Source organism: Vibrio sp. KUL78, assembly GCF_059725505.1.
Genome location: NZ_AP045837.1, coordinates 806921 through 863732, shown reverse-complemented (window position 1 = coordinate 863732; position 56812 = coordinate 806921). Strand labels below are relative to the sequence as shown.

Here is a 56812-nt window from a genome sequence, read left to right as displayed (position 1 = left end):
GCGTCAATGCCGAGCGCTTCGAGTTTCGACTCCATAGCGGCTTGAGCATCACGCTCCTCTTTAGTAATGAGGTTGTCGTAGTCCATGCTCTCTGCTTCGCTCTCTTCTCGCTCAGCTGACTTAGTTAGGTATTGAGCGAGGGGTTTAAGTACAACCATGATCATTAAGCCACTGAGCATAACGCCCAATAGGTACTTGAGCGGCTGCATGATGTTCATGTTCTCGAACCACGGAACCTGCACTTGTTCTGGAATTGCAGCGACGACAAATGGAAAGTGCGTAATGTGGATGTTGTCACCACGCTGTGCTTCAAAACCAATGGCAGAGCGCACCACATTCTCAATGTTCTTAAGCTCTTCTGGCGTCCACGTTTGGTTCGGGTTGGCTAAGTCATTAACCACAACGGATACGGAAAGCTTGTTCAATACCCCTTGTTGGTGTTGCACATGTCTAATCTTCCCGCTGACCGCATAATCGCGGGAGGTTTCACTTCGATTCACTGTCGAGTTAGGGTCAGGTTGTTCTTCAGCATCAGTGACTGGCGGCGTGTTGCTCAATGCACCAGGAATACCCAGCGCCATAGAAGATTCGTTAACGTCGCTGAGTAAGGTTTCCTTGCGCACCACAGGGTCAGCGTAAATCTCTTCCGTTTCCTCTATTTTGGAGAAGTCTATATCGCTCGCAATCTGTACCCTGAAATTACTCACACCGAGAATGGGCGTAAGCATATCGGTCGCTTGAGCCACTAAGGTGCGCTCGACATTGCGTTTGTAGTCGCTTTGCTTGCCTGACGTCACCGTGATGTCCCCTACGGTGGCATCGTTCGACAATAGACGACCGTGCTGATCTACGACGCGCACGTGTTCTGACTTCAATCCGATGACTGCACCCGATACCAGGTTAATAACCGACTCTACTTGCGAGGGCTTTAGGTCCATGCCATTGATAATATGCACGATGACCGATGCCCTTGGCTGTTCAGCTTCTTCTCGCATGAACAAGCTTTCTTTAGGTATAGCCAAGTGCACCCTTGCCAGACTGACCGCACTCATGGTGGTAATACTTCGCGCAAGCTCGCCTTCTAGTGCATGCCTATACCTTGCGTTCTCCATAAACTGGCTCTCTCCGAGCCCTTTACTGCTGTCTAGAGAATCAAAACCACTGGGCAGTTGCTCCTTTAAGCCCTTGGAAGCCAATATCATTCGTATCTTGGCAACGTCTCTCTCTGGAACCAGGATTTGCCCGTCATCTTGGCTTAGCTGATAACGTATCGTCTCTTCATCCAACATCTGCAAAATCTGACTGGAGTCGTAATTAGACGATTTGCTGTATAACGGACGATAACGCTCAGCTGATGTCCAGAGCATAATCACTATGATAGCGGCAGTGATGGTCGCAAAAATCGTGATGATGATGACGTTACGCTGCGAGCTTTGCCAAAATCCGGCAAACCACCCTGACGCTTGACCCAACTTCTCTCTCGCCGCCCCTAAGTTATCGGATAGCGCGGGTTTGTTCTCCACCTCAGTCGCCATATGCTTTCCCTAGCCTAAATTGGCATCTTGATGATGCTTTCAAAATTCGACACCATCTTGTTACGCACTTGCATCAGTGCATTGAACGACAAACTCGCTTTTTGAGACGCTATCGTGGCACCTAGTAGATCATCACTTTGCCCAAGCTCGACTGCGGTGATCTTCTCCGACGCATGAGCTTGGTAATCGTTGACGGTATCAATCACACCTTTTAGCGCCTTACCAAACTGCAAACTGTTCTCGGCAACCGAACTCTCCACCACTTTACCGACCGGCTGATAAGCATTCGTTTCAACGGATTTAACAGACAGCGGATTGCTCGCTATCGATTGTGCGGATGCCATTTTGTCCAACATCTCCTGCTGAAGCTGAATGACGCTGATCTTGTCCATTCTTTTGTCCTTGTTTTTATTGTTTTCTACTTCCTAACCAGTCGAATTTCGACACGCCGATTCTTGTTTCTTCCCTCTGGGGTAGTGTTGTCATACTTGGGATACCGGTCGCCATGACCGCGAATTTCTATCATGGATTTTGACACCCCGTTTTCTACAAACCACTCAGCAACATCTGACCCCCTCTGCTTGGAGATCTGCAAATTGGCAACAGAGTCACCTGAGTTATCGGTATAACCATCTATCAGCACTCGAACTATCTTTTGGTCGCGCTTAATTAACGTACTGATGTCATTAATGATTTGCTTTTGTGTTGAGGTAAGCTCAGTCGAGCCTCTGGCAAATAAAAGCTCGACTTGTCTGGCATGCTGAAAGTTCACAGGTGGGAGCTGATAGCGGCACTCATTAAACTCTGTGAACGCTTGATTGAAGTGCGTCGTCGGGAAATAGACATCAAAATCCATCGCGTTAATGTTAAACCACGCTCCTCCCGCCATGTCTGCAAGCAGCAAATCAGCGCCATCTTTAGTAACGAGCTTGGTTCCACTACGAGAAATATTCTCGATGGTTGTGGTGGAATAGGATTTAGAGATCCCCCAAACCGGCTCCGTGGTATTGAAGGACGTCGATTTTGGTAACGAGCGAACGCCACGCTTTTCGACGCCTAACTCCAACGGCTCAGAAGCCACTAACGAGAACTGAACTCGGAATCCTGTATGCGGGTCGTTAGCGGCTAAGATGCAGCGATCCACCTTAGCTTCAAACTGCCATTTCACCGCATCAAAGGGAACAATGTATTTTTGACCAAGCGCTCCTAAGGGTAGCAATGAAGCCATCATAACTATTTTTCGTAACCCCTTGCCTGCAAACACAGTTCTCATCGATTCACCTAGATCAAGTCAAAAAGCGAAATGCCAGCAATTCGCGCGAAGGTTTTCTGAGTCGCTTCTAACGCAATCATGCTTTGATTGAGCTCTGTTGATGCTTCAGCATAATCGAGCTCTTCAAGACTGGTGGTAACCGTCTCTGCAAAGAACACCATATCGATACTGGTCTCTTTTTGCCTATCCAGAGAATTGTACTGGCTACCTATATCGGTCAGTGACTCTAGTATCGTTTGGTGGACCTGTTGATTACTCTCCAAGGCAGTGCCGAGAGCGGCTTCAAAGCCCACGCTAGGTGCTTCAAGCTCAGCGATCGCACTATCTAAGGAAGTAAAAATCACATTACTGCCAATGACATCGGTAATCGTCAGGTTGTTATTCACATATTGGTCATCGCCTACTTTGGTCTGGCGATAGTCATTGTTGCCTGTAAACGCATAAGTGGTTGCATCAATTGCGGCTGTAAAAATATCGGTGCCAGAAAACAAATAGCTTCCCTCGTTTTTTTGATTCAATGTGGTAAGCATTTCTTCTTTAAGGGATTTAAGCTCAAGTACAATACCTGCACGACTTTCTGTATCGAGTGCGCCATTTTTGCCTTGCAGCAGCAGCTCGTTGATCTGCTGAGAAAGCTCTTCAAGCGTATTAATATTGGTCTCGTAACGAGTAAGTTGAGACTGAACATTTTCAATGTTTCGCTGGTACTGCTGGTTGTCAGAAATGTTCTTCTTGAGCCCTTCCAAACGAACCGCCGCAATAGGATCATCAGACAGATGATTGAGCTTCTTACCGGTCGACATCTGCTCAAATACGCGATTGAGTCGGATGTTGTTGTCCATCAATGCTCGCTGCATGATGGCGTTAAACTGTGAGTCGGTGACACGCATCGTCTTCTCTCCTTAGAATGCTTGCAGTAAGGTCTGGAACATTTGATTGGCAGTGCTGATGACCTTCATGTTGGCCTCATAAGCATTGAGATAAAGCATCATGTTCGCTGCTTCTTCGTCTGAATTCACCGCACTCACACTATCGCGAATGACTTGAGCATCCTCCAAGCTGATTTGGGCCGCTGTCGATTCACTCTCCGCTTGGCGTGTGAAGATACCGATATCGCCTAGCAATCCAGAGTAAGCGCTATAAAGTGTCTTCCCCGCTACTGAGCCACTCGTGAGCGTCTTTTGCGAAAGCATGGAGAGCTCGGTTAACTTCCCCCCATCACCGGCTTGCCCTGTGCTGGAAAACGCCAAGCGCTCGGGCGTGAGTGTGCTATTAATGGCGATAGATGAGGCTTCACTGCCAACTGTAACCACAAACAGATCGCTATCAGGACTTAACAACTGGGTGCCATCCAACGCGTGCCCACCGCTTAGCACACTGTTAGCCTCTGAACTCAATGCGCCCGCCATGTCATTTAGAAGGGTCTTGATAGGTTCATACTGCTGAGTTTTGAGTGCTTCAATCGCACCAAGCTCACCACCCAGAGACGCATCTACTGGGGTTACCATGGTTTGAAATTGGATGTTTAAGTCCGTGCTGTAAGGATCGCTATTGGTAATGTTGCGCTCTAGCCTTGCTGAATAACCATTGATAACCAAAGGTTGACCATTCGGTGTGGATACCTCCACACCGCCAGAGTCTAAGTAGATAACTTGAATATCCACTGATTTGGCAAGCTCATTGAGATGCTTGTCCATGGAATCTTGTAGCCCCGAGATACTCTTGCCTAGCAACGCATCCGCTTGAAGTTGAGTATTGAGCTTGGCGATGCTTTCAAGCTGGCTATTAACGCTGGCAACAACAGCACCATAGCGCTCGCTTTGTGCGGCTTCTTGCTGGTTAAGCTGCCCATAAACCGAGTTGAACTGCTGAGCCAATGCATCAGCGTTGGTGAGCACTTGTTGGCGAAATGCCAAGCTTTCTGGGGATACGCTCGCTTCATCGATAGCCGCAAAGAAATTGTTGAAGCCTGAGGTCAAGCTAAGGCCCTCTGCTCCCAGCATGTTCTCTAGGTTAGATAGCCCCTCGAAATAGGTTTGTGAATACTGAGCAAGCTCCGTCGATTCGCGCAGACGATTGACACTTGATTGCTCCGCAATACGAATCACACTACCGACTTCAACACCTGCGCCAAGATTCACGCCATTAATGAAATTACCCGAGGAAGTCGCGGTGAAATTAACCACCTGCCGGCTGTAACCTGGCGTGTTGACGTTAGCCGTATTTTGCGCCGTGGTATTTAAAGCGACGCGGTTGGCTAAGACACCCGATAATCCGATATTGACCATTCCCATTAGCGCTGTCCTCTAAATTGTTTAGTGCTCTGCAAAGCCTCAATAGCGTCCAAATTTGAATGACGAAGTGTTGGGGTCACGTTATGTGAGCCTGTCACCGGAACGCGAGATGCCAGCTGCTGATAGATCATGTCTGCCAGACCAAAGTGAGACTGCTGACTTAAGCTTTGTGCTAATTGAGCATCGAGCATCCCTTGAAACAAACTCGACGATTTTGTAGAGAGTGGATTGTTTTCGTCACTCAAGGCTTCCGTGGCTGCACGCATGCGCTTTAGCATAGATTGAATAAACAAGGCTTCGAACTGCTCAGCGGCAGCCAACAAACCTTGTTGACTATTGTCATATTTGAGTTTTGAAAGTGAATTCTGGTCGAGATAGAAATGGCTTAAGGGGCCCATATCTGCTTTGATATGGCTATCAATGTCAGAGCTCGCCGTATGCGATTGGCGCTCAACGCGATTGACCACGTCCGTGAACGTCGGCGGGGTCGAGCTATTCGACCTCTCCTCTACTGGTGGCAGCAATACTGATGCTTTTATCTCACCTGTGGTAAACCCGTCGAGTACGGAGTCTTTGGCAATAATTGCCAGAGCATTGGAGTCAATCATATCACCACCAGCTCCCCGTTAATCGCCCCTACTTCATCGAGGGCTTGCAAGATCTGCATTAAGGCTTCTGGTGTTGCGCCTATATTATTAATGGCATCGACTATCTCTTGTAAATTGGTGCCAGGCGGCCAAACCATGGTCGTGCCGTCATCTTCATCTACGCTGATCTGAGTGTTCTGCACGACCGCCGTTTCACCCGCCGTATTGAAAGCGCCACCCGGTTGAGATACCGACTGTGACTCAAGCACAGTCACTGTGATACCACCTTGGCTTACCGCCGCTTCAGTGACGGTTACTCGTTGGCTTATGACGACCGTACCTGTGCGAGAGTTAAACACCACTTTGGGCATTTTTCGCCCTTCTTCTATCTCGAGCTCCTGAATCATGGCGACAAACATTACGCGGTCTTCGCTATCGATAGGTGCTGAAATCTCAACCTGTCCTTTATTGAGCGCTTTCGCTACCTGTCCACCAAAAGTCAGGTTAATGGCTTTGGAAATATTCAGCGCTGTCTCATAGTTAGGGTGTCTTAGCTGCAGTCGAATCGTTGGATCACGGTCGACGCCAGTCGAGATAGAACGCTCCAATGTCGCACCGTTGGGTATTCGGCCTACGGTAGGCGTATTGCGTGTCACGCTAGTGCCATTCTCACCCGTGGCATTAAATCCACCTACCACCAAACTGCCTTGCGCTACCGCGTAGACCTCGCCATCAATACCTCTCAGTGGGGTCAGCAGCAAGGTGCCACCTCGTAAACTTTTGGCATCTCCTAGCGATGACACCGTCACGGTGACGTTTTGCCCTGGTCCCATGTGGGGTTCTATCGCCGCGGTCACACTGACCGCCGCGACATTCTTTAATTTAGGGTTGGTGGAGTCATCGAGCTGTACTCCGAATTGCTTAATCATGTTCACGACAGATTGCTGGGTAAATTTGACTTGGGACTTGTCGCCCGACCCATCTAAACCCACCACCAGTCCATAGCCAATGAGCTGGTTCTGCCTATCACCATAGACGTCTGCTACCTCAGCAATCGGACGCGCAGCCAAGGTTTCAAACGTCATCAGTAACAGGACTAACGCCATTAAACCGCGCAATCCACGGCGCGCAATCACCAATAAATTTTGCTTTTCTTGTGTATTCATTAGAACGGCATCCATGGTGAGTTAAAGAACTGGGTTAACCAACCCGCCGTGTTGCTGTCTGCGAAAGTACCGCGACCAGCGTAGGTAATGCGTGCATCGGCAATACGCTGTGAAGAGAGGGTATTGTCCGCTTGAATATCATCAACTCTCACATTGCCTGTAAGCCGAATGTACTCATCCCCTTGATTGAGTTTGAGCCATTTCTCGCCGCGAACTCGCAGCACCCCATTAGGCAACACGTCGTAGACGGTCACCGTGATGGAACCCGTAAGTCGGTTACCTTGAGTTGATGCCGCAGCACCGTCGAAGTCACGCGATGCCTCAAGTGATGCCGCGCCCTCTGGGTAGGTGGTAGCCCCTAACGTTGGCGCTGCAACCGCTACGCTCGAATCTTTACCAAACTGTGTCGATGCACTTTTATCGGACTCGGTCTTTTCATCGAGGACAACGGTTAAGATGTCGCCAACTCGATAGGCGCGACGGTCTTGAAACAGAGTCATCGCAGTTTTTCCGGTATAGAGGCTTCCTTTACTCACTCTCGTCACTTGATAATCGAGTTCCGGTGGTGCGTACGCTTCGTCATCAGGAGATGGCGGTATAAACTCCTCTTGCCTTCCTGCGCAGCCAGAGAGGTTGATGACCAATAACGCCACCACAGCCATAAAGTAGATCGCTCCAATGGCATGTCGTTTCTCTATTGCACCCGTCTTTTTCGACGTTTGTGGTTCCGGCTTAGCCATACGTTCCTCGCATCAGGTCACCTACTAACGTCTCTACTTAGGACTGCTGCGCGATGTACTGCAGCATTTCATCCGCCGCGCTGACCATTTTGGCACTCATTTCATAAGCACGTTGAGTGGCGATCATATCCACCATTTCTTCTACCACTTGAACATTAGAACCCTCAAGAGCGCCTTGTTTGAGCTGCCCTGAGCCTTCCGTTCCAGCCACTAACTCAACCGCTTCGCCTGACCCCTCTGTTTCAGCAAACAAGTTACCGCCTTGAGCGGCAAGACCCGCTGGATTCATAAATTTCACTATGGTGATCTGTCCCAACGCCTCTGGGTTCACTTGCCCTGGAATGGTGGCCGTCGCTACGCCATCGGCGGTAATACTGACTAAGGTTGCTTCTGGCGGAATGACAATTTCGGGGATCAGCGGGTAGCCTTGAGTGTTAACCAACTGTCCATCGGAGTTGGTGTGAAACTGGCCATTTCGGGTATAGAGCAGCTCACCATCGGAGTTCTCAATCTGAAAAAAACCATCGCCCAAGATAGCGATATCGAATTGCTGATTGGTGTTTTGAACATTGCCTTGCGTGAAGACTTTTTCGGTCCCAACAACCCTAACGCCATTCCCTAACTGAATACCTGTGGGATGTTCATTGAGCTCGGTCGTTTCCGTACCCGCTTGTTTATCGACGCTGTAAAACAGGTCTTCAAAGACGACTCGGTCACGTTTAAAACCAACGGTGTTGATGTTGGCGAGATTATTAGAAATGGCCGTCATCTTCGCATCTTGTGCTGCCATCCCCGTTTTCGATATCCATAATGCACTGTGCATTGGAGCCTTCCTTAAGCTTTAAGAAGCTTGTTCCCTATTTGTGCGATTTCATCGGCAGATGCCATCACTTCAATTTGCATCTCGTACTGACGAGTAAGTGACATAATGCTGACCAGCTCCTCAAGGCTGGACACATTACTGGCCTCCAAGTAGCCCGACCGGACCTGAACGGTAAAATCCTCCCCAAGCTCGTCACCAGCTTTTGGAACAAAGTGACCACTGGCATGCATCGTCATCTGCTCATAGTCTGGCTTCACAAGCTTTAGCGCCCCGACTTCAAGCGATGCCTCACCGCCAATTGGTGTCACGGACACTAAGCCATTGCTGCTTATAGAAACAAACTCAAAATCTGGGAGCACCATTGGACCTTCTGTCGACATCACGCGACGCCCTCCTAAAAAGAGCTGACCATCACCATCGAGACGAAAGTTACCTGCACGGCTATAGAGCTCTTCAGGTTCATTTTCCAAGCCTTCTAAGGTGAAAAAGCCGTCACCATTAATAGAGACATCAAGTGGTCTGTCGGTACGAATGTCTTCACCCTGGCGAAAGTTATTCACTGCCGAATTGGTGCGAGACGTGACCGACGTCAGAAAGCCAGAGCCTTCAAGGCGCATTGGAGAGGAGTGCTCCATCAAAGCCTTAAAACCTATGGTATCGGCATGGGATAGATTATTGGCACGTACGTGCTGAGCGAGCATGGTTCGCTCAGCACCTTTCGCAGCGCTGAATAATATGGGGTTCATTGTTCTACACCACGTTAAATAGCGCTTGAGTCAATTGATCTGAGGTTGAGATCGACTTGGTATTCGCCTGGTAATTTCGCTGCGCGGTCATTAACGCCACCAACTCGGAGGTTAAGTCAACGTTTGAACCTTCTAGCGCGCCCGAGGTCAAGTCACCAAATACGCCACTCCCAGCAGTACCCATCACAGGCGTGCCGGAGCTGAAGCTTTGCAGCCAAGCAGTATCACTGGTTTTAATCAAATTCTGAGGAGAGGCGAAGTTAGCAAGCACAACCTGACCCTGAAGTTGTGACTGGCCATTGGTATAGGTCGCGTAGATCTTGCCATCGTTTTCCATTCGAACGCTGGCATAGTCACCGGAGGTATAGCCATTAGGGCTATTCTTTGACACAACAAAATCACTACCGTATTGAGTAATGCTCGCTAGGTTCACATTAATGTCAAGATTGCTGGCAACCGGCGCTAGAGTCACTGGGATGTTGTAGTTGCCATCCACCGTCAGCGTATTGCTCGCTGCACCTAAATCAAGCGTACCATCATTGCCAAACACCACGGTTTCAACGTCCGATGCGTCCGCGGTGCCACTGCCATCCAAATCAGCTTGAACACCATCAACATAGACGTACAAGTTCCACTCATTGGTATTCGCTGTCTTCACAAAGTACTGGCTTACAGTGTGTGGATTACCCAGTGAATCAAAAACGGGCGTGGTGTAGGAGTGGTTGTAGCTATTTGAATCCGTTGGGTCGAACGTCGCGCTGGTAGGTACATTCTCTCGTGCATCTAGGTTAGCAACAAAGTCGATGCTGTCCGTTGCCTTGGCTTGCAATGACGCGGTACTGATTTGCACCGTACCCACAGAACCTAACATCAGGTTGTTGTTCCCATCGACCGAATAACCTTTAAGGGCTGCGCCATTGTTAGCAATGATCTGCCCGTCCGCGTTCATATTAAAAATACCAGAACGGGTATAAAGGGTTTGGCCTTTGTTGTCTTCGAGCACGAAGAAGCCATTGCCACTCAATGCCATATCGAGCGATCGCCCTGTTCCCGTGACCGTGCCGCTTTTCTCAAAGTTTTGAGACACGCCAACAACCTCAACACCGCCCGCTTCGCTTCCGCTATAAACAGAAGCAAATTCGGTCCGTGACTCTTTAAAGCCCGATGTCGAAACATTGGCGATATTGTTTGAAATGGTATTGAGCTCTGAGTTGGAGGCATTTAGCCCGCTCAATGCAATACTAAAACTCATAATGTCATCCTCTTCATTCCTAAAGAGGCTATCTCCTGGCTCTATGTCCTATTGGAGAACGACAGCCGTCATCTTACTTACCACAGCGCCAAACAAAAAAGAGCGCCAAAATTCAGTTCAAAATAGTAAAGGCGAAAATTAAAACCTTTCTGTGCAGCTTAAGCCCTTACTGCGAAAAAGCCGCCACGTCATAAAAAGCAACACGCCCAATCCCTTCAACCTCTAAGTGGCTAGTCCCATCCATGGCAGGTGTCGTCACCTTCGCTACCGTACCGTGCTGAAAGATGGTCGGGGAATAGCTTTGTCCACTATCTAGGCTTACTCGCATTTGATAGTGACCGTTTAGTTCATGCTGCTGCGCATCAATAGTGAAATTCACTTGCCCAGCAGATTTAGGACCCAGCGGTATCTGTGTCACGTTGCCCGCGCCATCTAAGAGCTCAATCGTGACTGTATTTGAAGGAGCGAGCAATTCGATATAGCCTTGATTAACGCTGGATGGAGTCATCTGAAGTTGATCGCTTCGAACCGTCACACTTTTGTCCACTAAACCAGCGGTGCTCAGTACCTGTAAGTTATCGAGCATCGCCGTATTCGATTGCATCAATTGCACCAAATTCTCGGTACTCTCTACTTGAGAAAACTGCGCGAGCTGAGAGACATACTCAGTGCCATCCGTTGGATTCAGTGGATCTTGATTTTCAATCTGAGCCACCATTAGCGTAATGAACTCATTTTTTTAACGCTTCACCACTATTTGGATTGGTCTGAGGCGCCGCAGTCGAGGCTGACTCAATGGTATTGACCTGCGCTGCACCTGATATCGTTGCCATCGTCTTAATTACCCTTTAAAGATGTCCACTTTGACTCACCGAACTACAGTAGCCTTACTTCTACAGTAGCCTTACTTAGTTACGACTGATTGCGCCACAAACCAAGCAATGACTGCTGCATGGATTTGGCATTGCCAAGCACTTCCACGCTGGCTTCAAAGCTTCGAGTCGCCGACATCATATCTGCCATCTCATTTACCACGTTTATCCCCGAGTAGTAGACGTAGCCCTCGTCATTTGAAAGCGGATTATCAGGTTCGAATCGCTCTTCCGTCATAGAAGAAACCTCTACCACATCTGCTATGCGGATCGGAACAATGCCTTGATGAGCCCCCAGATTTTGAGACAGCTTAGAGTCAAACTGATTGTAGATTGACGAGAAGATCGGCTTGAGTGGTTTGTAAACCTTAGCGGGATCGCCAGACACTGAATCTGCGTTCGCCAGATTACTGGAGATGGTATTAAGCCTGACGGTTTGAGCAGTCATCGCTGACCCTGCCGTCTCGTAAATTCCGAAGAAAGACATAGTATCCCTACTTAGTTAGCCAACTTCCTAACGTTGTTTTTATTGCCCTTTAATGGCGGACTTTAAGCCGTTAATCTTTGACTGCAAAAAAGCGAGACTCTGGTGGTAGTCCATCACATTCTTAGCAAATCTCGCTTGCTCTGCTTCCAGCTCCACCGTGTTGCCGTCGCGCGTTCTTTGTACAGGTATCCGATACAGCATTTGGCTATCGACCTGCCATGTTTTACTGGTACCGATACCCGTCAAAACGGCATTAAACGACACATCAACCGACTTGTAATTTGGCGTATCCACATTAGCGATGTTTGAGCTTAGTACGCTCGCTCTGTCTAATCTAAACTGCACCATTTGTGGGTGCACACCCAACGCTTGGTCTAAGTCAATCATGCCTCTTGCCCTCACAGCGCAAAGTCATATTAATTTGAAATGGAAACCCTATAACCTATAGTTAATGTAAATTATCGTGTCAAACTTGAGAACAAACTCAAAAACAACAAAGGAATACTTGACATGGAGAAAATTCTACTAACCGAATTTGGTAATCCAAATGTCAAAATGCGGAAGTTTTTACTTAAACACACCAGCCATTTTTCCAATGAAGTGATTGATTTATTCAAGTTTAATTTTGCTGGTAGACACACTAAGGTCACTTTTTCGCAGGCGAGCGATTATCCGGAGAATTCCGTCAAATCTGTGCTGAACATCGAAGAGTTCGGTAATATTTTTTTCTATATCGAGCCACAAAATCTGGATGTGTTACTCCACCGGCACCTGAGCAGCGACACGCCAGAAGAACCAAAACATCTAGCGAGTTCTGCCTCAGAATTAACTCAGACTCATCTGCGCCTTTTTCAGAAATTTTCAATGGCACTGGCCAATACGATGACGGCAGATGCTAAGCACTATCTTATTGATAATACTGATCACGAACCCTCTAATGTTGGAGTTCGTATCACGTTCCATTTTGATCACAAAGAGCTATCGATTGTTATCCTCATTGACGATCGTTATGTGAAAAAACTGCGTGAGATGCTGGGCAACAATGAGACATTTGATCGAGATGAGATTCTCAATACCCTGCGGTATCAACCCGTCGAGATGGGCTGCGTATTGCTGCATGGTCAATGCACACTGCATGAACTTTCCAAACTGGTGCCCGGTGACGTACTCCCTCTGACATTGTGCAAAAACCTAACCGTCAAAGTGAACGGGCATCCTACTTTTTTTGGCAAACTGCAAACGATTGATTCAGAACTGGGAGTAAAGATCGATGGCTGATGATAAACCAACACGAGACATTGATGTCTCCATCGAAGAGATGAACCTGCAAGATGAACTGCCTGATCTTGACGATCTCGACTTAGACCTCAACGATCTTGACGATGACGGGATCCACTCTGATCACGCCACCGCTCCGGCAAGCAGTGTCAATCTCCTTAAGAGCATTCCTGTCGACATCACCGTCGAGGTTGCTCGCAAAACGTTAATCTTAGACGAACTCCTTAATCTGAAATCCGGTAGCGTTGTGATGTTGGAAAAACATGAGGGTGACCCAGTGGATATCAAGATAAATGGGACCTCATTTGGTACCGGAGAAATCGTCTCTAAAAATGGGCAGTACGGGGTAAGACTGCTGAGTATCATCAAGAAACCCAACCAATAAGTGCTGCTATGTCACGGACGACACTCGGACAAACCCTGCTGCTTTTCGCCCTGCTTTGTATTTCACCGCAGGTCGCATTGGCTGAGGGATTGACGATACTCACTGAAACTCAAGGGGAGCAAGGCACAGAGTACAGTGTCAAACTGCAGATCCTGATATTGATGACGCTGCTTAGCTTTGTTCCTGCGTTTGTCATCATGTGTACCAGTTTCACTCGTATTGTCATCGTGTTGGCGATCCTTCGCCAAGCATTGGGGCTACAACAAACGCCCCCCAATCAAGTATTGGTTGGCATTGCGCTTATTTTCACGCTGCTGATCATGCGTCCTGTTTGGAGCAAAATTTACGATGACGCCTACCTACCCTACAGCACGGGAGAGGCGACATTAGCACAGTCACTTAAGGCCGCTGAAGGTCCACTGCGCCGATACATGCTCGATCAAACACAGCGAAAAGCACTCGAGCAAGTCACAAAGATCGCGGGCGAAACTCAAATGGCGGATGAAGACGACATCCCATTTCTTATCCTGCTTCCTGCCTACTTACTCAGTGAGCTGAAGGTCGCATTTCAAATCGGCTTTATGCTGTTTCTCCCATTTTTGGTCATCGATTTAGTCGTCGCATCTGTATTGATGTCGATGGGGATGATGATGCTATCACCGCTCATTGTCTCACTACCGTTTAAGCTGCTGGTTTTTGTCATCGTTGATGGGTGGGGGCTACTCATGGGAAGCCTTGCCAATAGCTTTTGGGTGAGCACATGAGCCCAGAACAAGCGGTGACACTCGTTGGTCACGCCATTAGCGTCATCTTATTGATGGTGTCTGTCCTTATCCTGCCAAGCCTAGTCGTAGGTTTGGTAGTCGCTATTTTCCAAGCCGTCACCCAGGTAAACGAACAAACACTGAGTTTCTTGCCACGCTTGCTGGTCACTCTGCTCACTATTATTCTGACTGGGCATTGGTTGCTACAAGAAATCACAGACTTGTTTCTGTTCGTATTCAGTTCCATTCCCGCCGAAGTAGGTTGATATCATGACCATCACCTTTACGGAACTTACTCAGTGGCTGGGGTTGATTTGGTGGCCATTCGTGCGGCTTGCTGGGCTATTTTTAATCGCGCCATTTTTTGGCGATAAAGCGATACCCATGCGCGTTAAGATTCTATTTGCGTTCGTGTTTTCACTGTTACTTGCTCCTATGATCAATACGGTTCCTCCGTTTAATCCATTTTCTATCGATGCCATCATTTTCACTCTCTACCAACTGGTATTTGGTTTCCTCATCGGTTTCTCGGTGATGATTTTCTTCACGATTTTTTCTATTGCTGGTCAAGCTATTTCCATGCAGATGGGACTTGCGATGGCCATCATGAATGACCCAGCAAATGGCGTCAGCATCGCCATTATCGGTCGCATCATGTTTATAACCGCTATGCTGCTGTTCCTGTCTATTGATGGTCACTTAATTGTCTTACTGCAACTTAAACAGAGTTTCACCCATTGGCCTTTGGATTCACTGTTTCCGTTTAGCAGTATCGACTATGTGTTGAAGATGGTCTCGTGGATGTTTGCTACTGGTCTGCTTGTCGCCATGCCCGCCATTGTGGTGATGTTACTAAGCAATATTACCTTTGGTTTAATGAACAAGGCCGCACCCGCCCTGAATGTGTTTGCGCTGGGGTTCCCGATGACCATGCTGCTCGGGCTGTTTGCCATGATGGCATCTTTAACAGGGATCGGTGATCACTACTTCGAGCTCGCGTTGGAGTTGAATCGCCATCTCAATTATATATTGAGGCTACCAAATGGCGGATAACCAGGATAGTGGCGATAAGAGTGAACTGCCAAGTCAACACAAACTGACCAAAGCAAAACGAGAAGGACAGATCCCTAGAGCCAAGGATTTTGTGTCAGCCGTTACGCTAACTGCGGTGGTGAGTTACTACGTGCTAAGCATCGACTCCCTTGCCGAGACCTTTATTGAGCTGTTCTTGATTTGCTATGAGTTTGACGCATCAGTGGTGGGTAAGTTTGATGTCATCGTAGAGTTGGTAGGCAAAGCCTTATTTGCCATGATCATGCTGTTTTTTCCGCTGTTCATCTATCAAGTCATCGCCGCGATCATAAGCTCTACTATGCTCGGTGGATGGGTGTACAGCCCGACCCTACTAGCGCCAAAGCTGGAAAAAATCAGTCCGATTAAAGGGTTTAAACGGATTTTCTCTACCCAGTCTTTGGTGGAGCTTGCCAAGAATACAGTTAAAGTCACCCTGTTTTTTGCCATTCTCTATTGGGTTATCGATCGATACATAGCGGTAATTACAGGGCTAGTTAGCTCACCCTTCGATACGGTAATTACAACCATCACCACAATCACGGTGGAGTATCTAGGTTATCTTCTGCTACTGATTCTGGTCTTTGGCCTTGTTGATTTCCCTTATCAGCGCTACGAGTTTACCAAGCAGATGAAGATGACTAAGCAAGAGGTCAAAGATGAACACAAGGAACAAGAAGGTCGTCCTGAGGTAAAAGCTCGCATTCGGCAGATCCAAACTCAGAACGCAAAACGAGGGGCAAATGAAAGAGTACCTAAAGCGAGCGTGGTGCTTACCAACCCAACTCATTACTCTGTCGCACTCGTCTATGACCTAACTCAAGCTGAAGCCCCGTTTGTGGTTGCTAAAGGCAAAGATGACGTGGCCACTTACATCAGAGAGCTTGCCGCAAAGCATCAGGTCGAGGTGGTTCAAAGCCCAGAGCTGACCCGTGCTATCTATCACACGACACAAATAGACCAAATGGTGCCCAATCAGCTTTTTGTCGCGGTGGCGCACATCCTAACATATGTCAATCAGCTAAAAGAGTGGCGCAAAGGAAAAAGAGGCAAGCCAAATAGCTTGCCTCCGTTCGATATCCCTAAAGCGTGGGCCGAATTTAAAGAACCGCCTGAGTGACCTTCTCAAGCCGCACTGCAGATACTTTAAACTCTGGGATCTTCGCGTGCGGGTCAGTTGCTGTATTGGTCAGCTTATTCGCTGCCGATTCAGCAAAGTGGAACGGCACAAACACAACGCCCTGCTGCATCCGTTTGGTAACAAAGGCAGGCGCGGAAATCTCGCCGCGTCGCGACACCAACTTCACATCCTGACCATTAGTCACGCCTATCGCTTCAGCATCCTCGACGCTGATCATAATGCGCGGTCCAGCAAGGTTATCCAGCCCTTTAGTTTTGCGCGTCATGGTTCCTGTATGGAACTGCTCGAGTAATCGACCCGTGGTAAGAATCATAGGGAACTCGTCATCAGGAAGCTCCGCTGCGTATTCGAATGAAATTGGGGCCATCGCCCCTTTACCGCGGATAAACTGGTCCTTATGCATAATGCGAGTACCGAAAGGCTTCACATCGTTACATGGCCACTGCAGACCGTTTTTACCAATCGACTGCCAGCGAATACCGCTGTATTGCGGCGTAACATCGGCGATTTCCTCAGTGATTTCTTGCACCGTTTGATACTGCCAGTCGCCGCCCATTGCATTGGCAATAGACTGAATAATACGCCAGTCCTCTTTTGCTTCACCCGGTGCTTGCACCGCAGGAACCAAGCGTTGTACGCGTCTTTCAGTATTGGTGAAATGCCCTGCTTTTTCCGCAAAGGAGTATGACGGCAACACCACGTCCGCAAGCTCAGCCGTTTCGGTTAAGAAGATGTCCTGAACCACGAGGAAGTCTAGCGATTTCAATCCATGAACAGCGTGCGCCTGATCTGGGTCACTGAGTACTGGGTTCTCACCCATCACGTAAAGCGCTTTGATATCACCGTCGCAAGCGCCATCGATGATTTCAGTCAGTGTCTTACCACGCTCTTTAGGCAGAGTGTCTGAATTCCAAGCTTTGGCAAACTTTGCCTGCACGTCTGGATTCGTCACCTTTTGATAGCCAGGGTAATCGGTCGGCAAAGCACCCATATCGCAAGAGCCCTGAACATTGGATTGACCGCGAAGCGGATTAATACCGCCGCCTTCAACGCCCACGTTACCACACAGCATTTGCAGGTTGGCAATCGAGCGCACATTATCATGCCCAGTAGTGTGCTGAGTGATCCCCATTGAGTAATAGACTGATGTCACCTTCGAGGTGCCAATCAACTCGGCGAGGCGCTCAATATCAAACTCAGCAACCCCAGTGACAAGTGCTGCATTGCGTGGGCTGTAGGCATCTTTACGTATCTCTTTAACGAACTCATCGTAGCCTTCGGTGCGCTCGTTAATGTACTGGCTATCGTGCCAGCCATTTTTATCAATCACATGCATAATGGCATTAAGTAGCATGACATCTGTGCCAGGGCGATGGCGTACATAGAGCTCGGCATGATCTGCCATATCAATACGTTTTGGATCGGCAACAATCAGGCGCGCACCCTTCGTCACCGCCTGCTTAATATGTGAAGCGATAATTGGGTGCGCAGCGCTGGTGTCTGACCCAATGATAAAGATAACGTCAGAATGGGCAATGCTCGGAATATCATTGGTCATTGCGCCGCTACCAAAGGAGGCTTCTAGCCCAGTCACCGTTGATGAGTGACAAAGCCTCGCACAATGGTCGATATTGTTGGTACCAATCTCTCTTCTAAATAGCTTTTGGAATGCATAGTTATCTTCATTCGTCGTTTTCGCTGAAGAGAAGCCAGCAAGACTGTCACTGCCATACATAGACTTAATTTTGTTTAGCTTATCGGCGACATAGCTAACGGTTTCATCCCATGAGGCAGGCACTAACTCACCCGACTTACGGATAAGAGGCCTGGTCAGCCTCTCTTCGCTGTGTATAAAGTCAAAACCGAAGCGTCCTTTCACGCAAAGCATACCTTGGTTGACGGGTGAGGTTTTATCTCCCTTCACGTAGCGGATTTTGTTGTTGGCAGCATCAACATAGAGCTCGACTCGACAACCAACTCCGCAGTAAGTACAGATAGTTTTTACTGGCGTCAGCATTTCTACGCGGCTATGTGACTTATCGCGCTTATCGGCAAGTGCCCCTGTTGGGCACACCTGAACACAGGCGCCACACTGCACACAATTACTGTCACCCATAGTCGCTCCATCTGGGAAGGATGGGCGATGCGAAGATTCGGAGAAGTTGAGTATGCCATGCACTGACTCGGTTTGGCAGGCATGAACACAAGAGCCACAGCTAATACAGCGGTTAGCGTCGAAGACAATGAACTCACTCGATTTATCGACTGGGAACATCTTGCGTTCCTCAGTATTAATCTCTCGATAATCGACCTGATACTCAGTGGCGTAATCTCGAAGATCGCACTGGGTGTTGGCTTGGCAACCACACTCTAGACAGCGCGCAGCTTCGGCTATGGCATCTGAATCGGTCATCCCAAGCTCAACTTCTTGGTAGCTCGTCTGACAAAGCTCTACATCAAGATGATCTGCTTTTGCTCGTGATTTCGCACGCTCTTGTAAGTATTCAGTTTGACGAACCTCAGTAAGACGCTCGGCCTTGCGGCTATTGAACGGCGCTGGCTCAGGCTTAAAATGCCCTTCGAGAATATAGCGCTCAATAGCATCCGCCGCTTTCTTGCCGTCGGCAATCGCTTCAATGGCCGTAGCAGGACCACGTCTAAAATCACCGATACTGTAGACGTTGTAGCCATGGTGCATGGAGTCGTTGTCAGCAGACGCTGTACCCCAGTCAGTCAGTGGCAGCGATTGTCTTGCAGATTTTAGAAACTCTGTATCAGGCTTTTGTGATAGCGCTGAGATTACCGTATCAAACTTAATGGTCTCGGTTTCGCCGGTTGATACCGGACGACGACGGCCTGAGCTATCAGGCTCACCTAGAGCCATGATCTCCAACTCAATCGACTGAACACGACCTGTCGAGTCAGCATGGTTGGCTTTCGGGTTGGTTAAGAATTTAAATTTGACGCCTTCTAGCTCAGCAGCTTCAATCTCATGGAGTTCGGCTGGCATCTCGTTGCGAGTACGACGATAGATGATAGTCGTGTCGGCCCCTTCACGAACCGCAGTTCGCGCGCAGTCGATCGCCGTATTGCCGCCGCCAATGATGGCGACTTTTTTACCAATGCTAAAGTGCCTCTCGGTCATATGATCTTTGAGGAAATCAACACCCAGAATACAACCTTCCAGATCAGAGCCGGGATATGGCATGTTCACCGCTTTGGTCGCGCCAACAGCCAAACACACTGCTTCATAATTCTCAGTCAATTCATCGAGGGAAACGTCCTGACCAAGAAGCGTATTGGTATGAATACGCATCCCGCCGCGACACATGAGTTCAATTTCTTTATCGAGAATGTCTTTTGGTAAGCGGTACTCAGGAATGCCATAGCGCAACCAACCACCAGCTTGTGGCATTGATTCAAAGACATCGACAGCAAAGCCTTGGTAACTCAGGTAGTAACCGCAAGCCAGACCACCGGGACCCGCACCGACAATCGCGACGCGATGCCCGTTGTACGGCAGTTTTGGTGGTTCAAACTGCTCAGCCAGTGACAAATCAATATCTGCTGCGTGACGTTTGAGCTGGCGAATCGCTAAGGGCTCATCCACCAAGCTGCGTCGACACTCATGCTCACAAAACGCAGGACAAACACGACCAATCGAGATTGGCATCGGCAACGTATCTTTAATCACTTTGACGGCTTGATGATGATCAGCCTGGGCGATGTGGTGTAAGTAGGTTTGAATATCAACGTTAGCAGGGCACGCCACTTTACATGGCGCTTCACAGTCAGCATTGTGGTCGGCGAAAATCTTATTGAGGGCTTCTCGTCGCAGATTATTAAGCTGAGCGGACTCGGTCACTATCGTCATCCCATCTTGGATCTGAGTTTCACAGGCTTTGACCACGCCTTCACCAACGACTTCAACGACGCACATGTCGCAAGACTGCTTCTCAGCATGCTTACTGATTGAGCATAGCGATGGGACCTCAACTTTAATATCTTTGGCCACATCAAGGATGCTTTTGCGTTCTCTTAGAAGATACGTTTGACCATTGATAATTACATTCATAGAGCTATCTCTTTTTAGACAGATGACACATAACCCACTGATCTTACGCGTTGATTTGACATGGCATTTGACCATGTATGAATGGGCACCTATTAATCATACAAATGACAATTAATCATACAAATAGACCAAAGTCTATGATTTTAAATAGGAACCTATACGGCAAGTACAACGAGCCATCAGCAAGTAAGCTGCATGTGTGACTCGTGTCACAGTGGTAGAACAAATCTAAATTGAGAAATTTTGGCGCTCTCAGGGGGTCCCCCGATTGGGAGATTTACAAATAGGAGCAAAACTGACCTCAGTATAACCCTACTCATACAAAGGTCAAATAAACCCACTAAATGTGTGACAATAGAACATCAGAGCGTCTTTATCGATGGCGTAAAATGGTAAATGGTGCCGCTCCACAATTGATACCTTAGCCCTGTCAGCAAGAACAACGCCAAGAGGAATCAATTTATGAAAATGCTTAAAGATATCGCTATCAGCTCTGTTATCACGACTATCGTAATGTTGCTACTCAACGCTTCTTGGGATTGGGTTTTCATCGCGAGCCTGGAAGTGGCGGTACTCGCCTCGGTTGTCCTTGCGAGTATGCTGAAAGGGGCTATCTCACTAGAGAAAGTGATGGCATCGCACTTTCTAACCCATAAAACACTACCAAAACTGAAACGAGGTGTTTCGTCATACATTATTTTGGTGGGCTCTAAGTTTGTCGCAATGGCTGTTATTGCCCTTCTGTTTGGTCAGCATGTTGCATTTACTGGTGCGTTTGGTGGTGTGGTTGCTTTCTTCGCAATTATCTTTGCGGTGTTGGGTGTGGAAGGTGTTATTGGTAAGGTAATGGCACGCCGTGAGGTTGTTGCTGCTTAAGCTTTTAGCGTCACATCGCCTGATTTTAGTCATCGCCGCGCAATGGGCTTTTTGCTCCTCCCCTTACCAAGGGGAGGTTGGGAGGGGTGAATGCGGTGAACTGTCAACGCGCTCGAAGCAACAGTGAGCTTATTGCACAGAGAAAGGCACTGAAACCATTAATCGCTTTGAATTAACCGCATTTTACCCCCTCTAGCTCCCCCTATATTAGGGGGAGAACCAAGGCTAGCTCCTATCGTCGCATCGCCTATTTATAGTTAGCAGAGCGCTGCAAGCGTAGTGCTCCTCCCCTTGCTAAGGGGAGGCTGGGAGGGGTGAATGCGGTGAACTGTCAATGAGCTCGGAACCAAAGTGAACTTATTGCTTAGAGAAAGGTACTGAAACCATTACCCGCTGTGACTTCACCGCATTTTACCCCCTCTAACTCCCCCTATATTAGGGGGAGAACCGTAGCCTAGCTCCTAGCGTCGCATCGCCTATTTTATAACTGGCGCAGCGCAGTGAGCGTTGTACAAACCGGGCACATCGTTTACAAAATTACTTTTCGCCAAAACGCAAAAAGCCTCGCTAAATAGCGAGGCTTTTTTAAAAGTGGTCGGTGAAGAGGGATTCGAACCCCCGACCCTCTGGTCCCAAACCAGATGCGCTACCAAGCTGCGCTATTCACCGAAAATGTTTGTTAGGTATTCGCTTCACCAAGGGTCGCCCTCTGGTCCCACTATTCCTAACCTCAGGATGCGCTACCAAGCTGCGCTATTCACCGAGATTGCTGCGTGGCTTATTGCCCGTCAACGGATGCGTATATTACTGATAATTCTCAGGCACGCAAGGCTTTTGTAGCATCTTTTTTCCAAAACAGTTCTGTTTGCTCATCAACTAGCCAGAAGCACGAAAAATGTGACCGTATACACACACTCACATACAGGTTATTAACACTCCGAGTACAATTGATCCAGATCAGTGTTCACTTTTAAACCAACCGTTAACGTAACCCTGTCATCACTACTTTTTGGAGGAAACATGGATTTTTGGCTTGATCTCCTATTTGGTAATGCAGTAGGCCTCTCTTCAATGATCGTTATCTTTGGAGCGTTTGGTTTAATGCTGTTTTACGGTGCTTTCTTCATTTATAAGGTAATGAATGACAAATCTCCTCACTAGAATCGCTTAGCTTCTATTTTTTGAATAGAAAACTGCTATGCACCGGAGTGGATCGCCTGTTCACTCCGGTTTTTTATTGCTCTCACTTTTTGCTCGACTTCGTATATACTCCAAATAAATTGGCTTATTCGAGATGCAGTTATGTCTCAAGACGATGATCTAGACCTATTTCAACAAATGATGGGCGATGTAAAGCCTATTCAAAACGACACCGTCGAATTAAAAAAGTCCCACCAAGTATCTGACTCGCAACTGGCAAAACGTCAGGCTGCGCTGTGGCTCTCTGAACAAGATCCTGAATACCTCTCTATCGATTTCGCCCCTATGGTGAAGCCCGATGACATCATAGAGTTCAAACGTGACGGCGTTCAGGAAGGGGTTTACCGAAAACTTCGACTTGGTAAATATCCTCTACAGGCAAAACTCGACTTACACCGCCGCACTCTCAAAGAAGCGCGTGATGAGGTCATTAAGTTCTTGCAACAATGCATGCGAATGGACATTCGAACCGTCATCATAGTCCATGGCCGTGGTGAACGTTCTAATCCGCCTGCTTTGATGAAAAGTTACTTGGCTAACTGGCTGACTCAGATTAAGGATGTACAGTGTGTTCACAGTGCTCAGCGCTTTCATGGCGGCAGTGGTGCTGTCTATGTCATGCTTAGAAAGAGCCAAGAGAAGAAGCTTGAAAACCGCGAACGTCATCAAAAACGCATGAGTTAAGTGACTTAACGCCAAGTTGGGTATAAAATACGCGACCTTTAAATCAGACCAACATAGAGTGATTACTTCGCATGTCGAACTCTGCTGACGGAAAACGTCTCAACAAATACATCAGTGAAACGGGCTTTTGCTCGCGTCGTGAAGCGGATAGGCTCATTGAGCAACAACGCGTGACGATTAACGGCAAGGTACCAGAAATGGGCACTAAGGTTATGCCGGGTGATAATGTTGAGATTGATGGCAAGCCAGTTCGCAGTAAAGAGAAACCAATCTATATCGCTCTGAATAAGCCGACAGGCATCACGTGTACGACAGAGCGTGACGTCCCTGGAAACATCGTTGACTTCGTGGGCCACCACAAGCGCATCTTTCCTATCGGTCGCCTGGACAAGCCATCTGATGGTCTAATTTTCTTGACCAATGATGGCGATATCGTCAATAAAATCCTGCGCGCTGGTAATAACCACGAGAAAGAGTACGTAGTTCGTGTCGACAAGCCAATCACCAAGGACTTCATCAAGAAGATGGGCGCTGGTGTCGCTATCTTGGATACGGTGACTCTGCCGTGTAAGGTCGAGCAAGAAACCAAGTTCTCATTTCGTATTACGCTAACGCAGGGGCTTAACCGTCAGATCCGTCGTATGTGTGAAGCTTTGGGTTATGACGTTCTTAAGCTGCGCCGTGTGCGTATCATGAATATCTCAATCGATGGGATCCCGAACGGAAAATGGCGCTACCTCTCTGATGAAGAAGTTGCCGAGATCCTGCGTATGTGTGAAGGCTCCGTCAGCACTGAAGAAGCCTCTCGTAAAGATGCAAAAGGTCGCCACATAACTAAGGCAACGGATGCAAAACTGCATGATGCGCGCCGCGAGGCCAAACGTGACAAAGAGCGTGAAGGTAAGCGCGACAAGATGAAGACCTATTCTGGTCATGGCGCGGATGAGTACCGCCGTGGTCCTAGCAAACGTCGCCACTCAGACTCAGAGAATGGTCGTAATGAGGGCAGCCGAGGTGGCAAGCCTGGTCAGCGTAAGCCAAACCAATCAGGTAATAAGTCTCGCCCTTCAAAGCCAAACAACAAGCGACCAGTGAACCCTAAAGCGGGACAGTCTGATTCGGGGCAACGTAAGCCACGTGTTGGTGGAACCCTATCTCTGAAAAAGTAAGCGGCATAATAACCGCTGTTAGGCCTCACAGAGATTAACAAACTTAGCTCGAGTTAGCGCTGCCAAATCGGATGGTGCTAGCTCAATCTCCAATCCCCTTTTGCCCGCACTCACACACATGGTATCGCGGTCTTGTGCCGTGCTATGAATAAACGTTGGCAGTGCTTTTTTCTGCCCTAGTGGACTAATGCCTCCAAGCACGTATCCCGTCGTCTTCTGAGCAATGTCTTTGTCTGCCATATCTGCTTTTTTGCCACCAGCCGCCTTGGCTGCAAGTTTCAGATTCAGTTTTTCTTCAACAGGTATGACGGCAACCGCTAGATTTTTGGGCTCACCGTTAATGGCGAACAGCAGCGTTTTGAAGACACTTTCTGGATCTTGCCCTAACGCCTCGACCGCTTCCAGTCCATAGCTTTCATGGCGTGGGTCATGATCATATTGATGCACGGTGTGGGTGATTTTCTTCTTCTTTGCCAGATTGATTGCTGGTGTCATTGCCTACTCCAAAATGCACGACGTGGCGAGCCTATGCTTACTCGGCTTACTCGCAAAACGAAAAAACGGTGCCAATTGGCACCGCTCTATTTATCGAATAAAAACCCGTTAATGTCTAGTTCTTATAGACAATTTCGCCTTTAGGCTGGTACTTATTCACATCGATCGGGCTATTTGCTTCTAGGTAATCTTTCAATACTTCAGCATCGACAAAGCCCGTGTTTACGTGACCAGGGTGACCTGTTAGTTTCGGATAGCCGTCACCTCCCGCTGCGTTAAAGCTCGGTACCGTGAAGCGGTAAGTGGCTTTCGGGTCGAGTGCTTTGCCGTTGATAACCACGTCAGAAACTTGGTCCTTATCGACCGTCATTGAAATACCAGAGAACTGCGCATAGGCACCTGAATCAACAGGTTTTGTTGCTACAACATTCAGATAATCAAGAACTTCTGCACCTGTCATGTCAGTGTAGGTGATGATGTTGCCAAATGGCTGAACAATCAGCACGTCTTTGTACGTCACATCGCCTTCTGCGATTGAGTCACGTACACCGCCTGAGTTCATCACCGCGAAATCGGCTTTAGCACGCTCCATGTGAGCGGTACCAATTAGACGACCTAGATTGGTTTGGCTAAAGCGAACCACATTACGGTCACCTTCTAGCTTGCCATTGGTTTCACCAATCTTAGCACCGAGTTGCTCCTGACCTTTTTCTTGGAATGGAGTCAAGAACGCCAGCAGTTCTGCATCTTGCTTGATCTCATCTTCAACAAGAACACGCTGTTTCTTACCATCTACTTTGACTTTCTTCTTCAGGTTCACTGGAATAAGGTCATAGCTCACCATATTCAGCTCGCCATTTTTGAACTCATAGTCGGCACGACCGACATATTTGCCCCACTCGTACGCTTGAACAATCCAAGTACCATTTTGGATATCTGGTTTACACTCGTCGCTTGGCTTGAAGTTCTTCTTCACGACGTTTGGACCTTCCATACATACAGGCTCTTGAGAGTGACCACCAACGATCATATCGAGGTCGCCTTCGTTCAAGTAGCGAGCAAGCGCAACGTCACCCGGTGCGTTCACACCACGCTGACCGTTCTCGTAGTGCCCCATGTGAGTTACCGCGAAAATAAGATCGGGTTTTTCTGTTTCTTTAAGCTCTGCAATCAGTTTTTTAGCTTCTACTTTCGGGTCGCGGAACTCAATACCACCGATGTACTCAGGGTTGCCGATTTTCGCCGTGTCTTCAGTCGTTAGACCGATAACCGCAATTTTGATGCCTTGCTTATCAAACATGTGGTAAGCATCGAACAAACGCTCACCGGTCTTCTTGTCATAAATATTGGCAGACAGCATTGGGAAGTTCGCCCACTCTTTCTGCTTAAACAGTACTTCCAGCGGGTTATCGAACTCATGGTTACCCAATGCCATCGCATCGTAACCAATCATGCTCATGCCTTTAAAGTCCGGTTCTGCATCCTGAAGGTCAGACTCAGGAACACCCGTATTGATATCACCACCTGACAGCAGTAATACGCTGCCACCTTCCGCTTCTACATCAGCACGAATCTGGTCAATCAGCGTTTTACGCGCTGCCATACCATACTCGCCGTATTTGTTTTGCCAGAAGCGACCGTGATGGTCATTGGTATGAAGAATCGTTAGCTTATAAGTCTCATCAGCATTCCATTCTTGCTCTGGTTGAGTTGCGCATCCTGCTAATGACGCGATGATAGCCGCGCTTAGCACGGACTTAAACATAAGGCTTTTTTTCATTGTCATACCTTTAATTTTTTGGGAACCACTGCCTTGAGCATATTGGGTTTGCTCATATTTTGCCGATCTGTTGTGTTGTAAGACTAAGAAAAACATCGACAAAATTTGCGTTAGTTTAAAGTAAGCGTTTAAACATAACATTACGATTTCACTTTTATGTAATCTATATCACAAGTTGATATACATCAGCTGGCATTATTATCAGTAATGTAATTACGCGCTATGAAACTGTAATAGATAGCAGAAGAATAGTGGTAGATATTCAGTGGCTGGAAGGTGTTTTTTCTGCGAAGAAACGATTGCTCAACACAAATAGTGAACATAAAAAAGCCAGCTGAATTCAAGCTGGCTTTTGACTAGGTAACGTTAGAACCTATTTGACATCGATGTGCTCAAAGCCTTTAATCAGGTCATCGAGTGCCTTCATCTGCGCTAGGAATGGTTCTAGTTTATCCAATGGTAATGCAGAAGGGCCGTCACATAGTGCTTTATCTGGATTTGGGTGAGCCTCAATAAACAGACCTGCAATGCCAGTCGCCAAACCCGCTTTTGCAAGTTCTACAGTCTGCTCGCGGCGACCGCCAGAAGCCGCACCTGAAGGATCACGCATCTGAAGCGAGTGAGTCACGTCAAAGATGATTGGGCTGCCATTTGATGCTTTTTTCATTACACCGAAACCAAGCATATCAACCACTAGGTTATCGTAGCCATGGCATGAGCCACGCTCACAAAGAATAATGTTGTCGTTGCCACATTCTGCAAACTTGTCAACGATGTTGCCAACTTGACCTGGGCTCATGAACTGAGGCTTCTTAACGTTAATAACCGCACCCGTTTTAGCCATCGCCTCAACAAGATCAGTTTGACGAGCTAGGAACGCAGGTAGCTGAATAACATCAACCACATCCGCTACTGGCTGTGCTTGCGCTTCGGTATGAACATCGGTAATGATTTTCACGCCAAACGTATCTTTTAGCTCTTGGAAGATTTTCATACCTTCTTCCAAGCCTGGGCCTCGGTAAGAATGAACTGAGCTACGGTTCGCCTTATCGAAAGACGCTTTGAAAACGTAAGGAATGCCAAGTTTCTCAGTAACCTTCACATAGTGCTCACAGATCTGCATCGCAAGATCGCGTGATTCCAATACGTTCATACCCGCGAACAGCGTAAAAGGCTTGTCGTTCGCGACTGGGATATCACCCACGTGTACAGTTTTCATTTCCATGTTGTTATTCTCTGAGTTTAGTGAAGAGTCACAGGGGTGCGGCTGATAGCTGACACCTGCGTTTTCAATAATTCGATAGCTGGGTCATCGGGACATTGATCGATGAAGTACTGAAAATCGCTCGCCGCTATTTGATGGCAATCCAGCTGTTGGTAAATATAGCCACGATCGCGGATTTCATAAGGATCGTCTGGAACAAAGGTTAATGCAAGATCAGTACAACGCAGTGCGAGCGTGTACTTTTCTTCACGCAATAGCGCGCTCTTAAGCAGCGCCAACCAGCGACCAATTACCGTTGGGTTATCGACCGTTTCTAGGTGTTTAGCCTCTAGCTTTGCCAAAGGACCTTCATGGCCAATTAGCCAAGCTTGCAGGCGCTTTTTACTGACGTATTCACCATCATAAGGATTGATGTATACCGGCGCCTCATTTGGCCAACAAACCTTGACCAAGAATTGCGTTGGGAATGTCACCGCTTCCAGCGGCAAGCCAAGCTTGTGACCAAGGTAGAGCAAGATCGAGCCTAGGCTAACAGGTACACCCTTTCGACGCTCAAGCACCTTATCAATGAAGGCGTTATCCGACGAGAAGTACTCGTCGTGGTCACCTTTAAATTGCCATTCGGTGTAAAACAATCTTAGTAGCGAGTCGAGTCGCTGCTTATCATTTCTTTCATGGAACAGCTGTTGCTCAGCTTCTTCTGCAAGCCTAGCCAATTCTAGTTCGGCCCAATGCTGATCCGTTTCTGGATCCACTGCTTTGTTTAAGATCAGTGCACCTTCTGCTAACTCAATCGCATCAAAATCTTCATCAAACAGTTCAATCATGGTTTACCCCATAAGGAATGGCGTTTTCAGCATGGCAATCTTCGCAGCCATCATGAGCCATCCCAGCGCGCCAAAGAAGGCACACGTTCTTAATAATTTGTTCTTTGCTAGCTTTATAGTGAAAAAGGCCAAGGCAAAGTAAGCCAGTATGCAGGTCACCTTTTCCGTCATCCACGGTGCTGCGTCCGTGAATGGAACAAACCCTGTGTATGCAATCAAGCCAAAGCCTGACAGCAACAAAAGAGAGTCATTAATGTGTGGGAAACGCTTTAGAAATGGCAGATTCACCTTTGGTGAATTCGCCATGAGCAACCCGTATCGCACAGTTAACAAGGCGACAGAAATCGCTATCGTCAAAAGGTGAAAATGCTTTAATCCTTCATACATGTTGGCGTCTCTCTTACTTTCTTTTCGTTATTATTGGTGCCACTTTCCAAGTGTCACTCTATCATTGCTTGCGTAGTCTTTCTCTGTGATGACCTCAGTAAAGCCGTTCGTTTCTAGTATGTTTCTAACCGCCTCACCTTGTTCAAACCCGTGTTCGAACAACAACCAGCCACCATCAAGCAAGTAATTGGGTGCTTGTGCACTTATGGTTTCTATATCGGCCAAACCGTTGTTTTCTGCAACCAAAGCTGACGATGGTTCAAAACGAACATCCCCTTGAGAAAGATGGGGGTCATTTTCGTCAATATAAGGGGGATTAGAAACAATTATGGCGAACTTGTGAGCTGCATCAATCGGCTCAAACCAGCTTCCTTGGGAAAAACTTGCATTAGAAATATCAAGCTTCTTAGCATTACCTGTCGCCAACTCCACCGCATGCTCTTGGTAATCAACACCTTTTACGCGGCGTTTCGGCAGTTCAGAAGCTAAGGCTAAAGCGATTGCGCCGGTTCCCGTCCCTAAATCCAACAGGTCTCCGTCAATCTGCATCGCTTTATCCAATGCCAATTCAACAAGACGCTCGGTATCAGGTCTTGGAATCAATGTGCTTGGAGCAACGTTAAGTGATAGGGACCAGAACTCTCGCTCACCTAGAATATAGGCAACGGGCTCGCCTTTGGTTCTTCGAGACAACAGCTCATCGAACGCAATTTGCTCTGACTCGGTCAGCGGTTTCTCTGGCCACGTCATGAGATAGCTGCGAGGCCTACCTAACGCGTGGCAAAGCAGCACTGCGGCATCAAGGCTTGGTGATTCGCTGCTGGTCTCAGAAAGAACAAGCGATGCTCGTTTGAGCACCGCTTCTATCGACATATCTAACGACATGAATTAGTTGTTCTCTGCAAGTGCTGCGAGCTGATCAGCTTGGTGCTCTTGAAGTACTGGGTCGATAAGGCTTGCCAAATCACCTTCCATCACTTCGTTCAAACGGTAGAGCGTTAAGTTGATACGGTGGTCCGATACGCGGCCTTGCGGGTAGTTGTAAGTACGAATACGGTCACTACGGTCACCAGAACCTAGTAGGTTACGACGAGCATCCGAAACTTCAGCTGCGCGGCGTGCTTCTTCTGCTTGCACAATACGTGCTGCTAGCACAGCCATCGCTTTCGCTTTGTTCTTATGCTGTGAACGCTCATCCTGACACTCAACCACAGTACCTGTTGGCAAGTGAGTAATACGAATTGCAGAATCCGTGGTGTTAACGTGCTGACCACCCGCGCCAGATGCACGGAAGGTATCGATCTTAAGATCTGCGGCTTTGATTTCTGGTAGGTCGGCTTCTGGGATCTCAGGCATGACAGCAACAGTACATGCTGACGTATGTACACGGCCTTGAGACTCAGTTTCTGGGACACGCTGTACGCGGTGACCACCAGATTCGAACTTCATTGTACCGTAGACAGAATCACCCGATACTTTTGCGATCATCTCTTTGTAACCGCCTTGCTCAGACTCGTTGCAGCTCATTACCTCAACGCGCCAGCCTTTCTTCTCGGCAAATTTAGAGTACATACGGAAAAGGTTGCCCGCGAAGATACCCGCTTCGTCGCCACCCGCGCCAGCACGGATTTCTAGGAAACAGTTGCGTTCATCGTTTGGATCTTTTGGCAGCAGAAGAATTTGTAGCTCATCCGTCAGGTTTTCGATCGACGCTTTCGCTTCTTTGATCTCTTCTTGAGCCATTTCGCGCATCTCAGCGTCATCTTCTTTTGCCATTTCTTCCGCAGCTTCAAGATCGTCTTGCGCTTGCTGGTAGGCTTGGAAACACTTAGTCACTTCTTCAAGCTGAGAGTACTCTTTAGAAAGAGCGCGGAACTTGTCTTGGTCACCGATAACACCAGGGTCACCAAGTAGATGTTGAACTTCTTCGTAGCGTTCAACAAGAGTTTCCAATTTTACTAAAATGGAGGCTTTCATAATTGCGTCTTTTCTCGGGGTGAGGCTTATTTCGTTTGGTCTAAACCCAAACTCTGTCTGATAACCGTGAGTTTCGCAGGGTCACCCTGCTCTGCGGCATCTTGCAGCGCTTTGGTCGGCGCATGAATAAGCTTGTTTGTTAATCTATTACTGAGCTCTAGCAGCACTTTCTCTGGGTCTCCCCCTGCGGCTAGCGCTTGTAAGCTTTTAGATAGTATATCTTGTCTGGTGTCATTCGCCTGTTTGCGATACTGCCGAATACTATCAACGGCCTGCAGAGAACGCATCCAAGACATAAACTGCGCGCTCTCTTCACTAACGATGGCTTCCGCTTGAATCGCTTCTACTTTTCGCTGTTCGATATTGCTATCAACAATAGACTGCAAATCATCAACAGTATAAAGGTAGGCATCGTTCAGTTCGCCAACTTGCGATTCGATATCGCGCGGCACGGCAATGTCGATAAGAAGCATAGGTTGATAGCGACGCTTCTTAATCGCGGTTTCAACCATGCCCTTACCAATAATCGGTAATGGACTGGCCGTGGAGCTGATCACAATGTCGGCTTTTGGCAACACTTCCGGAATATCATTAAGTGCAATCACCTCAGCACCAAACTGAGAAGCCAACACTTCAGCTCGCTCTTTGGTACGGTTGGCAACGATCATCTTCTTGCACCCTTGCCCTTCTAAGTGCTTGGCAACCAGTTCAATCGTCTCGCCAGCGCCCACTAGCAGAACCGTGGAATCAGCTAACGACTCAAAAATCTGTCTCGCAAGTGTGGTAGCGGCATAGGCCACAGAAACGGCACTGCCACCAATTTCCGTTTCGGTACGCACTCGCTTAGCTACAGAGAACGTCTTTTGAAACAGCTTCTCTATGCCACCTTCTACCGACTGGTGATCACGAGCATCACTGTACGCCTGTTTTACCTGCCCTAAGATTTGCGGCTCGCCCAATACAAGCGAATCAAGACCACAGGAGACTCGCATCAAATGCTTGATAGCAGCCTGCTCTTCATAGACATAGAGCGAGGGTTTGAGCTCTTCAGCAGGTACGTCGTGAAAACGAACCAACCAATCGATCAGTTGCGACTTATTGGTATCACCAGTGTCACAATAGATTTCGGTACGGTTACAGGTCGAGAGAATTACAGAACCATTGACTTTGGTATTGTCTCTCAGCTCATTCAGTGCTCGGTCGAGTTTTTCAGGTGGGAACGCCACCTTCTCTCTCAGATCCACTGACGCTGTATTGTGGTTAATACCAATAGCAAGCAATGACATGTAACGCGAATTCTCTGATACGGATTTGACAAATAGGGCAGAATTTTACTTGATGGCACCATTTATTGAAAGTCTCTGACCAATATGTTTTCCTGAGTTTGTGGGATTGATGCTATAGTCTTTCAATATTGTATTGAATTTGAACAATAATCCATCACGTAAGTAGTTTCCTATGACCAGACTTTATCGTCGCCTCTTTTATACGTTCACAGCACTATTTTTGATTGGTTGTAGCACTTTGCCACCTGAGCCTCAAAGTGTCGAATGGCAAGCTCACCGCCAGCAACTTGAATCACTTACCCAATATACCGCCAATGGCAAGCTCGGTTATATTTCTCCTGAACAGCGCCAAACGCTCAATTTCCATTGGACATATTCCGCCAATTTGACTCAAGTGCGTTTAACCACTTTTTTAGGTCAGACAGTGTTTAACCTCACCTCAACACCCAACGGTGCGTTTATCGAAACCTATGATGACCAGAAACTATCCGGCCAAGACGCCAATCTACTTATCTATCAGTTAACTGGGCTCAATATCCCTATCGAGCAACTCGCTGCTTGGCTCATCGGCCTTCCAACGAATGCAGACACTTATCAGCTTAATGACCTTAATACAGTGGCAAGCCTTTCCAAAGAACTCAATCATAAGACTTGGGCGCTTAACTACACTGAATATCGAGCATTCAATGTCGAAGACACTGAGCGCACCCTGCCAATGCCAACTCGAATGCAATTGGTGCAAGACGACACTAAGCTCAACCTCGTTGTATCTAAATGGACCATCAAACAGTGACCGAACGCAACATGATCACCGAAACCACCACGTGGCCAAGCCCAGCCAAGCTCAACCTATTTCTATACATCACAGGCAGACAGCCTAATGGTTACCACGAACTTCAAACCTTATTTCAGTTTATTGACCTATGTGACTCATTAGAGATCACGGCGAACAACAGCGGTGAGATCACCTTATCTCCCGACATTGAAGGTGTCGCAACGCAAGACAACTTAATCTGGAAGGCCGCTACCGCCCTTCAAGCCAAGGCAGAGTGCTCTTTTGGTGCGCACATTAAGCTGGATAAAATTCTGCCAATGGGAGGAGGCATCGGCGGCGGCTCTTCTAATGCCGCTACGGTGCTTGTTGCGCTCAACTTTTTGTGGCAAACCGGTTTAAATAGCGACGATCTTGCTGAAATAGGCCTTGCGCTTGGCGCGGATGTGCCTGTGTTTGTGCGTGGATTCGCCGCATTTGCAGAGGGTGTTGGTGAGAAGCTATCTTCTGCTGAACCAGTTGAGAATTGGTATCTGGTCGTGAAGCCAAAAGTCAGCATCGCAACTGTCGATATCTTTACTCACCCCGATCTGACAAGAAATACGCCAAAGCGAGAGCTAGCAACGCTTTTGGAGAGCCCTCACGTAAACGATTGCGAAAAAATTGTACGAATGCTCTATCCAGAGGTTGATAACCAACTTTCTTGGCTGCTACAATACGCGCCGTCAAGATTGACGGGGACAGGATCTTGTGTGTTTTCCGAGTTTAATAGCAAAGAAAATGCCGAGAAAGTCCTTGAAATGCTTCCTGACACCGTCTCCGCTTTTGTGGCGAAAGGGTGCAACCGCTCTCCTTTGTTAGAGACCCTGGCTAACTATGAATTAGCCCATTTACAATCTGTTTAAACTGGACGCAACCCTGAGGTTTCCACCGTGCCTGATATGAAGCTATTTGCTGGTAACGCAACACCTGAACTAGCCCAACGTATTGCTGACCGTCTATACATCTCTCTAGGAGATGCTACTGTTGACCGTTTCTCTGACGGCGAAGTCGCTGTTCAAATCAACGAGAACGTTCGTGGTAGTGATGTATTCATCATTCAGTCAACTTGTGCGCCAACTAACGACAACCTAATGGAGTTAGTGGTAATGATTGATGCAATGCGCCGCGCTTCAGCAGGCCGTATTACTGCTGTTATTCCTTACTTTGGTTACGCTCGTCAAGACCGTCGTGTACGTTCTGCACGTGTACCAATCACTGCAAAAGTTGTTGCAGACTTCCTTTCAAACGTTGGCGTTGACCGCGTTCTTACTATCGACCTACACGCAGAGCAGATTCAAGGCTTCTTCGATGTACCTGTAGATAACATCTTCGGTACTCCAGTGCTTCTTGAAGACATGGCTGAGCGTGGTCTTGAAGATCCAGTTGTTGTTTCTCCTGACCTTGGTGGTGTTGTTCGTGCTCGTGCTACTGCTAAAGCACTAGGCGATATCGATATCGCAATCGTCGACAAGCGTCGTCCACGTGCTAACGTATCTGAAGTGATGAACCTAATCGGTGATGTTGAAGGTCGCGACTGTGTGATCGTTGATGACATGATCGATACTGGTGGCACGCTATGTAAAGCTGCAGAAGCGCTTAAAGAGCGCGGTGCTAAGCGTGTATTCGCTTACGCAACTCACGCAGTATTCTCTGGTAACGCAGCGAAGAACATCAAGAACTCTGTTCTAGACCAAGTTATCGTGACTGACTCTATCACGCTATCTAAAGAGATGGCTGCGACTGGTAAAGTTACTCAGCTAACTCTATCTAGCATGCTTGCTGAAGCTATTCGTCGCATCAGCAACGAAGAGTCTATCTCTGCGATGTTTACTTCAAAGTAATCCGCGTCTAGAAATGAAAAAACCACTTCCTATCGAAGTGGTTTTTTTGTATTCACATTTTTTGTGCCAATTTAGTGTGCTATCATACCGCGCTTTTGAGATTCAAGAGAGATCTTAACGTTGACTCAGCAGATAAAATTGCTTGTAGGCCTTGCCAACCCTGGACCTGAATACGCTCGCACGCGTCACAATGCCGGTGCTTGGGTGGTAGAGGAACTCGCTCGTATCCACAATGTCACTTTGAAAAACGAACCAAAGTTCTTCGGTCTCACAGGACGAATTCTGGTGAATGGCAGTGACTTAAGACTGTTAATCCCGACCACATTTATGAACCTATCTGGCAAGGCTATCGCTGCATTGGCGAAGTTTTACCAGATCAAACCTGAAGAGATCATGGTCGCTCACGATGAGCTAGACTTACCTCCAGGCGTTGCCAAGTTCAAAAAAGCGGGCGGTCACGGCGGTCATAATGGTTTAAAAGACACCATTAGCAAGCTGGGCAACAATAAAGAATTTTATCGTCTAAGGATTGGCATTGGCCACCCTGGACACAAAGACAAAGTAGCAGGTTATGTACTCGGTAAAGCACCAGCAAAAGAGCAAGAATGCCTTGATGCTGTTGTCGATGAATCCGTACGCAGTCTCGACATCTTACTCAAAGATGGCCTGACAAAAGCACAAAATCGCTTACACACCTTCAAAGCTGAATAAGGTTTACAATCATGGGTTTTAAATGTGGCATCGTTGGTCTACCAAACGTAGGTAAGTCAACTCTGTTTAACGCACTGACTAAAGCTGGTATCGAAGCAGCAAACTTCCCGTTCTGTACTATCGAACCAAACACAGGCGTGGTACCTGTGCCAGATCTACGCCTAGACGCGCTGGCGAAAATTGTTAATCCACAAAAGATCCTTCCAACAACTATGGAATTTGTGGACATCGCTGGTCTTGTTGCTGGTGCTTCTAAAGGTGAAGGCCTAGGTAACAAATTCCTGGCTAACATCCGTGAAACTGACGCTATCGGTCACGTAGTTCGCTGTTTTGAGAACGAAAACATCGTTCACGTTGCGGGTAAAGTATCGCCAATCGAAGATATCGAAGTGATCAACCTAGAGCTAGCGCTTGCTGACCTAGATTCTTGTGAGCGCGCAATTCAGCGTAACGCTAAGAAAGCAAAAGGCGGCGACAAAGACGCGAAGTTCGAGCTAACAGTACTTGAAAAACTACTGCCGGTTCTTACTGAAGGTGGCATGGCACGTACTGTTGATCTTGCGAAAGAAGAGCTGGCAGCTGTTGGTTACCTAAACTTCCTGACTCTTAAACCAACCATGTACATCGCAAACGTGAATGAAGATGGTTTTGAAAACAACCCTTACCTTGATGCGGTACGTGAGTACGCAGAGAAAGAAAACAACGTGGTGGTTGCGGTTTGTGCATCTATCGAATCTGAGCTTTCTGAGCTAGACGACGAAGATCGCGAAGAGTTCCTAGCAGATATGGGCATTGAAGAGCCAGGCCTTAACCGAGTGATCCGCTCTGGTTATGAGCTTCTAACGCTACAAACCTACTTCACTGCTGGCGTTAAAGAAGTGCGTGCATGGACTATCCCTGTTGGTGCAACTGCGCCGCAAGCGGCAGGTAAGATCCACACTGACTTCGAAAAAGGCTTCATCCGCGCAGAAGTCGTTGGTTATGACGACTTCATCCAGTACAACGGCGAGTCTGGTGCAAAAGATGCAGGTAAATGGCGCCTAGAAGGGAAAGAATACATCGTTAAAGATGGTGATGTAGTTCACTTCCGCTTCAACGTATAATTACGACGCACTCGTTATTGTTTAAAAAGCCAGCAACTGCTGGCTTTTGTTGTTTTACAAGGTCTATCAACTCACAATAAACGCCTACTACAAAGCAAATAGACCCTCGCGAAATCGGCAATTATCTAGCAGATTTAGATCAGAAACAGAGCGGTTTGATTAAAAAAAACTCGAACGGCACTTTTTCGCTAATTTCTTCGCAAAATAAGTTGACGCATCAGATTCAACTCCGCATAATGCGCCCCGTTCTCAGCGATAAGGCAACTTTCAAAGAGAATCAACAATATGGAAATGGCTACGTAGCTCAGCTGGTTAGAGCACATCACTCATAATGATGGGGTCACAGGTTCGAATCCCGTCGTAGCCACCATTTCCTAAATGCTCTTTTTAGAGTCTTTAGGAAATAATGCGGAAGTGGCGGAATTGGTAGACGCACCAGATTTAGGTTCTGGCGCCGCAAGGTGTGAGAGTTCAAGTCTCTCCTTCCGCACCATTATTGTTGAACAACGTTTTCGTTGTTATCTGCAGGGCTATCGCCAAGCGGTAAGGCAGCGGCTTTTGATGCCGCCATTCCCTGGTTCGAATCCAGGTAGCCCTGCCACTTTTAAAGTGGCAAGTTTTTTTGAAAAAAACCTTGGCACATGAGACGAGTTTGTATTATATTCTCTCGCTCTCAAGAGTGGCTACGTAGCTCAGCTGGTTAGAGCACATCACTCATAATGATGGGGTCACAGGTTCGAATCCCGTCGTAGCCACCATTTATTACAACTTGCAGGTTCGCCTTCAAGTACAACGTTAAGATTTAGTTTTACCAATTACTCTCTTAACTATAAATTCTCTTAGAAATAAGAGCGTTGCGGAAGTGGCGGAATTGGTAGACGCACCAGATTTAGGTTCTGGCGCCGCAAGGTGTGAGAGTTCAAGTCTCTCCTTCCGCACCATCTTTTAGATAATAACGTTTACTCGTTGTTTTCTGCAGGGCTATCGCCAAGCGGTAAGGCAGCGGCTTTTGATGCCGCCATTCCCTGGTTCGAATCCAGGTAGCCCTGCCACTATTTAAGTGGCTCTGATTTAAAATCAGGTTACAACGTTAAGATTGAGTTTTACCAATTACTCTCTTAACCATAAGTTTTGTTGCGGAAGTGGCGGAATTGGTAGACGCACCAGATTTAGGTTCTGGCGCCGCAAGGTGTGAGAGTTCAAGTCTCTCCTTCCGCACCATCTTTCTTTTGAAAGAACATACGGCGAAAGCCTCGAGTGGCTACGTAGCTCAGCTGGTTAGAGCACATCACTCATAATGATGGGGTCACAGGTTCGAATCCCGTCGTAGCCACCATTTATTATAACTTGCAGGTTCGCCTTCAAGTACAACGTTAAGGTTGAGTTTTACCAATTGCTCTCTTAACTACAAAGTTTTGTTGCGGAAGTGGCGGAATTGGTAGACGCACCAGATTTAGGTTCTGGCGCCGCAAGGTGTGAGAGTTCAAGTCTCTCCTTCCGCACCATCTTTTAGATAATAACGTTTACTCGTTGTTTTCTGCAGGGCTATCGCCAAGCGGTAAGGCAGCGGCTTTTGATGCCGCCATTCCCTGGTTCGAATCCAGGTAGCCCTGCCACTATTTAAGTGGCTCTGACATTGCTCAGGTTACAACGTTAAGATCGAGTTTTACCAATTACTCTCTTAACTATAAGTTTTGTTGCGGAAGTGGCGGAATTGGTAGACGCACCAGATTTAGGTTCTGGCGCCGCAAGGTGTGAGAGTTCAAGTCTCTCCTTCCGCACCATCTTTTAGATAATAACGTTTATTCGTTGTTTTCTGCAGGGCTATCGCCAAGCGGTAAGGCAGCGGCTTTTGATGCCGCCATTCCCTGGTTCGAATCCAGGTAGCCCTGCCACTATTTAAAGTGGCGCGATAGAGAAGCGGCTTTTGATGCCCCATCTATTGTCCCTGGTTCGGCTCTAGTTAGCCCACCACTATTTAAGTGGCTCTGATTCAAAATCAGGTTACAACGTTAAGATCGAGTTTTACCAATTACTCTCTTAACTATAAGTTTTGTTGCGGAAGTGGCGGAATTGGTAGACGCACCAGATTTAGGTTCTGGCGCCGCAAGGTGTGAGAGTTCAAGTCTCTCCTTCCGCACCATCTTTTAGATAATAACGTTTACTCGTTGTTTTCTGCAGGGCTATCGCCAAGCGGTAAGGCAGCGGCTTTTGATGCCGCCATTCCCTGGTTCGAATCCAGGTAGCCCTGCCACTATTTAAGTGGCTCTGATTTAAAATCAGGTTACAACGTTAAGATTGAGTTTTACCAATTACTCTCTTAACCATAAGTTTTGTTGCGGAAGTGGCGGAATTGGTAGACGCACCAGATTTAGGTTCTGGCGCCGCAAGGTGTGAGAGTTCAAGTCTCTCCTTCCGCACCATCTTTTAGATAATAACGTTTACTCGTTGTTTTCTGCAGGGCTATCGCCAAGCGGTAAGGCAGCGGCTTTTGATGCCGCCATTCCCTGGTTCGAATCCAGGTAGCCCTGCCACTATTTAAAGTGGCGCGATAGAGAAGCGGCTTTTGATGCCCCATCTATTGCCCCTGGTTCGGCTCTAGTTAGCCCACCACTATTCAAGTGGCACTGATTAAAAATCAGGTTACAACGTTAAGATCGAGTTTTACCAATTACTCTCTTAACCCTAAGTTTTGTTGCGGAAGTGGCGGAATTGGTAGACGCACCAGATTTAGGTTCTGGCGCCGCAAGGTGTGAGAGTTCAAGTCTCTCCTTCCGCACCATCTTTCTTTTGAAAGAATAAATGGCGAAAGCCTCGAGTGGCTACGTAGCTCAGCTGGTTAGAGCACATCACTCATAATGATGGGGTCACAGGTTCGAATCCCGTCGTAGCCACCATTTATTTTGTAAGTTATACTTACGACACAACGTTGAGATTGAGTTTTACCAATTACTCTCTTAACTATGAAGATTTGTTGCGGAAGTGGCGGAATTGGTAGACGCACCAGATTTAGGTTCTGGCGCCGCAAGGTGTGAGAGTTCAAGTCTCTCCTTCCGCACCATTACAAGAAAGGCTCGTCATTTGACGAGCCTTTTTCTTGCCAATTGTTTACTCTTTTTCAATAAGCGAGTCGTCTAATTTCTGTAGAGTCATATGTTTCGCAACACTCCTCACAGATTTCTTTCCTGATACTACCTTTATTGCACAACCCCAGAGATGCTTAGCAAACCTGTTACTCTTGGGAATCAAAGTGAAATCTCTACCTTTCAATATCCTCGTTGGTCAATACTCAGATCCTCACCATTTGGGCTTTTGTGCCCTAACACTGACTTCAGAGGGTCAACTGGCCCAGCAGACTAAGCTAACGAATATTTGTGATGCTTCTTACCTCGTAAAAACCGAGTCTGGTATTTATGTTGTCTCTGAACAATATCAGCAAGATGGTGCTGCACTTTATTTTGTTAACCATAAAGGTGTGATCCTTCAACGGATCGCGCTAGAGGGGGACGCCCCCTGTCACATTGCAATATCAAAAGACCTAAACTTGATTGCCGTTGCCCATTACGGTACAGGTAATTTCGAACTGTTCAGGCTCACATCAAATGGCATGATTGAGGATAGAATCTCCACTATCACCAATAAAGGCCACGGTCCGCACCCTGATAGACAGTTGGCTCCTCACGGGCATCAAGTCGCGTTTATACCAAACTGCTCTGTGTTCATAACGGTGGACCTTGGTATCGACATGCTCACGTTTTATGAGCAGCACAATGAGGAACTTGAGGAGCTGCAACGACTAGAGTTGCCACCAGGCTCGGGGCCAAGGCATGCCACCTTTAGCTGCGATGGAAGAATTGGATTTGTCCTATGTGAACTCGATGAATCATTAGTAGTGATTCGACGAAATAGGGATAAGCGATGGGAGGTAATTGCAAACCAAGCAGGCTTTCCAGAGCAAAAATGTCATGAGGCAGCCGCGGCGATAAAACTCTCTGCCGATCAACGCTACCTGTATCTTACAAGTCGAGGAGAGTCGATAATTTCCTGGTTTGACGTCTCCGAACCAACGAACCCAGTCTACCAAGGTCACGTCAGCTCTGGTGGCGATTTCCCGCGAGATCTCTCACTCTCTTCCGATGGTAAGTGGCTGATTACTGCTAATCAGCACTCTCACAGTGTGGGCCTGTTTAGTTTGAATCACGAAACAGGCCAGCCAACACTTGTATCAAGGATAGATAATATCGCTGCGCCTGCATGTATTGTGGTGGACTGATACTCGCTACTTAAGACCAATCGCGTACTTCAGCACCTGTTGCTTTATCGGGCCTGAGTGCTCTGCAATCTTGAGCAGAGCATTTCGAGCAAATGCAACGGGGGGTAGAGTGTTGCTAAAGCCTTTGTAAAAGACATCCATCCCTGTTTGCATCAACAAGTTATCAGGGCGACGCAAGCGCTCGTAGCGAACCAGCGCTTCATCATTGACGCCCTTTGACTCAAAACACTCAAGCAGTGTCTCAACATCTTTAAAGCCAAGATTCACTCCCTGCCCGGCAAGCGGATTAATCGTATGAGCCGCATCACCGACGATGACACAACCCTGTTTGTGGTAATGTTGTGCATGACGACGAGTCAGTGGGAATGAGCCATGCTGTAGCACCTTTATTGACCCAAGCTCTTTAGGGAAATGCGTGATTATTTCTTGCTCTAATTGAGCAGGAGTCATGGCTTTTAACTGCCTGATACGCTTGGGAGAATCATACCAAACTAACGAACCCTGATTGCCACACAACGGCAGAAACGATCGAGGTCCTGAAGTGGTAAACCATTGCCAGGTGATATCTTGCTGCGGCAGCTCCGTCTCGACATTAATCAACATGCACTCTTGACGGTAATCCCACGCAGTAATACCGATTCCCGCCGCGCTACGAACTCGTGAATTCGCACCGTCAGCCCCCACCACTAAGCCTGCATTAATTACACGCCCAGACTCCAACGTAATGGTGGAATTGCTTGAACTGAGCTCTAAACTCTCAACGCTATCTCCTTCAATGACTTTGAGGTTATCAAAGCGCTCGAATTGTGCCCAAAGTCCTAGCTGTATGAGACGATTCTCTACAATGTAGCCAAGCTGAGGCAGAGCAAGCTCCTTGGCAATGAATCGAATACGACAGGTATCTGCTTCCCACGTTTCTAGCCGCGCATACGGACAGACGCGCATCGCCTGTATCTCCTGCCAGGCATCTAAAGAGTCTAATAAGTCGACTGAGCGGTGAGAAATAGCTGAGACACGCAAATCCATTGGTTGACTGGAATCAAACGTCTTGGGTGTAAACTTCTCTATTACAGCGACGGAGCGCCCCTGCTTAGCAAGACCAAGAGCCAACGCTGCGCCGACCATGCCACCGCCTACTACTGCTATTTCAAACTGTTCCATCGTCTTATTACTGTCTTAAAATCAATATGTTCTCATTGTACGTAGCCACATACGAAAGCGCGAGTATTTTCCCGACCAAATCCCTGCTTTTGTGAGGGCTAATATCGCCTCGCAACAATTGAAATATAAGCTCTCAAAGAGTTTTCCCCCTACCCCTAGTCAGGCGGTTTTTAAAGCAGTACAATACGCCGCTTACCGCCGAGATGGTGGCTATAATTTGAACAATAGTTCAGCATAAGATTTACATAACTGACGAGCGATAGTGATGAGTAAGAAACTGCTAATTAAAACCTGGGGCTGCCAGATGAACGAATACGATTCATCAAAAATGGCCGATCTGCTTAATGCTGCAAATGGCTATGAGCTAACTGAAGAGCCAGAGGAAGCAGACGTACTACTATTGAACACTTGTTCGATCCGTGAAAAAGCGCAAGAAAAAGTGTTCCACCAACTTGGTCGTTGGAAAACGCTTAAAGACAAAAAAGAAGGCGTTGTGATCGGTGTTGGTGGCTGCGTAGCGACTCAAGAAGGTGACCATATCCGCGAACGTGCACCGTTCGTTGACGTTATTTTTGGTCCACAGACTCTGCACCGTCTGCCTGAGATGATCAAGCAATCTCAAAGCGACGAAGCACCAGTAATGGATATTTCGTTCCCAGAGATCGAGAAATTCGACCGCCTGCCTGAGCCTCGTGCTGAAGGTGCGACTGCTTTCGTTTCTATTATGGAAGGCTGCTCAAAATACTGTACTTACTGCGTAGTACCATACACTCGCGGTGAAGAAGTTAGCCGTCCAATGGATGACGTTCTATTCGAAATTGCACAACTTGCAGAGCAAGGCGTTCGTGAAGTAAACCTACTAGGTCAAAACGTGAACGCATACCGTGGTCCAATGCACGATGGCGACATCTGCTCATTCGCAGAGTTGCTTCGTCTCGTTGCTTCTATCGATGGTATCGATCGTATCCGTTTCACAACGAGCCACCCATTAGAATTTACCGACGACATCATTGCTGTATACGAAGACACGCCAGAGCTTGTTAGCTTCCTGCATCTTCCTGTACAGAGTGGTTCAGACCGCATCCTAACAATGATGAAACGTCCACACACAGCAATCGAATACAAATCAATTATTCGTAAGCTACGTAAAGCACGTCCTGATATTCAAATCAGCTCTGACTTTATCGTTGGCTTCCCTGGTGAGACAGACAAAGACTTCCAAGACACTATGAAGCTTATCAAAGATGTCGATTTCGATATGAGCTTCAGCTTCATCTTCTCACCACGTCCAGGTACACCAGCGGCAGATTACCCATGTGATCTTCCAGAGCAAACCAAAAAAGACCGTTTGTACGAGCTACAACAAACTGTCAACACACAAGCGATGCGTTACTCTCGTCTAATGCTAGACACTGAGCAACGCGTTCTTGTTGAGGGGCCATCTAAGAAGAACCTAATGGAGCTTCGTGCGCGTACTGAAAACAACCGCGTAGTAAACTTCGAAGGTGGCGCTGAGCTTATTGGTCAGTTTGTCGATGTGAAAATTACCGATGTCTTTGCGAACTCTCTACGTGGTGAGATCGTAAGAACTGAAAAAGACATGGATCTTCGCACCGTGATTTCTCCGACTCAAATGATGGCGAAAACCAAACGCGAAGACGAGCTAGGTGTGGCTACCTTTACGCCTTAACGCCTATACCCACCCCGCGCCAATGTGCTATTTTGGAGTGAAGTGGGAACAAATGTGGAGTCCGGTCCCAATCGGGCTCCAATCATCGCCCTTTAAGGGCAAAATGCGAGGCAACATTGAGTAATCAAATCGTAACTCTAGAAATCAATCTAGAACCTTCAGACAACCGCCGTCTGTCCAGCTTGTGCGGTCCTTTCGATGACAACATCAAACACTTAGAGCGCCGTTTAGGTGTCGAAATCAACCACAGAAGTAACTACTTCACGATAGTGGGTAAGCCACATACTAGTGCCGCTGCACTCGACATCATTAAGTCTCTGTACGTAGATACTGCGCCTGTTCGTGGTCAGATCCCAGATATCGAGCCTGAACAAATTCATCTAGCCGTAAAAGAATCTGGCGTCCTTGAGCAAAATACCGACTCTGAAATTGCTCACGGTAAAGAAGTCTTCGTAAAAACGAAAAAAGGCATCATCAAGCCACGTACGCCAAACCAAGCCCAATACCTAGTCAACATGGTGACTCATGATATTAGCTTCGGTATCGGTCCTGCGGGTACAGGTAAGACTTATCTAGCGGTAGCAGCTGCAGTCGACGCACTAGAGCGTCAAGAGATCCGTCGAATCCTGTTGACTCGCCCAGCAGTAGAAGCTGGCGAGAAACTGGGGTTCCTGCCAGGTGACTTAAGCCAAAAAGTCGACCCATATCTGCGCCCTCTTTATGATGCGCTGTTTGAAATGCTTGGCTTTGAGCGCGTTGAGAAGCTGATTGAGCGCAACGTGATTGAAGTCGCGCCACTGGCTTACATGCGCGGTCGTACTCTTAACGACGCGTTTATAATTCTTGATGAGAGCCAAAACACCACGGTTGAACAGATGAAGATGTTCTTGACCCGTATTGGCTTTAACTCTCGCGCGGTAATCACTGGTGACGTGACCCAAATTGACTTGCCGCGTGGCGCAAAATCAGGCCTTCGCCATGCGATCGAAGTGCTTAACGAAGTGGATGAAATCAGCTTCAACTTCTTCCAATCTGACGACGTAGTACGCCACCCTGTGGTTGCGCGTATCGTTAACGCGTATGAGAAGTGGGAAGCTGCTGATGCCAAAGCGCGTAAAGAGATTGAACGCAAGCGTCGTGAAGAGCGCGAAGCTGCGCAAGCTCTACTAGACAAAGCGGCTAACACAACGTCACCTGCGGAAAGTAAATAATGAGTATCGAACTTGATCTCCAACTCGCTGTCGAATCGGAACAAGGTCTGCCAAGTGCTGAAGACTTTCAGCGCTGGCTAGACAAAACCATTATTCCGTTTCAGAAGGAAGCAGAGCTCACCATTCGCATTGTTGACGAGCAGGAAAGTCACCAACTCAATCATGAGTACCGTGGTAAAGATAAGCCTACGAATGTACTGTCATTTCCATTCGAGGCCCCTCCAGGCATCGAGATGAGTCTGCTTGGCGACATGATTATTTGCCGCCAAGTGGTCGAAAAAGAGGCGATTGAGCAATCTAAGCCTCTGACTGCACACTGGGCACATATGGTTGTACATGGCAGTCTTCATCTGCTAGGTTATGATCATATTGAGGATGAAGAAGCCGAAGAAATGGAAGCTTTGGAAACCGAAATTATGCAAGAAATGGGCTTTGAAGACCCGTATCTCGCTGAAAAGGAGTAGCGGTAAATCGTTTCTATCGGTACTTGCGATGAAACGTTAATTTACCTCTACGCATGTGCGCTATCACACATCTGATAGCATTCTGAATTGAGAAGTCATGAACGAAGAGTCTTCTCCCTCTCAGCCAGAGGGAAAAAGTAAAAAATCTGAAGGTCCGAGTAGGAAGTCCTTCTTAGAGCGCCTAGGTCAAATTTTTCAAGGTGAACCAAAAGATCGCCAAGAGCTAGTGGATGTTATCCGCGACTCTGAAGAAAACGACCTAATTGACCACGACACCCGCGACATGCTCGAAGGCGTCATGGAAATTTCTGAAATGCGTGTACGTGACATTATGTTGCCACGTTCGCAAATGGTCACTATCGAGCGTTCCGACGACCTCGATAAGCTGATTGCTTTGATGACAGATGCCCAGCATTCACGTTATCCAGTTATCAGTGAAGACAAAGACCATGTAGAAGGCATCCTCTTAGCTAAGGACCTCCTCCGTTACTTGGGCTCTGACAGCGCCCCATTTGATATTGAAGAAGTGATCCGCCCTGCCGTTGTAGTTCCAGAAAGTAAGCGTGTAGACCGCCTACTGAAAGAGTTCCGCGAAGAGCGTTATCACATGGCCATCGTCGTTGACGAGTTCGGTGGAGTATCAGGTCTTGTGACCATCGAAGATATTCTCGAAGAAATCGTTGGTGAGATCGAAGACGAGTTCGATGACGATGACGAGCTCGATATCAGAAAACTGAGTAAGCACACATTCGCTGTGAAAGCGCTCACCACTATCGAAGAGTTCAACGATACCTTTGGCTCTAACTTTAGTGATGAGGAAGTGGATACCGTTGGTGGCTTAGTCATGACTGCATTTGGTCACTTGCCGACTCGTGGTGAAGTGGTCGAAATCGAAAACTATAACTTTAAGGTGACTGCGGCGGATAATCGTCGTGTGGTTCAGGTCCAAGTTACTATCCCTGACCAAGAAACAGCCTCAAGTGTTGAAGAGTAAACTCTAATACCAAGCTTGAGCTCACCGAATAAGTGAGAAAAACATAAATGAAGAAAAGTCTTCGACTACTGCGGCCCATTGGGGCCGCTTTTGTTGGCGCAAGCACTACCCTCGCCTTCGCACCATATCAACTATGGCCCCTCGCCATTTTAAGTCCATTCCTGCTTATGATGCTCATCCGTGGAAGAAGTGCAAAAAGCGCTCTCTGGACCGGCTATGCATGGGGATTGGGACAATTTGCAACAGGCATCAGTTGGGTTCATGTCAGTATCGACACCTTCGGTGGCATGCCAAAAATAGCGAGTCTATTTCTAATGGCGCTACTCGTTGGTTACCTGTCTATCTACTCGGCTCTTTTTGCATGGTCTTTGAATCGCTTCTTCCCAAGCGACAGTAAGACACGCTATTTCATTGCCGCCCCAGCACTATGGTTGATTTTCGATTGGGCGCGCGGCTGGGTAATGACTGGCTTCCCGTGGCTATGGCTTGGTTACAGCCAGATAGACTCCCCGCTCGCAAGCTTCGCACCGATCGGTGGTGTAGAGCTAATCACCGCCTTATTGATCGTCATGGCAGGAAGCCTAACGTTTCTCACGGTCACCAAGCAATGGCAGCTCATCATCATTCCTATGGTGGTGTTTGCGACCGGATTCGGTCTCAGAAACTATGAATGGGTCGTACCTGATGAATCTAGAACCAAAACAGTGGCTCTGATTCAAGGGAATGTCGACCAAGCACTAAAATGGTTACCAAGTCATCGCTGGCCTACCATTATGAAGTACACCGATCTCAGCAGAGAAAACTGGGATGCCGACATTATCATTTGGCCTGAAGCGGCAATCCCTGCGATGGAGTTCGAGTTGCCATCATTTTTGAGCAACCTAGATTCCGCTGCTAAGATGAACGACTCTGCGATCATCACTGGGGTTATCAATAAAACGGAAACCGACCAGTACTACAACAGTATTCTTGTCGTTGGCCAGACGCCATATGGTGATTATGAAATGGATCTGGATGAGCGCTACCACAAGCATCATCTACTACCGTTTGGTGAGTTTGTGCCTTTTGGCGACATTCTTCGACCAATCGCGCCTTTCTTTAACCTGCCTATGTCATCCTTTAGCCGTGGCGCTTATGTGCAGCCTAATATTGTCGCAAATGGAATGCATATGGTGGCGGCTTTATGCTATGAGATCATCTTTGGTGAACAAGTTAGACAGAACGTGACTTCGGAAACCGACTATCTGTTAACACTGTCAAACGACGCGTGGTTTGGTCGCTCGATAGGACCGCTACAGCATATGGAGATTGCTCGAATGCGTGCTCTTGAGCTTGGCCTGCCTCTGATTCGTTCAACAAACAATGGCGTCACTGCAGTAACGGACCACAAAGGTACGATCACCGCAGAAATCCCTCAGTTCGAAACGGCAGTACTTCGTACAGACGTTACACCTACTGACGGCACTACCTGGTATCGCGAAGTAGGCACTTGGCCTCTGTATATCTGGGTAACCTTCTGTTTAGCTTTTGGTTTCATAAGACGCAAAGCGTAAATTAATACCCGACCACCAGTCGCTCAAGCGACTGGTGGTCGGGTCGTTTTCATCCCTTCCCATGTAACGTCTGCTCACTGCTGATGAACTTTCTTCCATAATATATAACTATTTGGTTCTTTTCCCTTGCCAAACAAAATCATATTCTTAACTGGTAATCAATAACCACGATGGTTGAATGAAGGAACATAAAATGAGCAAGATTTACGAAGATAATTCACTGACAATTGGTAACACCCCTCTAGTTCGTCTTAACAAAGTAAGTAACGGCAACGTGCTTGCAAAAGTTGAAGCCCGTAACCCAAGCTTCAGTGTTAAGTGCCGTATCGGTGCAAACATGATCTGGGAAGCAGAGAAAGACGGTCGTCTAAAGCCTGGAGTCGAGCTAGTTGAGCCAACCAGTGGTAACACAGGTATTGCTCTTGCTTTCGTTGCAGCTGCTCGTGGTTACAAGCTAACGCTAACCATGCCAGAGTCTATGAGTCTTGAGCGTCGTAAACTTCTTAAAGCGCTAGGTGCAAACCTTGAGCTAACAGAAGCGGCGAAAGGCATGAAAGGCGCTATCGCTAAAGCAGAAGAAATTGTTGCTTCTAACCCAGAAAAATTCCTACTGCTTCAACAATTCAACAACCCTGCTAACCCTGCTATCCACGAAAAAACAACAGGTCCAGAGATCTGGGATGCAACTGATGGTGAAGTAGACGTATTCGTAGCCGGTGTCGGTACAGGTGGTACTATCACAGGTACTAGTCGCTACATCAAAGGCGAGAAAGGTAAAGCGATTGTTTCTGTTGCTGTTGAGCCTGCAGAATCGCCAGTTATCACTCAAGCACTTGCTGGTGAAGAAATCCAACCAGCACCGCACAAAATCCAGGGTATCGGCGCTGGCTTTATCCCAGAAAACTTGGATCTTGAGCTTCTAGACCGTGTTGAACAGGTCACTTCAGAAGAAGCGATCGAAATGGCACGTCGCCTAATGGAAGAAGAAGGTATCCTTGCTGGTATCTCATCTGGCGCAGCGGTTGTAGCAGCCAACAGACTAGCAGAACTACCTGAATTTAAAGGAAAAACAATCGTAACTGTACTACCAAGTTCAGGTGAGCGTTACCTAAGTTCAGCATTGTTCGCAGGCATATTTACTGACAAAGAGATTCAGCAGTAATATGTAGCTAAATCAATTTTTACACGAAAAAAGCCCCTTTAAGGGGCTTTTTTGTTGAATCTCTGTCAGCCTTTGGTAATATCAGGACAGTTTTATTTTAAGCCAAAAAATAAATAGGCTAAATACTGAATAACGTAGTACATGCATACAGCGAAGACTGCAATCATGTCCTACAATTCTAGTCCGACACAATTCTTAACGGTTACGACCTTCGCACTATAGCGGGGCATAACATTTAGCGATAAGGTTTGTTTGGTCTAGGAACTAAACAGAAAATAAATCAATTGGGGTATAAAAAATGTACGAGAAGCAAGTAGAAATCACAGCAGAAAACGGCCTTCACACTCGTCCGGCTGCACAGTTCGTTAAAGAAGCTAAAGCATTTGACGCTGACATCACTGTGACTACTAACGGCAAAAGCGCTAGCGCAAAAAGCCTGTTCAAACTACAAACTCTAGGTCTAGTTAAAGGCACTACTATCACAATCGCTGCTGAAGGCCCACAAGCTCAACAAGCAGTTGACCACCTAGTAGCTCTAATCCCTGAGCTTCACTAATAGTCCAGTTCTCCTTAAAGCCATTTTGTGAAAACAGAATGGCTTTATTGGAAATAGCTCAGGCTATCAGCTACACATTATAAGTAGCTAAAAACTATCCAATCTTTAATACACTAGACCATATAAAGGTAAAGCTATGATTTCAGGCATCCTAGCATCTCCTGGTATTGCTATTGGTAAAGCACTACTACTTCAAGAAGACGAGATTGTTCTAAACACGTCGACCATTTCAGACGACCAAGTTGAAGCGGAAGTTGCGCGTTTCTTCGACGCACGCAACAAGTCTGCACAACAGCTAGAAGTTGTTAAGCAAAAAGCGCTTGAGACTTTTGGCGAAGAGAAAGAGGCTATCTTCGAAGGCCACATCATGCTTCTTGAAGATGAAGAGCTAGAAGAAGAAATCCTAGCACTCATCAAGAAAGACAAACTATCTGCAGACAATGCGATTCACACAGTAATTGAAGAGCAAGCGACTGCACTAGAATCTCTAGATGACGAATACCTTAAAGAGCGTGCAACTGATATCCGTGATATCGGTACTCGTTTCGTTAAGAACGCACTAGGCATCAACATCGTTTCACTGGGTGACATCGATGAAGAGGTTATCCTAGTTGCTTACGACCTAACGCCATCTGAAACTGCGCAAATCAACCTTGATTACGTTCTTGGTTTTGCGTGTGACATCGGCGGTCGTACTTCGCACACTTCTATCATGGCACGTTCACTAGAACTTCCTGCGATTGTTGGTACTAACGACATCACTAAGAAGGTGAACAACGGCGACATGTTGGTTCTTGATGCAATGAACAACAAGATCATTGTTAACCCAACTCAAGCTGAAATTGATGAAGCTAAAGCGGTACGTGAAGCGTTCCTTGCTGAAAAAGAGGAACTAGCAAAACTTAAAGACCTACCAGCAGAAACTCTAGACGGCCACCGTGTAGAAGTTTGCGGTAACATCGGTACAGTGAAAGACTGCGATGGCATCAACCGTAACGGCGGTGAAGGTGTTGGTCTGTATCGTACAGAATTCCTATTCATGGACCGCACTGCTCTTCCTACTGAAGAAGAACAGTACCAAGCTTACAAAGAAGTTGCGGAAGCAATGAATGGTCACGCGGTAATTATCCGTACTATGGATATCGGTGGTGATAAAGACCTACCATACCTAGACCTACCTCAAGAAATGAACCCGTTCCTAGGCTGGCGTGCAGTACGTATCAGCTTGGACCGTCGTGAAATTCTTCGTGACCAGCTACGTGGTATCCTACGTGCATCAGCACACGGTAAACTACGTATCATGTTCCCAATGATCATCTCTGTTGAAGAGATTCGTGAGCTGAAAGCTGCAATCGAAGAGTACAAAGCAGAACTTCGTGCTGAAGGTCTAGCATTTGATGAAAATATCGAAATCGGTGTAATGGTTGAAACGCCTGCTGCGGCAGCGATTGCCCATCACCTAGCTAAAGAAGTTTCGTTCTTTAGTATTGGTACTAACGACTTAACTCAGTATACTCTAGCTGTAGACCGTGGTAATGAGCTGATTTCTCACCTATACAACCCACTATCACCTGCTGTACTTACAGTAATCAAGCAAGTGATTGATGCTTCTCACAAAGAAGGCAAGTGGACTGGTATGTGTGGTGAGCTTGCTGGTGACGAACGTGCGACTCTACTTCTACTAGGTATGGGCCTAGACGAGTTTAGTATGAGCGGTATTTCGATTCCTAAGGTTAAGAAAGTTATCCGTAACGCTAACTTCGCAGAAGTAAAAGCAATGGCTGATGAAGCGCTAGAAATGGCGACTGCTGCAGAAATTGAGGCACACGTCGAAAAATTTATCGCAGAAAAGACAAACAGCTAATATAATTGACTGGATTAAAATCAAACCTTTAGGAGCACGACATGGGTCTGTTTGACAAACTGAAGAAGCTAGTATCTGACGACAGCGCTGACACTGGTGCAATCGAAATCATCGCACCTCTTTCTGGTGAAATTGTAAACATCGAAGATGTGCCAGATGTAGTATTCGCTGAGAAAATCGTTGGTGACGGTATTGCAATCAAGCCAGCTGGCGACAAGATGGTAGCTCCTGTAAACGGTACTATCGGTAAGATCTTCGAAACGAACCACGCGTTCTCAATCGAATCTGACGACGGCATCGAGCTATTTGTTCACTTCGGTATCGACACAGTTGAACTAAAAGGCGAAGGCTTCAAGCGTATCGCTGAAGAAGGTCAAACTGTTAAAGCTGGCGACACTATCATTGAATTCGATCTAGCTCTTCTAGAAGAGAAAGCGAAATCAACGCTAACGCCTGTAGTTATCTCTAACATGGACGAAATCAAAGAGCTTAACAAGCTTGCTGGTGCCGTGACTGTTGGCGAAACACCTGTACTACGCGTAACTAAGTAATTAGTTATCTCGGGGTAGAAAAAACGCAGCTTATCCGCTGCGTTTTTTTGTGCCTGTCATTTGGCTTCGTTGTCGTTCGATAGCACCTAGAGCGCTATTGACGCCAGCACTTCACCTTCAAAGGTTTGCACACTCAATTGGTTATTTTCAAGTAAACCAAAGCTCGCAGCGAACTCATTACGAGGGAAGGTAATAGAGCCTGGATTGAAAATGATCTGCTCTCCTTGCCATTCAGCAACTGGAATGTGCGTATGACCGTGAGCAATCACATCCCCTTTTTTTAACGCAGGTCGTTTATCACTGTTGTACAAGTGGCCGTGCGTTAGGAACAAACGTTGACCCGTTGGCAACATGACCCAGGCGTAGTCACTCATCATCGGAAACTCAAGCAGCATTTGATCCACTTCACTATCGCAATTGCCACGTACTGCAATGATATCTTGCTTGTATGCATTAAGAAGCTCTGCCACTTTAGGTGGGTTATAACTACTCGGTACAGGATTTCTTGGTCCATGATTGAGTACATCACCTAAAATCACAAGATGGTCAGCACCTGAGCGACGGTATTGCTCCAGCACTTGCTCGGTGGCTTCTTGGCTGCCATGTAAGTCCGATGCAAAGAACAGTTTCATTGATATATCTCCAACACTTTCTATGTGGCTATTGTATCGAACTTAGTGGCCAAGGTGCAGGGCTAATCTAAACCAAGCATACCGTTCACTACGATGTTATTGTAACTAACCATACCAATGACCCGTCCATCTTCTATGACGGGGGCCCGACTTATTCCAAAGCGTTCAAATAGCCTTGCGCAGTACTTAACGTTCATATCGGGGTCCACACACAACGCGGGTTTAGTCATAATTTCATAGATATTGGTACGCTGAGGAGAGCGGTTGCGCGCCAACACTTTTTTGGCGATGTCATTCATCAAGACGATTCCAAACTCATCATCGTCATTGCGCTTCTCAACCACCAGCGCTTTAACTCTATGCTCTTTCGCAAGCACGATACCATCGTGTACGGTCTTTACTCCATCGACCATTACATACGTATTGGCCATTACATCGCGTACGCTAACTTTTTTTTGCTGACTCATAGTTCGTCCTCCACGACTTTGGTCAATGTCTCTACTTGATGAGCGACACCCACTGCATCCTCTATGTCTATCTGCACCGCTATCCCCTGGCCAGAAGTTTGATCAAATTCGCCAACTTGGCTAATGGTTTCCAAGATATGGCGAGATAGATGCTCTTCAACAACAAACAGCACCACATCCTTTTGCACCTCTAAAGTGAGCCCAAAAAAGGTTTGCTTCTTGTTAAGGCCTTCACCTCTCGCATTGTTGATCACTGTTGCACCGGTCGCACCAGCCTCTCGGGCGGCATCCAATACCTTTTCCGTCTTGCTATCTTCTACAAACGCAAGGATCAGTTTAAAGCGCATTTTTCTTCTCCTTAGAGGGGATTGGGTGTTTGGCTGTTTGTTCCTCGTTGGAGTTCTGACTGACAGAGGAACGCGCCGTTAAATACTGAGTGAGCTGGGCATAGGCCATCACTGAGATGATTGGAAACAAGCTGGCAAATGCGATAAGCCCAAAACCGTCTATCATGGGATTTCTGCCTGGTACTGTTGAGGCAAGACCAAGACCTAAGGCAGTCACTAAGGGCACTGTCACGGTTGAGGTCGTCACGCCGCCCGAATCGTAAGCGAGCGGTACAATAAACTTTGGAGCATAATAGGTTTGAATCACGACCAGTATGTAGCCTGCAATGATGTAATAATGGATTGGGTCACCGACTACGATACGATAGCTGCCAAGTGAGATGCCGACAGCGACACCCAACGCGACCGCGATTCTGAGACCGTTTACCGAGATCGCTCCTGCAGATACTTGGTTGGCTTTTATCGCTACTGCCAACAGCGAAGGCTCGGCGATGGTGGTACTAAAACCAATACAAAACGCAAAGAGATATACCCAGTAGTAATCGTTCCACTCAAGTGAGTCCCCTACCGTCACTCTCACTTGGTTCAAAAAATCAGGAGCGGTAAGCTGCATCGCCATCGTCTCCCCAAGCGGAAACAGTGCTAGCTCTAATCCGACGAGAAATAAACTCAAGCCCACAATCACATAGCCAAACCCAATCATTACCTTGAGCGGATTAGCGATAGGCTTTTTAAGGATGGCAAACTGAAACCCGAAGATAATCACCATAATTGGGGTGACGTCTCTTATGGTCATCAGCAAGGTGTAAAAAAACTCCCAAAGAAAACTCATACCATCACCATCCCATAGATCATCACGAACATCATAGGAAGCAAGGAAGCGAAGGCGATTAAGCCAAATCCATCGAGCATGGGGTTTCGACCTTTAATGGTGCTCGCAAGCCCGACACCGAGCGCCGTGACCAAAGGAACGGTAATGGTTGATGTTGTCACCCCACCAGAGTCATACGCTACGCCGATAATGTACTCCGGTGCAAACCCTGTCAGGATAACCACCCCGATATAGCCACCTATGATGAGCCTATGAATAGGCCACCCTTTTAAAATGCGCAGCACACCAAGAACGATGGCCAAGCCAACAGACACTGCGACCGATAAGCGCAAACCATCAGCATAGCCTTGCATTGATTCTTCGGTCATCGCGATGATCCCACCCTCTGCGGCCACCTCTGCCGCCTCAGCTGAGACAGCGGTCAAAGCCGGCTCAGCGATAGTAGTACCGAAGCCCAAACAGAAAGAAAACACCATCAACCAAAACACGCTACCCTTACGAGCAAAAGACTGCGCCATGGTTTCGCCGATAGGAAACAGTCCCATTTCCAGACCGAACACGAAAAACGTTAATCCGAGTACAACTAGGAGCAAACCAAATAAGATAGAGAGGACGTTAGGGAGAGGCTCTTGAAGCACGACAAGCTGGAAAAACAGAACGACTAGGACGATGGGCATAAGGTCCTTAAAGCTATTTATCATAGCGCCAAGGAGTGATTTCAGACCTTGCATGGTGCACCTCCTTTATCCAGCTTTCACTAATATAATCATGGCAAAGATAAATGTAAGAAAATGTGACACGTGTGACACTGTCGACGCTCTTCTTTACCGAGTCACGTTTTTGTGAACCAAACACGCTGTGCTACATATAAAACTGGGCCAAATAGGCCAAAATACGCAGGATAGATCAGTTAGTTAATTCCCTGATTCGTTGCTATATTTAAACCCAAATGCCCGAGATGAGGCGTATCGTGTGTAGCCGTTCGCTACCGGAAGAGGAGAGACAATGAAGCTGTTATTAACCGGCGGGACCGGCTTTATCGGACGAGAGTTACTCAAGCATCTCACCACCCATAGTGTGACTCTGCTTACACGCGACATTGCCTCAGCCAAACGTACGCTAAACCACACTGACCTTGGCAACATTGACTACATAGAATCTCTCGACATCTATAACGATCTCAACGAGTTTGATGCCGTTATCAACTTGGCAGGTGAACCTATTGCCGATAAACGCTGGAGTGCAGAGCAAAAGAAGCGAATTTGCGATAGCCGCTGGAAGGTTACTGAGAAGATCGTTGAGTTAATACACGCCAGCACGAAACCCCCGTCCACTTTTATCAGTGGGTCTGCGGTTGGATACTATGGTGATCAACAAGACCACCCATTTGATGAAAGCTTAAAAGTACATCAAGACAACTTTGCTCATACCGTTTGTGACCGATGGGAAGAAATAGCGATGCGCGCCCAGTCTGATCAAACTCGCGTCTGTATCCTAAGAACCGGAGTGGTACTTGGAGATGGTGGCGGAGCGCTGGCAAAAATGATGCTGCCATATAAGTTAGGCGTTGGCGGCCCCATTGGCGATGGTTCTCAATATATGCCATGGATACACCTTCTTGATATGGTGCGTGGTATCGTGTTCTTATTAGAAACCGATCATGCCGTAGGTCCATATAATCTCTGTGCTCCTCATGCGGTGTCTAACGCCACATTCAGTAAAACCCTTGCTAGTACACTCGGCAGACCCCATTTTCTCATGACCCCAAAATGGGCATTGAAACTGGCCATGGGTGAGTCTTCTTGCTTGCTGTTTGACAGCGTACGAGCCAAACCCAAAAAGTTAACGGAGATGGGCTTTAACTTCTCCTTTCCCCACATTGATACCGCATTAAAAAACATCGTCAGTAACGCACGGTAATGCTTGCTACTCCCCATGAACTGTCGGTAAGGTAGATAGAAATAAATCATAGGGTTAGCTTAGTAATGGCAAAGTCAGTTCTTATCACGGGATGCTCAAGTGGCATCGGTTATGTCGCCGCGCACGCGCTGAAAAAGCATGGATATCAAGTCATCGCCTCTTGTCGAAAAGATGCCGATGTCGCGCGCCTTCAGCAAGAAGGTTTAACCTGTATCCAGCTCGATCTTGCCGATCCTAAAAGTATTAAACTTGCTGTACAGAAAACCCTCGC

56 protein-coding genes and 20 tRNA genes (2 of these 76 cut by a window edge) are annotated in these 56812 nt (G+C 47.3%); 46 read left to right on the top strand and 30 right to left on the bottom strand.

The window, feature by feature from the left end; translation table 11 throughout:
* The 14 genes from fliF to flgB all read right to left on the bottom strand — a co-directional run.
* On the bottom strand, positions 1-1535 hold the 5' portion of the coding sequence (fliF, locus tag AC6I8Y_RS04305; protein ID WP_498020834.1) for a flagellar basal-body MS-ring/collar protein FliF. 139 nt of this gene lie to the left of the window's left edge; the window shows 1535 of its 1674 coding nt (coding positions 1-1535); it begins with the start codon at positions 1533-1535; its stop codon lies beyond the left edge, outside the window.
* A 14-nt stretch (positions 1536-1549) separates the two neighbouring features.
* A complete protein-coding gene (fliE, locus tag AC6I8Y_RS04300) occupies positions 1550-1927 on the bottom strand; it encodes a flagellar hook-basal body complex protein FliE (RefSeq protein WP_498020833.1) in 378 nt (125 codons plus the stop codon).
* Positions 1928-1953: 26 nt separating this feature from the next.
* A complete protein-coding gene (locus AC6I8Y_RS04295; RefSeq protein WP_498020832.1) occupies positions 1954-2808 on the bottom strand; it encodes an OmpA family protein in 855 nt (284 codons plus the stop codon).
* A gap of 8 nt (positions 2809-2816) precedes the next feature.
* Positions 2817-3698 (bottom strand): flagellar hook-associated protein FlgL, encoded by an 882-nt coding sequence (gene flgL, locus AC6I8Y_RS04290; RefSeq protein ID WP_498020831.1) that lies wholly within the window; start codon positions 3696-3698, stop codon positions 2817-2819.
* A 12-nt stretch (positions 3699-3710) separates the two neighbouring features.
* Complete coding sequence (gene flgK / locus AC6I8Y_RS04285) at positions 3711-5102, bottom strand: flagellar hook-associated protein FlgK (protein ID WP_498020830.1); 1392 nt, start codon at positions 5100-5102, stop codon at positions 3711-3713.
* Positions 5102-5710, bottom strand: a complete 609-nt coding sequence (locus tag AC6I8Y_RS04280; protein ID WP_498020829.1) for a rod-binding protein — start codon at positions 5708-5710, stop codon at positions 5102-5104. Before AC6I8Y_RS04280 ends, flgK begins: the two co-directional genes overlap by 1 nt.
* On the bottom strand, positions 5707-6855 hold the full coding sequence (locus AC6I8Y_RS04275; protein WP_498020828.1) for a flagellar basal body P-ring protein FlgI: 1149 nt from the start codon (positions 6853-6855) through the stop codon (positions 5707-5709). The genes AC6I8Y_RS04280 and AC6I8Y_RS04275 overlap by 4 nt, the downstream gene beginning before the upstream one ends.
* Positions 6855-7517 (bottom strand): flagellar basal body L-ring protein FlgH, encoded by a 663-nt coding sequence (gene flgH / locus AC6I8Y_RS04270; protein ID WP_234496110.1) that lies wholly within the window; start codon positions 7515-7517, stop codon positions 6855-6857. Before flgH ends, AC6I8Y_RS04275 begins: the two co-directional genes overlap by 1 nt.
* Before the next feature lie 115 nt (positions 7518-7632).
* Positions 7633-8418: a flagellar basal-body rod protein FlgG gene (gene flgG, locus AC6I8Y_RS04265; protein ID WP_128649155.1), complete on the bottom strand. Its 786-nt coding sequence runs from the start codon at positions 8416-8418 to the stop codon at positions 7633-7635.
* Between the two features lie 11 nt (positions 8419-8429).
* The gene (locus AC6I8Y_RS04260; RefSeq protein WP_234494318.1) at positions 8430-9164 is read right to left on the bottom strand and encodes a flagellar hook-basal body complex protein; all 735 of its coding nucleotides are present in this window, start codon (positions 9162-9164) and stop codon (positions 8430-8432) included.
* A 4-nt stretch (positions 9165-9168) separates the two neighbouring features.
* Complete coding sequence (gene flgE / locus AC6I8Y_RS04255; RefSeq protein WP_394152440.1) at positions 9169-10416, bottom strand: flagellar hook protein FlgE; 1248 nt, start codon at positions 10414-10416, stop codon at positions 9169-9171.
* A gap of 166 nt (positions 10417-10582) precedes the next feature.
* Positions 10583-11134 (bottom strand): flagellar hook capping FlgD N-terminal domain-containing protein, encoded by a 552-nt coding sequence (locus AC6I8Y_RS04250; protein WP_498020827.1) that lies wholly within the window; start codon positions 11132-11134, stop codon positions 10583-10585.
* A gap of 194 nt (positions 11135-11328) precedes the next feature.
* Positions 11329-11775, bottom strand: a complete 447-nt coding sequence (flgC, locus tag AC6I8Y_RS04245; protein ID WP_394152437.1) for a flagellar basal body rod protein FlgC — start codon at positions 11773-11775, stop codon at positions 11329-11331.
* A gap of 39 nt (positions 11776-11814) precedes the next feature.
* A complete protein-coding gene (gene flgB, locus AC6I8Y_RS04240; RefSeq protein WP_234494321.1) occupies positions 11815-12162 on the bottom strand; it encodes a flagellar basal body rod protein FlgB in 348 nt (115 codons plus the stop codon).
* Positions 12163-12285: 123 nt separating this feature from the next.
* Between flgB and AC6I8Y_RS04235 the strand changes: the two genes are divergently transcribed.
* From AC6I8Y_RS04235 to flhB, 6 genes are read left to right on the top strand one after another with little or no spacing between them, the layout of a single operon-like run.
* Positions 12286-13053, top strand: a complete 768-nt coding sequence (locus tag AC6I8Y_RS04235) for a FliM/FliN family flagellar motor C-terminal domain-containing protein (protein WP_394152434.1) — start codon at positions 12286-12288, stop codon at positions 13051-13053.
* Complete coding sequence (locus AC6I8Y_RS04230; protein ID WP_446569384.1) at positions 13046-13438, top strand: FliM/FliN family flagellar motor switch protein; 393 nt, start codon at positions 13046-13048, stop codon at positions 13436-13438. Before AC6I8Y_RS04235 ends, AC6I8Y_RS04230 begins: the two co-directional genes overlap by 8 nt.
* A gap of 8 nt (positions 13439-13446) precedes the next feature.
* A complete protein-coding gene (gene fliP, locus AC6I8Y_RS04225; protein WP_498020826.1) occupies positions 13447-14202 on the top strand; it encodes a flagellar type III secretion system pore protein FliP in 756 nt (251 codons plus the stop codon).
* On the top strand, positions 14199-14468 hold the full coding sequence (gene fliQ, locus AC6I8Y_RS04220) for a flagellar biosynthesis protein FliQ (RefSeq protein ID WP_498020825.1): 270 nt from the start codon (positions 14199-14201) through the stop codon (positions 14466-14468). Before fliP ends, fliQ begins: the two co-directional genes overlap by 4 nt.
* Positions 14469-14472: 4 nt before the next feature.
* Positions 14473-15255 carry a flagellar biosynthetic protein FliR gene (fliR, locus tag AC6I8Y_RS04215; RefSeq protein ID WP_498020824.1) on the top strand — a complete coding sequence of 261 codons (783 nt, stop codon included), beginning with the start codon at positions 14473-14475 and terminating at the stop codon, positions 15253-15255.
* Positions 15245-16393, top strand: a complete 1149-nt coding sequence (flhB, locus tag AC6I8Y_RS04210; RefSeq protein ID WP_498020823.1) for a flagellar biosynthesis protein FlhB — start codon at positions 15245-15247, stop codon at positions 16391-16393. Before fliR ends, flhB begins: the two co-directional genes overlap by 11 nt.
* Here flhB and fdhF read toward each other — a convergent pair.
* Positions 16374-20489, bottom strand: coding sequence for a formate dehydrogenase subunit alpha (gene fdhF, locus AC6I8Y_RS04205; protein WP_498020822.1), 4116 nt, complete (start codon positions 20487-20489; stop codon positions 16374-16376). The genes flhB and fdhF overlap by 20 nt on opposite strands.
* A gap of 462 nt (positions 20490-20951) precedes the next feature.
* Here fdhF and AC6I8Y_RS04200 point away from each other — a divergent pair, with 462 nt between their 5' ends.
* Positions 20952-21365 carry a hypothetical protein gene (locus AC6I8Y_RS04200; protein WP_498020821.1) on the top strand — a complete coding sequence of 138 codons (414 nt, stop codon included), beginning with the start codon at positions 20952-20954 and terminating at the stop codon, positions 21363-21365.
* Between the two features lie 592 nt (positions 21366-21957).
* Here AC6I8Y_RS04200 and AC6I8Y_RS04195 read toward each other — a convergent pair.
* A tRNA-Pro gene (locus AC6I8Y_RS04195) sits at positions 21958-22034 on the bottom strand.
* Positions 22035-22385: 351 nt separating this feature from the next.
* Between AC6I8Y_RS04195 and AC6I8Y_RS04190 the strand changes: the two genes are divergently transcribed.
* The 3 genes from AC6I8Y_RS04190 (at position 22386) to rluF (ending at position 24418) form a co-directional block, all read left to right on the top strand.
* A complete protein-coding gene (locus AC6I8Y_RS04190) occupies positions 22386-22526 on the top strand; it encodes a DUF3149 domain-containing protein (protein ID WP_042473952.1) in 141 nt (46 codons plus the stop codon).
* 141 nt (positions 22527-22667) lie between these two features.
* Positions 22668-23249 carry a DNA endonuclease SmrA gene (smrA, locus tag AC6I8Y_RS04185; RefSeq protein ID WP_042473948.1) on the top strand — a complete coding sequence of 194 codons (582 nt, stop codon included), beginning with the start codon at positions 22668-22670 and terminating at the stop codon, positions 23247-23249.
* A gap of 71 nt (positions 23250-23320) precedes the next feature.
* Entirely contained in the window at positions 23321-24418 is a 1098-nt protein-coding gene (gene rluF / locus AC6I8Y_RS04180) for a 23S rRNA pseudouridine(2604) synthase RluF (RefSeq protein WP_042473946.1), read from the top strand.
* An 18-nt stretch (positions 24419-24436) separates the two neighbouring features.
* Here the strand turns inward: rluF and ybaK are convergent, their stop codons facing one another.
* The 8 genes from ybaK to hemA form a co-directional block, all read right to left on the bottom strand.
* Positions 24437-24913, bottom strand: a complete 477-nt coding sequence (gene ybaK / locus AC6I8Y_RS04175) for a Cys-tRNA(Pro) deacylase (RefSeq protein WP_042473943.1) — start codon at positions 24911-24913, stop codon at positions 24437-24439.
* Between the two features lie 115 nt (positions 24914-25028).
* Positions 25029-26693: a bifunctional UDP-sugar hydrolase/5'-nucleotidase UshA gene (ushA, locus tag AC6I8Y_RS04170; protein WP_498020820.1), complete on the bottom strand. Its 1665-nt coding sequence runs from the start codon at positions 26691-26693 to the stop codon at positions 25029-25031.
* Positions 26694-27066: 373 nt separating this feature from the next.
* The gene (gene kdsA / locus AC6I8Y_RS04165) at positions 27067-27918 is read right to left on the bottom strand and encodes a 3-deoxy-8-phosphooctulonate synthase (protein WP_498020819.1); all 852 of its coding nucleotides are present in this window, start codon (positions 27916-27918) and stop codon (positions 27067-27069) included.
* A gap of 17 nt (positions 27919-27935) precedes the next feature.
* Entirely contained in the window at positions 27936-28745 is an 810-nt protein-coding gene (locus tag AC6I8Y_RS04160) for a SirB1 family protein (RefSeq protein WP_234494330.1), read from the bottom strand.
* A gap of 3 nt (positions 28746-28748) precedes the next feature.
* On the bottom strand, positions 28749-29132 hold the full coding sequence (locus tag AC6I8Y_RS04155) for a SirB2 family protein (protein ID WP_234494331.1): 384 nt from the start codon (positions 29130-29132) through the stop codon (positions 28749-28751).
* 30 nt (positions 29133-29162) lie between these two features.
* Complete coding sequence (gene prmC / locus AC6I8Y_RS04150; RefSeq protein ID WP_498020818.1) at positions 29163-30017, bottom strand: peptide chain release factor N(5)-glutamine methyltransferase; 855 nt, start codon at positions 30015-30017, stop codon at positions 29163-29165.
* A gap of 3 nt (positions 30018-30020) precedes the next feature.
* The gene (gene prfA, locus AC6I8Y_RS04145) at positions 30021-31109 is read right to left on the bottom strand and encodes a peptide chain release factor 1 (protein ID WP_498020817.1); all 1089 of its coding nucleotides are present in this window, start codon (positions 31107-31109) and stop codon (positions 30021-30023) included.
* Between the two features lie 26 nt (positions 31110-31135).
* Positions 31136-32395, bottom strand: coding sequence for a glutamyl-tRNA reductase (gene hemA / locus AC6I8Y_RS04140; protein WP_498020816.1), 1260 nt, complete (start codon positions 32393-32395; stop codon positions 31136-31138).
* 172 nt (positions 32396-32567) lie between these two features.
* On the opposite strand from hemA, the gene lolB reads away from it, so the two are divergent.
* From lolB to AC6I8Y_RS04015, 25 genes are all read left to right on the top strand, one after another.
* On the top strand, positions 32568-33188 hold the full coding sequence (lolB, locus tag AC6I8Y_RS04135; RefSeq protein ID WP_498020815.1) for a lipoprotein insertase outer membrane protein LolB: 621 nt from the start codon (positions 32568-32570) through the stop codon (positions 33186-33188).
* 11 nt (positions 33189-33199) lie between these two features.
* Positions 33200-34072, top strand: a complete 873-nt coding sequence (ispE, locus tag AC6I8Y_RS04130) for a 4-(cytidine 5'-diphospho)-2-C-methyl-D-erythritol kinase (protein WP_498021432.1) — start codon at positions 33200-33202, stop codon at positions 34070-34072.
* Between the two features lie 27 nt (positions 34073-34099).
* Positions 34100-35050 carry a ribose-phosphate pyrophosphokinase gene (locus AC6I8Y_RS04125; protein WP_042473932.1) on the top strand — a complete coding sequence of 317 codons (951 nt, stop codon included), beginning with the start codon at positions 34100-34102 and terminating at the stop codon, positions 35048-35050.
* A gap of 120 nt (positions 35051-35170) precedes the next feature.
* Positions 35171-35761 carry an aminoacyl-tRNA hydrolase gene (pth, locus tag AC6I8Y_RS04120; protein WP_234494335.1) on the top strand — a complete coding sequence of 197 codons (591 nt, stop codon included), beginning with the start codon at positions 35171-35173 and terminating at the stop codon, positions 35759-35761.
* Positions 35762-35772: 11 nt separating this feature from the next.
* Positions 35773-36864: a redox-regulated ATPase YchF gene (gene ychF / locus AC6I8Y_RS04115; RefSeq protein ID WP_042473930.1), complete on the top strand. Its 1092-nt coding sequence runs from the start codon at positions 35773-35775 to the stop codon at positions 36862-36864.
* A gap of 293 nt (positions 36865-37157) precedes the next feature.
* Positions 37158-37234, top strand: a tRNA-Met gene (locus AC6I8Y_RS04110).
* A gap of 38 nt (positions 37235-37272) precedes the next feature.
* Positions 37273-37357 (top strand) — tRNA-Leu (locus AC6I8Y_RS04105).
* A 33-nt stretch (positions 37358-37390) separates the two neighbouring features.
* Positions 37391-37465, top strand: a tRNA-Gln gene (locus AC6I8Y_RS04100).
* 80 nt (positions 37466-37545) lie between these two features.
* Positions 37546-37622: transfer RNA gene (locus AC6I8Y_RS04095), tRNA-Met, on the top strand.
* A 98-nt stretch (positions 37623-37720) separates the two neighbouring features.
* Positions 37721-37805 (top strand) — tRNA-Leu (locus tag AC6I8Y_RS04090).
* A gap of 36 nt (positions 37806-37841) precedes the next feature.
* A tRNA-Gln gene (locus tag AC6I8Y_RS04085) sits at positions 37842-37916 on the top strand.
* Between the two features lie 84 nt (positions 37917-38000).
* A tRNA-Leu gene (locus tag AC6I8Y_RS04080) sits at positions 38001-38085 on the top strand.
* Between the two features lie 38 nt (positions 38086-38123).
* Positions 38124-38200: transfer RNA gene (locus tag AC6I8Y_RS04075), tRNA-Met, on the top strand.
* A gap of 84 nt (positions 38201-38284) precedes the next feature.
* Positions 38285-38369 (top strand) — tRNA-Leu (locus AC6I8Y_RS04070).
* Positions 38370-38405: 36 nt separating this feature from the next.
* A tRNA-Gln gene (locus tag AC6I8Y_RS04065) sits at positions 38406-38480 on the top strand.
* Between the two features lie 83 nt (positions 38481-38563).
* A tRNA-Leu gene (locus AC6I8Y_RS04060) sits at positions 38564-38648 on the top strand.
* Between the two features lie 36 nt (positions 38649-38684).
* Positions 38685-38759: transfer RNA gene (locus tag AC6I8Y_RS04055), tRNA-Gln, on the top strand.
* A 163-nt stretch (positions 38760-38922) separates the two neighbouring features.
* Positions 38923-39007 (top strand) — tRNA-Leu (locus AC6I8Y_RS04050).
* A gap of 36 nt (positions 39008-39043) precedes the next feature.
* Positions 39044-39118 (top strand) — tRNA-Gln (locus tag AC6I8Y_RS04045).
* Positions 39119-39202: 84 nt separating this feature from the next.
* Positions 39203-39287: transfer RNA gene (locus AC6I8Y_RS04040), tRNA-Leu, on the top strand.
* A gap of 36 nt (positions 39288-39323) precedes the next feature.
* Positions 39324-39398: transfer RNA gene (locus AC6I8Y_RS04035), tRNA-Gln, on the top strand.
* Between the two features lie 163 nt (positions 39399-39561).
* A tRNA-Leu gene (locus tag AC6I8Y_RS04030) sits at positions 39562-39646 on the top strand.
* Between the two features lie 38 nt (positions 39647-39684).
* Positions 39685-39761: transfer RNA gene (locus AC6I8Y_RS04025), tRNA-Met, on the top strand.
* Between the two features lie 79 nt (positions 39762-39840).
* Positions 39841-39925 (top strand) — tRNA-Leu (locus AC6I8Y_RS04020).
* Positions 39926-40114: 189 nt separating this feature from the next.
* Entirely contained in the window at positions 40115-41137 is a 1023-nt protein-coding gene (locus AC6I8Y_RS04015; protein WP_498020814.1) for a lactonase family protein, read from the top strand.
* A 6-nt stretch (positions 41138-41143) separates the two neighbouring features.
* On the opposite strand, the gene AC6I8Y_RS04010 is transcribed toward AC6I8Y_RS04015, so the two are convergent.
* Positions 41144-42298: a 2-octaprenyl-3-methyl-6-methoxy-1,4-benzoquinol hydroxylase gene (locus tag AC6I8Y_RS04010; RefSeq protein ID WP_498020813.1), complete on the bottom strand. Its 1155-nt coding sequence runs from the start codon at positions 42296-42298 to the stop codon at positions 41144-41146.
* Positions 42299-42563: 265 nt separating this feature from the next.
* Between AC6I8Y_RS04010 and miaB the strand changes: the two genes are divergently transcribed.
* The 9 genes from miaB to crr all read left to right on the top strand — a co-directional run bounded on the left by miaB (position 42564) and on the right by crr (position 52343).
* Complete coding sequence (gene miaB, locus AC6I8Y_RS04005; protein ID WP_128647824.1) at positions 42564-43988, top strand: tRNA (N6-isopentenyl adenosine(37)-C2)-methylthiotransferase MiaB; 1425 nt, start codon at positions 42564-42566, stop codon at positions 43986-43988.
* A 116-nt stretch (positions 43989-44104) separates the two neighbouring features.
* Positions 44105-45199, top strand: a complete 1095-nt coding sequence (locus tag AC6I8Y_RS04000; RefSeq protein ID WP_394153559.1) for a PhoH family protein — start codon at positions 44105-44107, stop codon at positions 45197-45199.
* Positions 45199-45663 (top strand): rRNA maturation RNase YbeY, encoded by a 465-nt coding sequence (ybeY, locus tag AC6I8Y_RS03995; RefSeq protein WP_234494338.1) that lies wholly within the window; start codon positions 45199-45201, stop codon positions 45661-45663. The genes AC6I8Y_RS04000 and ybeY overlap by 1 nt, the downstream gene beginning before the upstream one ends.
* Positions 45664-45760: 97 nt before the next feature.
* The gene (gene corC / locus AC6I8Y_RS03990) at positions 45761-46657 is read left to right on the top strand and encodes a CNNM family magnesium/cobalt transport protein CorC (RefSeq protein ID WP_042476534.1); all 897 of its coding nucleotides are present in this window, start codon (positions 45761-45763) and stop codon (positions 46655-46657) included.
* Between the two features lie 47 nt (positions 46658-46704).
* Positions 46705-48210, top strand: coding sequence for an apolipoprotein N-acyltransferase (gene lnt, locus AC6I8Y_RS03985; protein ID WP_234494339.1), 1506 nt, complete (start codon positions 46705-46707; stop codon positions 48208-48210).
* A 193-nt stretch (positions 48211-48403) separates the two neighbouring features.
* The gene (gene cysK / locus AC6I8Y_RS03980; protein WP_042476530.1) at positions 48404-49372 is read left to right on the top strand and encodes a cysteine synthase A; all 969 of its coding nucleotides are present in this window, start codon (positions 48404-48406) and stop codon (positions 49370-49372) included.
* Between the two features lie 298 nt (positions 49373-49670).
* On the top strand, positions 49671-49928 hold the full coding sequence (locus tag AC6I8Y_RS03975; RefSeq protein WP_042476528.1) for an HPr family phosphocarrier protein: 258 nt from the start codon (positions 49671-49673) through the stop codon (positions 49926-49928).
* Positions 49929-50064: 136 nt separating this feature from the next.
* The gene (ptsI, locus tag AC6I8Y_RS03970; protein WP_252013721.1) at positions 50065-51792 is read left to right on the top strand and encodes a phosphoenolpyruvate-protein phosphotransferase PtsI; all 1728 of its coding nucleotides are present in this window, start codon (positions 50065-50067) and stop codon (positions 51790-51792) included.
* A gap of 41 nt (positions 51793-51833) precedes the next feature.
* Positions 51834-52343, top strand: a complete 510-nt coding sequence (crr, locus tag AC6I8Y_RS03965; RefSeq protein ID WP_042476521.1) for a PTS glucose transporter subunit IIA — start codon at positions 51834-51836, stop codon at positions 52341-52343.
* Between the two features lie 86 nt (positions 52344-52429).
* On the opposite strand, the gene yfcE is transcribed toward crr, so the two are convergent.
* The 5 genes from yfcE to AC6I8Y_RS03940 all read right to left on the bottom strand — a co-directional run bounded on the left by yfcE (position 52430) and on the right by AC6I8Y_RS03940 (position 55352).
* Positions 52430-52975: a phosphodiesterase gene (gene yfcE / locus AC6I8Y_RS03960; protein WP_394153553.1), complete on the bottom strand. Its 546-nt coding sequence runs from the start codon at positions 52973-52975 to the stop codon at positions 52430-52432.
* Between the two features lie 62 nt (positions 52976-53037).
* The gene (locus tag AC6I8Y_RS03955; protein WP_042476516.1) at positions 53038-53442 is read right to left on the bottom strand and encodes a CBS domain-containing protein; all 405 of its coding nucleotides are present in this window, start codon (positions 53440-53442) and stop codon (positions 53038-53040) included.
* Positions 53439-53789 (bottom strand): P-II family nitrogen regulator, encoded by a 351-nt coding sequence (locus AC6I8Y_RS03950; RefSeq protein ID WP_128647826.1) that lies wholly within the window; start codon positions 53787-53789, stop codon positions 53439-53441. Before AC6I8Y_RS03950 ends, AC6I8Y_RS03955 begins: the two co-directional genes overlap by 4 nt.
* Entirely contained in the window at positions 53779-54621 is an 843-nt protein-coding gene (locus AC6I8Y_RS03945; protein WP_498020812.1) for a DUF1538 domain-containing protein, read from the bottom strand. The genes AC6I8Y_RS03950 and AC6I8Y_RS03945 overlap by 11 nt, the downstream gene beginning before the upstream one ends.
* Complete coding sequence (locus AC6I8Y_RS03940) at positions 54618-55352, bottom strand: DUF1538 domain-containing protein (RefSeq protein ID WP_042476513.1); 735 nt, start codon at positions 55350-55352, stop codon at positions 54618-54620. The genes AC6I8Y_RS03945 and AC6I8Y_RS03940 overlap by 4 nt, the downstream gene beginning before the upstream one ends.
* Before the next feature lie 274 nt (positions 55353-55626).
* Here AC6I8Y_RS03940 and AC6I8Y_RS03935 point away from each other — a divergent pair, with 274 nt between their 5' ends.
* Together AC6I8Y_RS03935 and AC6I8Y_RS03930 are read left to right on the top strand one after the other, a co-directional pair.
* Positions 55627-56541, top strand: a complete 915-nt coding sequence (locus tag AC6I8Y_RS03935) for a TIGR01777 family oxidoreductase (protein WP_042476510.1) — start codon at positions 55627-55629, stop codon at positions 56539-56541.
* A gap of 65 nt (positions 56542-56606) precedes the next feature.
* Positions 56607-56812: the start of an SDR family oxidoreductase gene (locus AC6I8Y_RS03930; RefSeq protein WP_498020811.1), read on the top strand. Its footprint extends 622 nt past the window's final position; the window shows 206 of its 828 coding nt (coding positions 1-206); it begins with the start codon at positions 56607-56609; the stop codon falls past the right edge of the window.

Coding starts and splice junctions, on each gene's coding strand:
- AC6I8Y_RS04295 (WP_498020832.1), bottom strand. CDS start 2,808: ATGAGAACTGTGTTTGCAGGCAAGGGGTTACGAAAAATAGTTATGATG.
- fliR (WP_498020824.1), top strand. CDS start 14,473: ATGACCATCACCTTTACGGAACTTACTCAGTGGCTGGGGTTGATTTGG.
- AC6I8Y_RS03955 (WP_042476516.1), bottom strand. CDS start 53,442: ATGAGTCAGCAAAAAAAAGTTAGCGTACGCGATGTAATGGCCAATACG.
- prmC (WP_498020818.1), bottom strand. CDS start 30,017: ATGTCGTTAGATATGTCGATAGAAGCGGTGCTCAAACGAGCATCGCTT.
- AC6I8Y_RS03950 (WP_128647826.1), bottom strand. CDS start 53,789: ATGCGCTTTAAACTGATCCTTGCGTTTGTAGAAGATAGCAAGACGGAA.
- ychF (WP_042473930.1), top strand. CDS start 35,773: ATGGGTTTTAAATGTGGCATCGTTGGTCTACCAAACGTAGGTAAGTCA.
- flgB (WP_234494321.1), bottom strand. CDS start 12,162: ATGATTGACTTAGACCAAGCGTTGGGTGTGCACCCACAAATGGTGCAG.
- AC6I8Y_RS04250 (WP_498020827.1), bottom strand. CDS start 11,134: ATGGTGGCTCAGATTGAAAATCAAGATCCACTGAATCCAACGGATGGC.
- ptsI (WP_252013721.1), top strand. CDS start 50,065: ATGATTTCAGGCATCCTAGCATCTCCTGGTATTGCTATTGGTAAAGCA.
- flgK (WP_498020830.1), bottom strand. CDS start 5,102: ATGGGAATGGTCAATATCGGATTATCGGGTGTCTTAGCCAACCGCGTC.
- miaB (WP_128647824.1), top strand. CDS start 42,564: ATGAGTAAGAAACTGCTAATTAAAACCTGGGGCTGCCAGATGAACGAA.
- rluF (WP_042473946.1), top strand. CDS start 23,321: ATGTCGAACTCTGCTGACGGAAAACGTCTCAACAAATACATCAGTGAA.
- kdsA (WP_498020819.1), bottom strand. CDS start 27,918: ATGGAAATGAAAACTGTACACGTGGGTGATATCCCAGTCGCGAACGAC.
- fliP (WP_498020826.1), top strand. CDS start 13,447: ATGTCACGGACGACACTCGGACAAACCCTGCTGCTTTTCGCCCTGCTT.
- AC6I8Y_RS03935 (WP_042476510.1), top strand. CDS start 55,627: ATGAAGCTGTTATTAACCGGCGGGACCGGCTTTATCGGACGAGAGTTA.
- yfcE (WP_394153553.1), bottom strand. CDS start 52,975: ATGAAACTGTTCTTTGCATCGGACTTACATGGCAGCCAAGAAGCCACC.
- AC6I8Y_RS04190 (WP_042473952.1), top strand. CDS start 22,386: ATGGATTTTTGGCTTGATCTCCTATTTGGTAATGCAGTAGGCCTCTCT.
- ushA (WP_498020820.1), bottom strand. CDS start 26,693: ATGAAAAAAAGCCTTATGTTTAAGTCCGTGCTAAGCGCGGCTATCATC.
- AC6I8Y_RS04230 (WP_446569384.1), top strand. CDS start 13,046: ATGGCTGATGATAAACCAACACGAGACATTGATGTCTCCATCGAAGAG.
- AC6I8Y_RS04160 (WP_234494330.1), bottom strand. CDS start 28,745: ATGATTGAACTGTTTGATGAAGATTTTGATGCGATTGAGTTAGCAGAA.
- ybaK (WP_042473943.1), bottom strand. CDS start 24,913: ATGACACCAGCAATCAATCTGGCAAAGAAGAAGAAAATCACCCACACC.
- flgE (WP_394152440.1), bottom strand. CDS start 10,416: ATGAGTTTTAGTATTGCATTGAGCGGGCTAAATGCCTCCAACTCAGAG.
- flgH (WP_234496110.1), bottom strand. CDS start 7,517: ATGGCTGTGGTGGCGTTATTGGTCATCAACCTCTCTGGCTGCGCAGGA.
- ispE (WP_498021432.1), top strand. CDS start 33,200: ATGATCACCGAAACCACCACGTGGCCAAGCCCAGCCAAGCTCAACCTA.
- lnt (WP_234494339.1), top strand. CDS start 46,705: ATGAAGAAAAGTCTTCGACTACTGCGGCCCATTGGGGCCGCTTTTGTT.
- AC6I8Y_RS03945 (WP_498020812.1), bottom strand. CDS start 54,621: ATGAGTTTTCTTTGGGAGTTTTTTTACACCTTGCTGATGACCATAAGA.
- fdhF (WP_498020822.1), bottom strand. CDS start 20,489: ATGAATGTAATTATCAATGGTCAAACGTATCTTCTAAGAGAACGCAAA.
- AC6I8Y_RS04200 (WP_498020821.1), top strand. CDS start 20,952: ATGAAAATGCTTAAAGATATCGCTATCAGCTCTGTTATCACGACTATC.
- fliQ (WP_498020825.1), top strand. CDS start 14,199: ATGAGCCCAGAACAAGCGGTGACACTCGTTGGTCACGCCATTAGCGTC.
- crr (WP_042476521.1), top strand. CDS start 51,834: ATGGGTCTGTTTGACAAACTGAAGAAGCTAGTATCTGACGACAGCGCT.
- AC6I8Y_RS03975 (WP_042476528.1), top strand. CDS start 49,671: ATGTACGAGAAGCAAGTAGAAATCACAGCAGAAAACGGCCTTCACACT.
- AC6I8Y_RS04280 (WP_498020829.1), bottom strand. CDS start 5,710: ATGATTGACTCCAATGCTCTGGCAATTATTGCCAAAGACTCCGTACTC.
- AC6I8Y_RS04275 (WP_498020828.1), bottom strand. CDS start 6,855: ATGAATACACAAGAAAAGCAAAATTTATTGGTGATTGCGCGCCGTGGA.
- prfA (WP_498020817.1), bottom strand. CDS start 31,109: ATGAAAGCCTCCATTTTAGTAAAATTGGAAACTCTTGTTGAACGCTAC.
- AC6I8Y_RS04235 (WP_394152434.1), top strand. CDS start 12,286: ATGGAGAAAATTCTACTAACCGAATTTGGTAATCCAAATGTCAAAATG.
- flgL (WP_498020831.1), bottom strand. CDS start 3,698: ATGCGTGTCACCGACTCACAGTTTAACGCCATCATGCAGCGAGCATTG.
- lolB (WP_498020815.1), top strand. CDS start 32,568: ATGACCAGACTTTATCGTCGCCTCTTTTATACGTTCACAGCACTATTT.
- flgC (WP_394152437.1), bottom strand. CDS start 11,775: ATGTCTTTCTTCGGAATTTACGAGACGGCAGGGTCAGCGATGACTGCT.
- AC6I8Y_RS04260 (WP_234494318.1), bottom strand. CDS start 9,164: ATGAACCCCATATTATTCAGCGCTGCGAAAGGTGCTGAGCGAACCATG.
- smrA (WP_042473948.1), top strand. CDS start 22,668: ATGTCTCAAGACGATGATCTAGACCTATTTCAACAAATGATGGGCGAT.
- AC6I8Y_RS04010 (WP_498020813.1), bottom strand. CDS start 42,298: ATGGAACAGTTTGAAATAGCAGTAGTAGGCGGTGGCATGGTCGGCGCA.
- hemA (WP_498020816.1), bottom strand. CDS start 32,395: ATGTCATTGCTTGCTATTGGTATTAACCACAATACAGCGTCAGTGGAT.
- fliE (WP_498020833.1), bottom strand. CDS start 1,927: ATGGACAAGATCAGCGTCATTCAGCTTCAGCAGGAGATGTTGGACAAA.
- ybeY (WP_234494338.1), top strand. CDS start 45,199: ATGAGTATCGAACTTGATCTCCAACTCGCTGTCGAATCGGAACAAGGT.
- AC6I8Y_RS03940 (WP_042476513.1), bottom strand. CDS start 55,352: ATGCAAGGTCTGAAATCACTCCTTGGCGCTATGATAAATAGCTTTAAG.
- AC6I8Y_RS04155 (WP_234494331.1), bottom strand. CDS start 29,132: ATGTATGAAGGATTAAAGCATTTTCACCTTTTGACGATAGCGATTTCT.
- cysK (WP_042476530.1), top strand. CDS start 48,404: ATGAGCAAGATTTACGAAGATAATTCACTGACAATTGGTAACACCCCT.
- corC (WP_042476534.1), top strand. CDS start 45,761: ATGAACGAAGAGTCTTCTCCCTCTCAGCCAGAGGGAAAAAGTAAAAAA.
- flgG (WP_128649155.1), bottom strand. CDS start 8,418: ATGCACAGTGCATTATGGATATCGAAAACGGGGATGGCAGCACAAGAT.
- flhB (WP_498020823.1), top strand. CDS start 15,245: ATGGCGGATAACCAGGATAGTGGCGATAAGAGTGAACTGCCAAGTCAA.